The organism is Heyndrickxia sp. FSL K6-6286, from assembly GCF_038630395.1.
GTDB classification, from domain to species: Bacteria; Bacillota; Bacilli; order Bacillales; family Bacillaceae_C; genus Heyndrickxia; species Heyndrickxia oleronia.
This window is the reverse complement of sequence record NZ_CP152029.1, coordinates 2,251,174-2,308,844: the sequence shown is the minus strand read 5'-3', so window position 1 is coordinate 2,308,844 and position 57,671 is coordinate 2,251,174. Positions and strand designations below refer to the sequence as shown.

General features: G+C 34.7%; 50 protein-coding genes, 1 pseudogene and 1 riboswitch (2 of these 52 only partly in view). Of the genes and pseudogenes, 21 read left to right on the top strand and 30 right to left on the bottom strand.

The genetic code is table 11. The annotated features are described in order from the left end of the window. A protein-coding gene (locus tag MHI39_RS11635) for an MFS transporter (protein ID WP_058004392.1) crosses the window boundary here: on the bottom strand, positions 1-337 show its 5' portion. 896 nt of this gene lie to the left of the window's left edge; 337 of the gene's 1,233 nt are visible here — the first part of the coding sequence; its start codon is at positions 335-337; the stop codon falls past the left edge of the window. A 143-nt stretch (positions 338-480) separates the two neighbouring features. On the opposite strand from MHI39_RS11635, the gene MHI39_RS11630 reads away from it, so the two are divergent. After that, the gene (locus MHI39_RS11630) at positions 481-609 is read left to right on the top strand and encodes a YuzL family protein (protein ID WP_071974936.1); all 129 of its coding nucleotides are present in this window, start codon (positions 481-483) and stop codon (positions 607-609) included. Between the two features lie 72 nt (positions 610-681). Beyond that, positions 682-924 carry a YkuS family protein gene (locus tag MHI39_RS11625; protein WP_058004391.1) on the top strand — a complete coding sequence of 81 codons (243 nt, stop codon included), beginning with the start codon at positions 682-684 and terminating at the stop codon, positions 922-924. A 28-nt stretch (positions 925-952) separates the two neighbouring features. Here MHI39_RS11625 and MHI39_RS11620 read toward each other — a convergent pair whose 3' ends face one another. Further along, positions 953-2,065 (bottom strand): hypothetical protein, encoded by a 1,113-nt coding sequence (locus tag MHI39_RS11620; protein WP_058004390.1) that lies wholly within the window; start codon positions 2,063-2,065, stop codon positions 953-955. A 119-nt stretch (positions 2,066-2,184) separates the two neighbouring features. On the opposite strand from MHI39_RS11620, the gene ric reads away from it, so the two are divergent. Both ric and MHI39_RS11610 read left to right on the top strand, forming a co-directional pair. Next, positions 2,185-2,892: an iron-sulfur cluster repair di-iron protein gene (gene ric / locus MHI39_RS11615; protein WP_342541434.1), complete on the top strand. Its 708-nt coding sequence runs from the start codon at positions 2,185-2,187 to the stop codon at positions 2,890-2,892. A 442-nt stretch (positions 2,893-3,334) separates the two neighbouring features. Continuing rightward, a complete protein-coding gene (locus MHI39_RS11610; RefSeq protein ID WP_259544790.1) occupies positions 3,335-4,468 on the top strand; it encodes an IS110 family transposase in 1,134 nt (377 codons plus the stop codon). A 422-nt stretch (positions 4,469-4,890) separates the two neighbouring features. On the opposite strand, the gene mobB is transcribed toward MHI39_RS11610, so the two are convergent. The 4 genes from mobB to MHI39_RS11590 form a co-directional block, all read right to left on the bottom strand. Continuing rightward, positions 4,891-5,397: a molybdopterin-guanine dinucleotide biosynthesis protein B gene (gene mobB, locus MHI39_RS11605; RefSeq protein WP_342541269.1), complete on the bottom strand. Its 507-nt coding sequence runs from the start codon at positions 5,395-5,397 to the stop codon at positions 4,891-4,893. Then, positions 5,364-6,656, bottom strand: a complete 1,293-nt coding sequence (gene glp / locus MHI39_RS11600) for a gephyrin-like molybdotransferase Glp (RefSeq protein ID WP_058004387.1) — start codon at positions 6,654-6,656, stop codon at positions 5,364-5,366. Before glp ends, mobB begins: the two co-directional genes overlap by 34 nt. A gap of 16 nt (positions 6,657-6,672) precedes the next feature. Continuing rightward, positions 6,673-7,686 carry a GTP 3',8-cyclase MoaA gene (gene moaA, locus MHI39_RS11595; RefSeq protein ID WP_342541268.1) on the bottom strand — a complete coding sequence of 338 codons (1,014 nt, stop codon included), beginning with the start codon at positions 7,684-7,686 and terminating at the stop codon, positions 6,673-6,675. Between the two features lie 140 nt (positions 7,687-7,826). Continuing rightward, complete coding sequence (locus MHI39_RS11590; RefSeq protein WP_071974939.1) at positions 7,827-9,326, bottom strand: nitrate/nitrite transporter; 1,500 nt, start codon at positions 9,324-9,326, stop codon at positions 7,827-7,829. A 290-nt stretch (positions 9,327-9,616) separates the two neighbouring features. Between MHI39_RS11590 and MHI39_RS11585 the strand changes: the two genes are divergently transcribed. From MHI39_RS11585 to narI, 5 genes are all read left to right on the top strand, one after another. Next, positions 9,617-10,303, top strand: a complete 687-nt coding sequence (locus MHI39_RS11585; RefSeq protein ID WP_235813341.1) for a Crp/Fnr family transcriptional regulator — start codon at positions 9,617-9,619, stop codon at positions 10,301-10,303. A 151-nt stretch (positions 10,304-10,454) separates the two neighbouring features. Further along, positions 10,455-14,135, top strand: a complete 3,681-nt coding sequence (locus MHI39_RS11580) for a nitrate reductase subunit alpha (protein WP_058004384.1) — start codon at positions 10,455-10,457, stop codon at positions 14,133-14,135. Continuing rightward, positions 14,125-15,594 (top strand): nitrate reductase subunit beta, encoded by a 1,470-nt coding sequence (gene narH, locus MHI39_RS11575; RefSeq protein WP_058004383.1) that lies wholly within the window; start codon positions 14,125-14,127, stop codon positions 15,592-15,594. The genes MHI39_RS11580 and narH overlap by 11 nt, the downstream gene beginning before the upstream one ends. A gap of 29 nt (positions 15,595-15,623) precedes the next feature. Further along, on the top strand, positions 15,624-16,151 hold the full coding sequence (narJ, locus tag MHI39_RS11570; protein WP_058004382.1) for a nitrate reductase molybdenum cofactor assembly chaperone: 528 nt from the start codon (positions 15,624-15,626) through the stop codon (positions 16,149-16,151). A gap of 17 nt (positions 16,152-16,168) precedes the next feature. Next, positions 16,169-16,861, top strand: coding sequence for a respiratory nitrate reductase subunit gamma (narI, locus tag MHI39_RS11565; protein WP_058004381.1), 693 nt, complete (start codon positions 16,169-16,171; stop codon positions 16,859-16,861). 72 nt (positions 16,862-16,933) lie between these two features. On the opposite strand, the pseudogene MHI39_RS11560 reads toward narI, so the two are convergent. The 3 genes and pseudogenes from MHI39_RS11560 to MHI39_RS11550 form a co-directional block, all read right to left on the bottom strand. Further along, positions 16,934-17,821, bottom strand: a pseudogene (locus tag MHI39_RS11560) (IS3 family transposase); the annotation flags it as partial. Then, the gene (locus tag MHI39_RS11555) at positions 17,785-18,336 is read right to left on the bottom strand and encodes a helix-turn-helix domain-containing protein (RefSeq protein WP_058002529.1); all 552 of its coding nucleotides are present in this window, start codon (positions 18,334-18,336) and stop codon (positions 17,785-17,787) included. The gene MHI39_RS11555 and the pseudogene MHI39_RS11560, both read right to left, overlap by 37 nt. A 79-nt stretch (positions 18,337-18,415) precedes the next feature. Next, positions 18,416-19,570, bottom strand: a complete 1,155-nt coding sequence (locus MHI39_RS11550; RefSeq protein WP_058004380.1) for a D-alanyl-D-alanine carboxypeptidase family protein — start codon at positions 19,568-19,570, stop codon at positions 18,416-18,418. Positions 19,571-19,754: 184 nt separating this feature from the next. Here MHI39_RS11550 and MHI39_RS11545 point away from each other — a divergent pair, with 184 nt between their 5' ends. Beyond that, complete coding sequence (locus MHI39_RS11545; RefSeq protein WP_259545263.1) at positions 19,755-20,555, top strand: glycoside hydrolase domain-containing protein; 801 nt, start codon at positions 19,755-19,757, stop codon at positions 20,553-20,555. Between the two features lie 61 nt (positions 20,556-20,616). Here the strand turns inward: MHI39_RS11545 and MHI39_RS11540 are convergent, their stop codons facing one another. Then, entirely contained in the window at positions 20,617-22,536 is a 1,920-nt protein-coding gene (locus MHI39_RS11540) for a VWA domain-containing protein (RefSeq protein ID WP_058004378.1), read from the bottom strand. 11 nt (positions 22,537-22,547) lie between these two features. Then, positions 22,548-23,432 (bottom strand): MoxR family ATPase, encoded by an 885-nt coding sequence (locus MHI39_RS11535; protein ID WP_201785816.1) that lies wholly within the window; start codon positions 23,430-23,432, stop codon positions 22,548-22,550. 203 nt (positions 23,433-23,635) lie between these two features. On the opposite strand from MHI39_RS11535, the gene MHI39_RS11530 reads away from it, so the two are divergent. Together MHI39_RS11530 and yidC are read left to right on the top strand one after the other, a co-directional pair. Continuing rightward, positions 23,636-23,944: a hypothetical protein gene (locus tag MHI39_RS11530; RefSeq protein ID WP_152984766.1), complete on the top strand. Its 309-nt coding sequence runs from the start codon at positions 23,636-23,638 to the stop codon at positions 23,942-23,944. Between the two features lie 22 nt (positions 23,945-23,966). Further along, positions 23,967-24,752: a membrane protein insertase YidC gene (gene yidC, locus MHI39_RS11525; RefSeq protein ID WP_058004376.1), complete on the top strand. Its 786-nt coding sequence runs from the start codon at positions 23,967-23,969 to the stop codon at positions 24,750-24,752. Between the two features lie 14 nt (positions 24,753-24,766). Here yidC and MHI39_RS11520 read toward each other — a convergent pair whose 3' ends face one another. Further along, the gene (locus tag MHI39_RS11520; RefSeq protein ID WP_058004375.1) at positions 24,767-25,267 is read right to left on the bottom strand and encodes a hypothetical protein; all 501 of its coding nucleotides are present in this window, start codon (positions 25,265-25,267) and stop codon (positions 24,767-24,769) included. 322 nt (positions 25,268-25,589) lie between these two features. Here MHI39_RS11520 and MHI39_RS11515 point away from each other — a divergent pair, with 322 nt between their 5' ends. After that, positions 25,590-27,074 carry an aldehyde dehydrogenase family protein gene (locus tag MHI39_RS11515; RefSeq protein ID WP_058004374.1) on the top strand — a complete coding sequence of 495 codons (1,485 nt, stop codon included), beginning with the start codon at positions 25,590-25,592 and terminating at the stop codon, positions 27,072-27,074. A gap of 113 nt (positions 27,075-27,187) precedes the next feature. Here the strand turns inward: MHI39_RS11515 and MHI39_RS11510 are convergent, their stop codons facing one another. Further along, positions 27,188-28,831 carry an AMP-binding protein gene (locus MHI39_RS11510; RefSeq protein ID WP_342541267.1) on the bottom strand — a complete coding sequence of 548 codons (1,644 nt, stop codon included), beginning with the start codon at positions 28,829-28,831 and terminating at the stop codon, positions 27,188-27,190. A 290-nt stretch (positions 28,832-29,121) separates the two neighbouring features. Here MHI39_RS11510 and sda point away from each other — a divergent pair, with 290 nt between their 5' ends. Then, positions 29,122-29,253 carry a sporulation histidine kinase inhibitor Sda gene (gene sda / locus MHI39_RS11505; RefSeq protein ID WP_058004372.1) on the top strand — a complete coding sequence of 44 codons (132 nt, stop codon included), beginning with the start codon at positions 29,122-29,124 and terminating at the stop codon, positions 29,251-29,253. Between the two features lie 49 nt (positions 29,254-29,302). Here the strand turns inward: sda and MHI39_RS11500 are convergent, their stop codons facing one another. The 3 genes from MHI39_RS11500 to MHI39_RS11490 all read right to left on the bottom strand — a co-directional run bounded on the left by MHI39_RS11500 (position 29,303) and on the right by MHI39_RS11490 (position 34,715). Beyond that, complete coding sequence (locus MHI39_RS11500) at positions 29,303-30,109, bottom strand: DUF2935 domain-containing protein (protein WP_342541266.1); 807 nt, start codon at positions 30,107-30,109, stop codon at positions 29,303-29,305. A gap of 496 nt (positions 30,110-30,605) precedes the next feature. After that, positions 30,606-31,835 carry a 2-oxoglutarate dehydrogenase complex dihydrolipoyllysine-residue succinyltransferase gene (odhB, locus tag MHI39_RS11495; protein ID WP_058004370.1) on the bottom strand — a complete coding sequence of 410 codons (1,230 nt, stop codon included), beginning with the start codon at positions 31,833-31,835 and terminating at the stop codon, positions 30,606-30,608. A gap of 48 nt (positions 31,836-31,883) precedes the next feature. Beyond that, positions 31,884-34,715, bottom strand: a complete 2,832-nt coding sequence (locus MHI39_RS11490; protein WP_078110880.1) for a 2-oxoglutarate dehydrogenase E1 component — start codon at positions 34,713-34,715, stop codon at positions 31,884-31,886. A 457-nt stretch (positions 34,716-35,172) separates the two neighbouring features. Here MHI39_RS11490 and MHI39_RS11485 point away from each other — a divergent pair, with 457 nt between their 5' ends. Continuing rightward, positions 35,173-35,700, top strand: coding sequence for a hypothetical protein (locus MHI39_RS11485; RefSeq protein WP_058004368.1), 528 nt, complete (start codon positions 35,173-35,175; stop codon positions 35,698-35,700). A 94-nt stretch (positions 35,701-35,794) separates the two neighbouring features. Here the strand turns inward: MHI39_RS11485 and MHI39_RS11480 are convergent, their stop codons facing one another. From MHI39_RS11480 to MHI39_RS11470, 3 genes are read right to left on the bottom strand one after another with little or no spacing between them, the layout of a single operon-like run. Continuing rightward, positions 35,795-37,198 (bottom strand): HAMP domain-containing histidine kinase, encoded by a 1,404-nt coding sequence (locus MHI39_RS11480; protein ID WP_342541264.1) that lies wholly within the window; start codon positions 37,196-37,198, stop codon positions 35,795-35,797. Next, a complete protein-coding gene (locus MHI39_RS11475) occupies positions 37,195-37,875 on the bottom strand; it encodes a response regulator transcription factor (protein ID WP_071974987.1) in 681 nt (226 codons plus the stop codon). Before MHI39_RS11475 ends, MHI39_RS11480 begins: the two co-directional genes overlap by 4 nt. Positions 37,876-37,914: 39 nt before the next feature. Next, complete coding sequence (locus MHI39_RS11470; protein ID WP_257234065.1) at positions 37,915-38,040, bottom strand: hypothetical protein; 126 nt, start codon at positions 38,038-38,040, stop codon at positions 37,915-37,917. Between the two features lie 379 nt (positions 38,041-38,419). Between MHI39_RS11470 and MHI39_RS11465 the strand changes: the two genes are divergently transcribed. The 3 genes from MHI39_RS11465 (at position 38,420) to MHI39_RS11455 (ending at position 43,272) form a co-directional block, all read left to right on the top strand. After that, positions 38,420-39,478 carry a hypothetical protein gene (locus MHI39_RS11465; RefSeq protein ID WP_342541263.1) on the top strand — a complete coding sequence of 353 codons (1,059 nt, stop codon included), beginning with the start codon at positions 38,420-38,422 and terminating at the stop codon, positions 39,476-39,478. 119 nt (positions 39,479-39,597) lie between these two features. Next, positions 39,598-39,783: riboswitch (cobalamin riboswitch) on the top strand. Positions 39,784-39,953: 170 nt separating this feature from the next. Beyond that, complete coding sequence (locus tag MHI39_RS11460; protein ID WP_342541262.1) at positions 39,954-42,212, top strand: ribonucleoside-diphosphate reductase subunit alpha; 2,259 nt, start codon at positions 39,954-39,956, stop codon at positions 42,210-42,212. Between the two features lie 16 nt (positions 42,213-42,228). Continuing rightward, on the top strand, positions 42,229-43,272 hold the full coding sequence (locus MHI39_RS11455) for a ribonucleotide-diphosphate reductase subunit beta (RefSeq protein ID WP_058004365.1): 1,044 nt from the start codon (positions 42,229-42,231) through the stop codon (positions 43,270-43,272). A 107-nt stretch (positions 43,273-43,379) separates the two neighbouring features. Here MHI39_RS11455 and MHI39_RS11450 read toward each other — a convergent pair whose 3' ends face one another. The 11 genes from MHI39_RS11450 to MHI39_RS11400 form a co-directional block, all read right to left on the bottom strand. Further along, complete coding sequence (locus MHI39_RS11450; RefSeq protein ID WP_058006960.1) at positions 43,380-44,954, bottom strand: IS1182 family transposase; 1,575 nt, start codon at positions 44,952-44,954, stop codon at positions 43,380-43,382. A 329-nt stretch (positions 44,955-45,283) separates the two neighbouring features. Continuing rightward, entirely contained in the window at positions 45,284-46,171 is an 888-nt protein-coding gene (locus tag MHI39_RS11445; protein WP_058004364.1) for an ABC transporter permease, read from the bottom strand. 12 nt (positions 46,172-46,183) lie between these two features. Continuing rightward, positions 46,184-47,185 carry an ABC transporter permease gene (locus MHI39_RS11440; protein ID WP_058004363.1) on the bottom strand — a complete coding sequence of 334 codons (1,002 nt, stop codon included), beginning with the start codon at positions 47,183-47,185 and terminating at the stop codon, positions 46,184-46,186. A gap of 66 nt (positions 47,186-47,251) precedes the next feature. After that, on the bottom strand, positions 47,252-48,865 hold the full coding sequence (locus MHI39_RS11435; protein WP_078110464.1) for an ABC transporter substrate-binding protein: 1,614 nt from the start codon (positions 48,863-48,865) through the stop codon (positions 47,252-47,254). 70 nt (positions 48,866-48,935) lie between these two features. Next, positions 48,936-49,904, bottom strand: a complete 969-nt coding sequence (locus tag MHI39_RS11430) for a dipeptide ABC transporter ATP-binding protein (RefSeq protein WP_078110465.1) — start codon at positions 49,902-49,904, stop codon at positions 48,936-48,938. Beyond that, positions 49,901-50,890 (bottom strand): ABC transporter ATP-binding protein, encoded by a 990-nt coding sequence (locus MHI39_RS11425; protein ID WP_078110466.1) that lies wholly within the window; start codon positions 50,888-50,890, stop codon positions 49,901-49,903. The genes MHI39_RS11430 and MHI39_RS11425 overlap by 4 nt, the downstream gene beginning before the upstream one ends. A 274-nt stretch (positions 50,891-51,164) precedes the next feature. Continuing rightward, positions 51,165-51,812, bottom strand: a complete 648-nt coding sequence (locus MHI39_RS11420; protein WP_259545258.1) for an MOSC domain-containing protein — start codon at positions 51,810-51,812, stop codon at positions 51,165-51,167. A 30-nt stretch (positions 51,813-51,842) separates the two neighbouring features. Further along, on the bottom strand, positions 51,843-53,273 hold the full coding sequence (panF, locus tag MHI39_RS11415; RefSeq protein WP_342541261.1) for a sodium/pantothenate symporter: 1,431 nt from the start codon (positions 53,271-53,273) through the stop codon (positions 51,843-51,845). After that, a complete protein-coding gene (locus MHI39_RS11410) occupies positions 53,270-53,536 on the bottom strand; it encodes a YhdT family protein (protein WP_259545256.1) in 267 nt (88 codons plus the stop codon). Before MHI39_RS11410 ends, panF begins: the two co-directional genes overlap by 4 nt. 49 nt (positions 53,537-53,585) lie before the next feature. Continuing rightward, positions 53,586-54,344, bottom strand: coding sequence for an alpha/beta hydrolase (locus MHI39_RS11405; protein ID WP_259545255.1), 759 nt, complete (start codon positions 54,342-54,344; stop codon positions 53,586-53,588). 666 nt (positions 54,345-55,010) lie between these two features. Further along, the gene (locus MHI39_RS11400) at positions 55,011-56,051 is read right to left on the bottom strand and encodes a DUF3231 family protein (protein WP_251337086.1); all 1,041 of its coding nucleotides are present in this window, start codon (positions 56,049-56,051) and stop codon (positions 55,011-55,013) included. 649 nt (positions 56,052-56,700) lie between these two features. Between MHI39_RS11400 and MHI39_RS11395 the strand changes: the two genes are divergently transcribed. The 3 genes in view from MHI39_RS11395 to MHI39_RS11385 are tightly spaced (at most 50 nt apart) and all read left to right on the top strand, a layout consistent with a single transcriptional unit that may run on beyond the window. Then, positions 56,701-57,021, top strand: coding sequence for a hypothetical protein (locus MHI39_RS11395; protein ID WP_058004354.1), 321 nt, complete (start codon positions 56,701-56,703; stop codon positions 57,019-57,021). Between the two features lie 38 nt (positions 57,022-57,059). Further along, complete coding sequence (locus MHI39_RS11390) at positions 57,060-57,395, top strand: hypothetical protein (RefSeq protein WP_259545254.1); 336 nt, start codon at positions 57,060-57,062, stop codon at positions 57,393-57,395. Between the two features lie 50 nt (positions 57,396-57,445). Continuing rightward, positions 57,446-57,671, top strand: partial view of a hypothetical protein gene (locus MHI39_RS11385; RefSeq protein WP_259545252.1) — the 5' portion only. The gene runs 167 nt beyond the window's last position; only the first 226 of its 393 coding nucleotides appear in the window; it begins with the start codon at positions 57,446-57,448; the stop codon falls past the right edge of the window.

Sequence of the window (57,671 nt, the reverse complement as noted above, 5' to 3'; positions counted from 1 at the left end):
AACAAAGGATAATGTAAAAATTAGGAGATAACCCAAATCCGATTAGTCCAAGCATACTCATAAACATACCTAGTGGAAGTAAAAATGGTCTCGGTCGTTTATCAGCATAAAGCCCAAAAACCGGCTGCATTACGGACGACGTCATATTAACAACAAAGGCAATCCAACCAATTTGAGAATAGGAAAGGCTAAGTGTTTTTTCCAAGATAGGAAACATTGCGGGAACTACTGCTTGAATTGAATCATTAAAAAAATGACCAGCACCAATTGCAAATAGTATCCCATAAATAGTTGGAATACCGGTACCATGAGCTTGCTTTTTCGCAATAACAGCCATAAATGATAACTCTCTCTTTCTGTTGAAATATATTTTATTTTCTCATTATACACTTTTTTCTATTTACGAAATGTTTTTTCTGCGATTTTTTTACATACATTATTGGTCGGCAAGGAAATAATAAAAATGGAGGTGAGAGTAGAATGGGCAAACGAAAAAAAGATCCATCAAAAACAGGATTAAGTAACCCAAATGTGAAAGGGCAAGGAACAACTACGGTAGAAACTGGAGAAATCAAAGCGGATGCTTCTCGCAAAAAACACGGAAGATAACAATAGAAAATTGTTTGGAATGATTTTGATATCAATTAGACATTCTAACTTATACATAGGAGGTGTTGAATAGTGGCAAAAATTGGAGTAGAACAATCATTATCAAATGTTTCACAAGCACTTAAAGAAAAGGGTTATGATGTTGTCGAATTAAAAAATGAAAATGATGCAAAAGGTTGCGATTGTTGTGTAGTCACTGGTGGTGACAACAATGTGATGGGTATTCAAGATGTAATTATTGATGGTTCAGTTATTGATGCAACTGGTCTTTCTGCTGAAGAAATCTGCAAGCATGTAGAAAGTAGACTACCATAAGAAAAAACTGGTGACCGCATTCGTACGGTCACCTACCTTCTAAAAAATAATTCTCGGTATGACTATTTTGATTACGCAAACAAAAATATTTCAACGTAAAATTATCTTTAATATATAAAATGATTTCAATCATCAATAATAAAATGACAACTACAACACCATATTTCACCAATGCTTTATGAATGACTAATAAAGATGTAGAAAGAAAATGTACTGGTAATTTTATAGTAAATGCCAAAAACATCCCAAATGTAAAATTACGTGTCCATTGTGATACATGATACTGAAATAATCCTTTTCTAAACCCTAAATATTTTGCCCTCATAACCGCACGATAGATTTCAATAGATTCAACTAAGAAAAAACACACTAGGACCCAGAACCAAATAGCAATTATTATTTTTCCACCAATAATTCCAGAGGTAATTCCTGCTAAACCAGTAATCGACATTGCCCCATGTATAACACAATTCGTATTGTACCAATCCTGTTTAATATCCATTATTTTATATGTCGCTAGATACCTCTTTACTATTATCGATAAACTAACAAAATAAAATAAGATTCCTAAATAAAAGAATCCCTGGTTGATCATTTTTAAATTATTGGTTGTTCCAAATATCGTGGATAAACCTATTACTATCGATTGCGTACTAACTGTAGAAAGTAAAATAATCCCATGTGTTTGTTTATAGGAATCAGTTTTTAACAGTTTCATAAAGTTCTTAATACAGAGAATACAAAAAATAGCCCACAATACACCATTTACACTTATCACAATCTCTGGTATGACTCTAATTTCAGGAATTCGATTAAACATGATAGTAGAACAAACAGATGTACCAGCAATCCAAGTTCCAATAGCAAAGCTTTGAATTTCATTTTGTCGATGTAATAGTTTAAAAGTATGATTAAAGACACTTTTCAAGAAAGAACCTGAAATGACCATCCATGCGATGATTAGAAACCACACGAACCATTTATATTCTGTAAAACTTTTAATAAAGTAATGGTGAAATAAATCATATTCAAAAATTCCTATAGCCATTACTATTGCACCCGCTGCAGTTGCTGAAGGCTTTCTATGAAAAAAGAAATACTTGAAAAGCAACATAATCATAAGAAGTAATAAAAAAGCCAAAAGTTTTCAACTCCAATACTAATATATTGTATCAGATTTTTGTTGTTATGTGATATCCATCACTGCTATTTTCCTTGATTTTTACTAACATAATCTTATAAATATGAAAGGAAGTGACGATCATGTCACCATTTACTATTGATAACAAAGTAGGTGAAGTGGTTACTGTTTTTCCAAAAGCTAGTGATATTTTCAAATCAAACCGCATTGATTTTTGCTGTGGTGGTAATCTTACGATTAAAGAAGCGGCTGCTAAACAAATGATTTCCGCAGAGCAATTAATTACACAATTAAATATGTTGTACAGGCAGTCGAATCCTAATAAAGATTACATCAATTGGAAAGAAAAGAGCTTCAGCCATATCGTCCATTATATTGAAGAAACACATCATCAATATTTAAAGGAAGAGTTACCTCAGCTTACCCCCTATATTACAAAGGTCTATAAAGTACATGGTAACAAGCATCATCAACTTGAAAAAGTAAAAACTTTGTTTCAGCAATTAAAAACTGAGCTTTTAGAACATTTAATGCTAGAAGAAAACACACAGTTTCCTTTAATAGAAGAATATGATCGTCATCCAACTCATGAAACACTCGAAAGAGCTGTTTCGCAATTAGATCGTTTAGAAAAGGATCATCAAAATGTAGGTAACATATTAAAAGAATTAAGAAAGGTTACAAATAACTATCACTTACCAGAAGGAGCTTGTAGGACCTTCCAACTCGTATATAAACGACTTGAGCATTTAGAAGAAGACACATTGAGCCATATTCATATAGAAAATAATATCTTATTTAAGCGACTTTTTAATCTATATGCTTAAAAATGTAAGGCTGTTTTCGTATAGTTTGTTGCTTTCATAAAATCCTAAGTGCCGGCTTTTACACCCAATAAAGGATTCAGCGATTCTTATGGAAATTGGCGCTCTTTACTCAGTGAAATGATAGAGTAGTAGTTTTCAGTCGCTAGTTATTCGTTAAAACTTTACTGAAATAGCAACAATGTTTGAGAAAACTTTCATGATCTTTCGCTCTCAACCCAGAATGAAAATGGGTTCTCTGTCCCATAATGTAGATACCACAAACAGTGAGTATATGACGTAGCTCTTATTGGTGGTCTTACCCTGTTGAGAAAACTGTTGGAATGAATTTGGTGCACAACCCATTGTTAGCTCTCTCAATTTCGAGAGATGACTACGAACAGAAAAATGTTTAATTTCAAATTCATTCCACTGTTTGTGGAATATTTTCAGAAGGTGGAGTGAAATGGAAACATTGCACAAACGATGTGCAGGCCTAGATGTTCATTCGGAAACAATAGTTGCCTGTGTCATTCTTGGAGAATCAGAAACTGACTTGATTAAGGAGACCGAAACATTTCCTACTTTGACGAAGGATCTGTTTCATCTTCTTAAATGGCTTGAGGAGAAGGAAGTAACCCACATCGCAATGGAAAGTACAGGCGTCTACTGGAAACCTGTATACAATATCTTGGAGGATTTCTTTGATATTACTTTGGCAAATGCTCAAAGGATTAAAAATGTCCCTGGAAGGAAAACAGATGTTTCGGATGCTGAATGGATTGCTAAATTATTAAGACATGGCTTAATAGAGAAAAGTTTTGTCCCTCCCGAAGACTTTCGAAATTTGAGAGATTTGACTCGCCTCAGAAAAAAATGGATTGGACACATGACATCCGAAAAAAACCGAATCCAAAAGGTACTAGAGTCCTCAAACATCAAATTAAGCACAGTTATTTCAGATATATTTGGAGTATCAGGACGAAAACTATTGGAACAACTGATGAATGAAGGTTATATCGATCAAGAAGATGTCGAACAAAAGATACATGGAAGAATGGCCCATAAAAAGCAATTGATTACCGACTCACTATTTGGAACATTAAATGATCACCAGCTATTTCTTATTAAGCAATCTTGGATGCACATTGTTAATTTAGAAGAATTAATATTAGATATCGAGAAAAGAATCGACGTCATTTTATCCAACTATCAGGAGGAAGTACAGCTTCTGGTTACAATGCCGGGAATTAAGAAAGACACGGCAGCTGTTATCATTGCGGAAATAGGAGTAGATATGGGACAATTTCCAACCTCCAAACATCTTGCATCATGGGCAGGATTGTCGCCCGGAAATCACGAAAGTGCTGGAAGGAAAAAAAACACTAAAACGGTTAAAGGAAATCCTCATATTAAATCTGCATTGTGTGAGGCTGCGTGGGCTGTTTCAAGAAGTCGGAATCAAAGATTAGGAATCAAATATTGGTCACTAGCTGCAAGAAGGGGAAAGAAAAAAGCACTCGTTGCCATCGGACATCGAATGCTAACTATTGTCTATCATATGCTTCAGAATAAGGAACCCTACCATGAGTCAACTTAAATTAGCATTATAGACAAACAACAGAAAAGTTAAACGAGAAACCGAAAAATTCGGTAGCTCTGCTTTCCTATTGCCCAAATTAAATTATTTATAGCTTGCACCATTTTAATCAAGTTTAAACTTAATAAATTATTCTTAAAGGCGGAGTTTTATTTTCACAGAAAAGAGCCATATGTAAAAGGTCTGATCCAAACATCTTTTCGTGTTTGTAAGGGAATACACTTAAAGATATTGGATTAGACCTTTTTCTATTTATAATATAAGATGCTTTCTTATCAGTTTATTGCTTTCGTGAAATCACATCTGATGATGACCTTAGCATTTCCTGTAGGGTTGAAAAGCTTCTTCTTAATAAAACGGTATTTAACCATCTCCATTAGTTGAAACTTTACCTAAATAGCAACAATGTACGAGGAAAGTGCCTAATTATATTGAGTAAAAAGCCATTTAATAAATTCTTCCTTTTGTTTTATTGAAAAAATTTTATAAGGGTAGGTATTTTTCAAAGGCACCCATGTAAGAATAGCTTGAATATTGCTCAACTGATCTAGTAGGTAAGTATCTTCCTCACCTCTTATTAATACGGCTTTCGGATAATCCTCATACTTATACCCTTCAATCAAAATGAAATCGAGTGAAAAGTTCTCGTAAAATTGAATAATATCTACTAGTGACCAATTTAGATATTGCTTAAGTAGTACTAACTCCCCTTCTCCTTCACACGCAACAATGCTTGCTCCAGCGTTTAAATGCTTGTCCGTATCTTTTTCAGCCACTCTCTTTCTTGGTTTCCCCCCATGGCCGTGATGCTTTATCGTTCCTACCTTAAGATCATGTTTACTCCAGTAATTTATAATGCTTTCCATTAATGTGGTTTTTCCACTATTTTGAAACCCTACAATTTGGTAGACCTTTCTATCTCTATCCATGGTTCTTCACTTCCTATTTGATCGTCTATTAGTAAGATATCCACTAGATCATCCTTTGAATAGCCTCTTGTGCTTCCTGGCAATACCATTAAGCAATCGGCCCAAGCGATTGAAGTGACTACATTCGATTTATCTAATCCAACCGGTTCAACTAAGCATCGATCACCCTCATAAGTAAGTTTACTTCTTACAAATCGATTAAATGGATTTGCCTTTGGAAAATCTGTTTGTAATCTCGCCTTCGCTTTCCTTAAATATGGCTTTTGTGAATACAACCAATAACGAATAATAGGTCGAACATATAATTCGAAACCTACATAACATGCAGAAGGATTTCCTGATAATCCGTACAATAATTTCCCCTTGCAATTTGCTACAGTTGTTACACTTCCCGGTCTCATTGCAATTTTATTGAATAGAACTTTTGCTCCTAGTTTCTCATATATGTGCGGTAGCAAATCATAATCACCGACAGAAACGCCGCCAGTTGTTATGACCAAATCGCATTCATCTAAAGCTTGTTTTACCACACTTAATAGTGATTCTATTTCATCTACCTGGTTTTCATATCTTTTATATATGGCACCTGACCGAAGTATTTGTGATTCTACCATGTACCCATTACTATTACGAATCTTTCCAGGTACTAATGGCTCATTCACCTTAAGTAGTTCAGTTCCTGTAGCAATAACGCCTACCACTGGTTTTCTAATAACAGGAACTTTGTCATATCCAAATGTTGCTAACAATGCTTTTACTCCAGGATTAATCATCATCCCTTTTTCTATCAAGGTTTGTCCTTGTTTAGCATCCTCACCTTGAAAGGAAATATTTTCACCCGGTTTTAGTTTCCTCTTAATCGAAATATAATTCTTATGATTTATTTGTATTTCCTTTACCAGTTCAAGCATAATGACACAATCAGCACCAGTCGGAATAGCCGCACCAGTCATGATACGGATGGCCTGAAACGGACCAATATTTTTAAAACTAACCTGTCCAGCACCGATTTCATCAATAATTTCAAATTGAATAGGATTACTTTGATTTGCCAAATAGGTGTCCTTTGAACGAATGGCAAAGCCATCATAGGGTGATCGATTAAATGGTGGAACATCATGATCTGCACAAATATCTTCACCTAAAAATCGATCATCACATTCATCAATTGAAACCCATTCAATCTCCCCTCTGCATTTCCATTCCATGACTAACTCAATCGCATCTTTTATTCTAATAGGCTTGCGTCGTTCCACCATATTAAATCTCCCTTCCCTATCCTCCAATATAGGACATTTCTATTTTATTTTTCTTTGCATTTCCATTACTCATGCGCTCATCAGAATACCGATCGTTTCGATGATTCCAAATAGAGATAATTTGAGATTGTATAAATTCATTAGTACTTTTATTGCGGAGCATAGACTTCAAATCAAATCCTTTTCCGGCAAATAAACAGGTGTACAACTTTCCGTCTGCTGATATTCTAGCTCTTGTACAACTTGTACAAAAAGATTCGGAAACCGAAGTTATAAAACCAATTTCTGCTTGTTTATCTTTATATTTATAGCGTTTAGCAACTTCTCCAAAATAAGCTTCATCCACTGGTTCTAAATCAAATTCCTGCGATAGCATGTGATATATTTCTTTTTTCGGTATGACCCGTTCGAAATTCCATCCATTTGAATTACCGACATCCATAAACTCGATAAATCTTAGTGTGACACCTTTTTCTCGAAAATATCTTGCCATAGGAATAATTTCTTGATCATTCACTCCTTTTTGAACAACCATATTTATTTTTATATGAAAACCTGCTTTTAGCGCTACATCAATTCCTTTTAAGACAATTTTTGAACTGACACCTCGACCATTTAACGCTTTAAATACTTCATCATTTAATGCATCAAGACTTATATTTAACCGTCTCAAGCCAGCTTGATATAAGCTTTCAGCATACTTTGAAAGAAAAACTCCATTTGTCGTTAAACCAATATCAGTTATTCCGTTTATATTGACTAATTTCCTAATGAGATCTTGGAGATTTTGTCGAAGCAGTGGCTCCCCACCTGTTAACCGGATTTTCTTCACACCTAATCTAGCAAATATATTCGCTAATCGTTCAATTTCTTCAAAAGATAATACTTGATCTTTCGGTAGAAAAGCATAATCTGGACCAAACACCTCTGCAGGCATACAGTAGCTACAGCGAAAATTACAACGATCTGTTACAGAAATTCTCAGATCATGTAATGGTCGATTCAATTGATCTCTGATTATTTCGTCCATATTCCCATCTCCTTAAACACACCCCATTTTAACAAACAGGAGAGTTCATCCTACTTATATATTAACAGTTTTAAAAATGAAATCTTTTAAAAAAATAATATATTTCTTAAAAAATGACAGGGAGGCACATTGGCCTCCACTTAAGCTTTATGATGTTTAATTTCAGTAAACATTCCCACATAATATTTTGTTTCACCCGCTGTATTTTGAACAGGGCTAATTGTCAACCATTCTAAATATATTTCACCATTTTTTCTTTTATTCCAAATCTCCCCTTTCCAATAACCATTTGTTTTAATAGATACCCACATCTTTTCATAAAATTTTTTATCATGTTTTCCTGATTGAATAATTTTTGGTGTTTTTCCTATAACCTCACCCATCGTATATCCTGTTACCATAGTAAAGGCAGGATTTACTCTTGTGATAGTCCCCTGTAAATCTGTTACCATTACTCCTTCAATGGTATGATCAACAATATTTTGTGATAATTCAAGCTTTTCTTGATGATACATCCAAACGACAATTATAAGACAAGCAAGGGCGACTTGTGACAGCGCCATAAATCCAATTGAATAATTTCCAGTCATATTAAATAAGAAAGAAAGAATTAATGGTGGAAAGAAACCACCTAACCCCCCCATTGCGGAAACGACACCATTGACAATCCCCGCTTGTTCAGAAAAATAAAGAGGAACGAGTTTGAAGATGGTACCATTTCCTATCCCTGCTCCAATGGCTATCACTATACACCCAATAGAATACAGTGTTAGTGTAGGTGTAAAGGCTAATAATAACCCTGCTACAGTTAATCCCGCAAATACACATATTAATATTTTAAAGGAATTAAATTTATCTCCTAACCATCCTCCTACTGGCCTTAAAAATGTTGCAATCGCAATAAAGCCAGCAGTTCTAAATCCAGCATCTACCTTATCTAATCCGAAATGCCCTACTAAAAAGTTCGGTAAATAAATCGTGAATGCTACAAAAGATCCAAAAGTTAAAAAGTAAAACAAACTTAAAAACCAAAGCTTTTGATTGTCATATACTTTTCTAAACTGTTCACTGAAAGATACTTTCATTCTTTTTTCTTTTTTATCCCCAAAGATAAAATTAAGTACGGCAAATAATAGAAGTAAAATAATGTACAATTGAACGGTAGTTTGCCAACCAAATTTAATAGCAAGTACTGGTGCTAAAAATGTAGTAATTGCTGTTCCAATATTTCCCGCTCCATATATTCCATTAACAAATCCGTGTCTTTCCTTGGGGAAATATTTAGGCAATGATGTAACTCCAACCGAAAACACAGCTCCACCAATCCCAATAAATAATCCTCCAATAATTAAATCTAAAAAACTATTTGCATAGCTTATATAAACGGCTGGTATGATAAGAAGAATAAAGCTTGTAGTAAATAATGCTCGTGAACCAAAACGATTTGTCCAAAATCCAATGGGAATTCTTAATAATGATCCTAAAATAACTGGAACTGCCGTTACAAGGGCAATCTGGTTATCTGTTAAAGCAATATCCATTTTAATAAACGACATTAAAGAAGATAAGATAACCCATATCATAAAGCCCATAATTAAACTCAATGTCTGAAGTGGTAATTGTTTTTTTCCGGAATGCATAAAGAGTACCCCTTTCAATAATTTTTTCCATTACATGTATTCATCATAAAAAATTGAAATCTATTAAGATGTGATGTTTTTCACATAAAGATTATTTTTTATATATTTTGTATTTTTTATGTACAGCTGATATTTAATTCAATTTTTAAATTATTAACTATAATAAAAAAATACTTTTTTCAAAATTTATCCTTGATTAGACCTATACTTTTTTATGCTTAAAGAGTAAGTTATAGGTAACACAACACAATTTTAAAAGGGTGATACGGTTGAAAATAGAACAAAAACCAATTAAACCTACACATTCCATTAAAATAAATGAATTAATCAAGTTTTCGGAAAAAACGATAAAAATAACGAAGGGAAATTATTTATTTCAAGAAGGAATGACAGCAGAAGGTCTCTATATCATCATCTCCGGAAAGGTTCAAATAAGTAAGATTACTTCAGACGGGCAAGAATTAACCTTTAGAATATGTAGTCAGGATGATATTGTAGGTGAAGCGATTCTTTTTTCTTATTCTTCAAGATACCTATTAACTGCTAAGGTGATTGAGGATGGCGAAGTAGCTCTCATCAGAAAAGATATATTAGAGGATGAACTGTTTAAAAATAGCTCACTTGCCTTTGAATTTATGAAATGGATGAGTGATCAATATCGGAAAACACAGACAAAATTTCGAGATCTTATTCTTCATGGTAAAAAAGGCGCTTTGTTTTCTACTTTAATTCGAATGACAAACAGTTATGGCGTACAACAGCGGAATGGGATTCTCATTGATTTACCCATTACAAATCAGGAACTGGCAAACTTCTGTGGTACCTCTCGGGAAAGTGTCAATCGTGCATTAAGCGAATTAAAAAAAGACGGGATCCTATCAACGAATAAAGGAAAAATCACTATTCATAATTTACAGTATTTAAAAGATGAAATTTGTTGTGAAGACTGTCCTGCAATCTATTGCAATATTGAATAATCATTAGGTGTTAAAGCATGAATTTCATGCTTTTTTTTATTGAAATTGTATATGTCTTTTTCGTGAAGTGTGATTAACTTCACAACTTCATCTCATTTCAATGTTTATAGTGTATGTATCAATACATTATTTCACATAAGGAGTGAAGCAAATGTCACGAAAAAGATCACCATTAACTAATCGGTTACGCTACTTTTCTCCCACCGAAAAACTGAATGATAACCATAGTGAAGTTCGCGAAGGAAATCGTGAATGGGAAGATGTTTATAGGAGAAGATGGCAATATGACAAGGTCATTAGATCCACTCACGGTGTGAACTGTACTGGCTCATGTAGCTGGAACATTTTTGTTAAAGATGGAATCGTTACATGGGAAGGTCAAAATTTAAATTACCCTACTACAGGACCAGACATGCCTGACTTTGAACCACGAGGTTGTCCACGTGGTGCCAGCTTCTCATGGTATATATATAGCCCATTACGAGTGAAATACCCTTACATCAGAGGAGTCTTATTACTCATGTGGCGTGAAGCGCTTCAAGCACATTCCAACCCTCTTGAAGCATGGAAAAGTATCATTGAAGATGAAGAAAAAGCGAAGCAATATAAAGAAGCAAGAGGAAAAGGTGGATTTATGCGAGCAGACTGGGAAGAAGCATCCATGCTAGTTGCTGCCTCCCTTCTCTATACGGTTTTAAAATATGGACCTGACCGCAATATTGGCTTCTCTCCAATTCCAGCAATGTCTATGCTTAGTTATGCTGGAGGATCAAGGTTCATGCATCTGATGGGTGCACCTATGTTAAGCTTTTATGATTGGTATGCAGATTTACCGCCTGCATCCCCACAAATTTGGGGTGATCAAACGGATGTACCAGAAAGCAGTGATTGGTATAATTCAAGCTACATTATTACATGGGGATCAAATATTCCTTTAACTCGCACACCTGATGCTCATTTTCTAGCGGAAGCACGGTACCGTGGGGCGAAAGTAATTTCTTTGAGTCCAGACTATGCTGAATCAACCAAATTTGCGGATGATTGGTTAAGTGTGAAACAAGGTACCGATGGTGCAATTGCTATGGCAATGGGTCATGTCATCTTGAATGAATTCTATGTGCAAAATCAAGTAAATTATTTCTCTAATTATGTGAAGAAATACACAGACTTTCCTTTTCTTGTTACATTAAAGAAACAAGATGAAGGATTTATTGCCGACCGATTTTTAAATGCCAACGATATTGGTAGATCCACTAAAAATGGTGAATGGAAGCCTGTTCTCATGAATGACAGGTCACAAAAAATTGCTGTTCCAAATGGCACAATGGGTTCTCGCTGGGAAAACAACAGAAAATGGAATTTGCACCTACAGGATGAGGACTCCAATGAAGTGATCGATCCTAGACTTTCATTACTTGGAATAGAAGAAAAATGTGTAAAGCTATTTATCCCTTACTTTGGTGAAGGTGACACAAATGTTTTGGAGCGCGTCGTCCCTATTCAAACGATAAAGCATGACGGAGAAACCATTTATTACACCACTGTCTATGATTTAATGCTGGCAAACTATGGAATCGACAGAGGAATCGGTGGCATAGTTGCAAAAAGTTACGATGATGATGTGCCCTTTACTCCAAAATGGCAAGAGAAGATTACTGGTGTGAAAAGTGAGCAAATCATTAAGATTGCCCGTGAGTTTGCCCAAAATGCCATCGATACGAATGGAAGATCAATGATCATTGTCGGCGCTGGAATAAACCATTGGTTTCATTCTGATACTATTTATCGAGCTGTTCTGAATCTCGTTCTTCTCGTTGGAGCAGAAGGCGTTAACGGTGGAGGTTGGGCCCATTATGTAGGTCAAGAAAAATTACGTCCTGTTGAAGGCTGGCAAACTATTGCAATGGCACGTGATTGGCAAGGACCACCTAGATTACAGAATGGTACTTCCTTCTTTTACTTTGCAACCGATCAGTGGCGCTATGAAGATATACCAGTTTCAACCCAAGTATCACCTGTATATGGGAAGCCTAGATATGAGCATAACGCTGATTATAATGTAATGGCAGCAAGACTAGGCTGGCTCCCTTCGTATCCAACCTTCAATGCAAACAGTTTGGAACTATATAAACAAGCAAAAAATGCAGGGAATCATACAGGATCTGAAATTGCACAATATATCGCCAAACAATTAAAGCATCGAAAATTACAATTTTCTATTGAAGATCCAGATAATGAAGTGAATTTTCCCCGCAATTTAATTGTATGGCGTGCCAATTTAATTTCAAGTTCCGGAAAAGGACATGAATATTTTTTAAAGCACTTATTAGGTGCAACAAATGGTCTATTAAATGATGATTCAGATAGTATTAGGCCAGAAGAAATCCATTGGCGCGATCAAGCACCGGAAGGAAAACTAGACTTGCTGATTAATTTAGATTTTCGAATGGCTGGAACTGCACTTTATTCTGATGTAGTCCTGCCGGCTTCAACATGGTATGAAAAACATGATTTGAGCAGTACAGACATGCATCCCTTCGTTCATCCGTTTAATCCGGCAATCTCCTCACCTTGGGAGGCAAAATCTGATTGGGATATTTTTAATAGACTTGCAATGGCAGTTTCTAAGCTTGCTAAAGATATTGATTTAGAACCTATTAATGATATCGTTGCTACTCCATTGCAGCACGATACTCAACAAGAACTAGCACAGCCATTAGGAAAAATAAAAGATTGGTCAAAGGATGAATGCGAACCAATACCAGGCAAAACGATGCCACAAATTCATGTGGTTGAACGAGATTTTCGTCTCATCCATGAAAAAATGAAAGCTCTTGGCCCAAATGTTAAAAATCAACCAATGGGTACAAAAGGAATTTCCTGGTCTGTTGAAGATGTATACGAAAAGTTAAAAAAAGTTAATGGATCCATTAAGGATGGCATTGGAGATGGATGTCCAGATATTAGCAATGCTTTTAAAGCTTCTGAAGCTGTTCTCATGCTCTCCTCTACCACAAACGGAAAGCTTGCAGTGAGAGCATGGGAATCTTTAGAAAAGCAAACGGATTTACATTTACGTGATTTAGCAGAAGAGCGTGAGGAAGAATGCTTTAATTTTGAACAAATTACAGCTCAACCGAAAACCGTCATCACCTCCCCCGCTTTTAGCGGATCTGAAAAAGGTGGCAGACGTTACTCACCATTTACGACTAATATTGAAAGATTGATTCCTTTTAGGACGATTACGGGTAGACAATCCTTCTATATTGACCATGAAATGATGAGCGAATTCGGAGAAAACCTAGCTACGTTTAAACCAATTTTGCAACATCAACCATTTACAGATAGACGTCCATCAGTTAAAGGAAAAGAAATTACATTAAATTATTTAACACCACATAATAAATGGTCTGTTCATAGTATGTACTTCGATTCCCAACCGATGTTAACTCTCTTCCGTGGTGGACCTACTGTTTGGATGAATAAGGATGATGCAGAAGATGCGGAAATTGGAGATAACGATTGGATCGAATGCTTTAATCGAAATGGAGTAGTTGTTGCACGTGCCGTTGTCTCACATCGTATTCCACGAGGGATGGCCTTTATGCATCATGCACAGGATCGGCATATTAATGTTCCTGGTACAAAGCTAACCCAAAATCGAGGTGGTACACATAATAGCCCTACGAAAATTCATGTTAAACCTACACATATGATTGGCGGGTATGCTCAACTAAGTTATGGATTTAATTACTATGGACCAACTGGTAACCAAAGGGATTTAAATGTAGTTATTCGCAAGTTAGAGGAGGTTGATTGGCTTGAAGATTAAAGCTCAAATCGGAATGGTCATGAATTTAGATAAATGTATTGGTTGCCATACTTGTAGTGTAACATGTAAAAACACCTGGACAAACCGTCCAGGTGCAGAATACATGTATTTCAATAACGTAGAAACAAAGCCGGGTATTGGCTATCCCAAAAAGTGGGAAGATCAGGAAAAATACAAAGGTGGATGGGAGAAAAGAAATGGAAAACTTCAGTTAAAATCAGGAACAAAAGTCAATCGTTTAACGCATCTTTTTTATAGTCCTTATCAGCCTACGATTGATGACTATTATGAGCCTTGGAGCTATGATTATGAAACATTAACTAATAGCCCTCAAAAAAAACATCAGCCTGTTGCACGTCCAAAATCTAATCTTTCAGGTGAATACATGGAAATATTATGGGGACCCAATTGGGAAGATGATTTAGCTGGGGCACATATTACTGCTCATGAGGATCCAAATGTACAAAACATGGAAGAAAAAATAAAAACAGAATTTGAAGATGTATTTATGATGTACCTACCTAGAATTTGTGAGCACTGTCTGAATCCTGCATGTGTGTCTTCCTGCCCTTCTGGTTCTATGTACAAAAGAGATGAAGATGGAATTGTTCTTGTTGACCAAAACGCTTGTAGGGCTTGGAGACATTGCGTCAGCTCATGTCCTTATAAAAAGGTGTATTTTAACTGGCAGACGAATAAGGCGGAAAAGTGTACCCTCTGTTTTCCAAGATTAGAAGCTGGATTGCCAACGATTTGCTCAGAAACATGTGTTGGGAGAATTCGCTATTTAGGTATTATGCTTTATGATGCCGATCGTGTAAAAGAAGCTGCTTCAGAAGAGAACATACATGATTTATATCAATCACATTTAGATATTTTTCTAGATCCGAATGATCCTGAGATTATTAAACAAGCAAAAGCAGAAGGAATTCCTGAAGATTGGCTGGAAGCTGCCCAAAAATCTCCTTTATATAAAATGATCATTGAATGGAAAATTGCCCTTCCCCTTCATCCGGAATATCGTACTTTACCTATGGTTTGGTATATTCCTCCGCTAAGTCCAATCATGAATACCATTGAAGGAGTTGGCAGCAATATAGATGCAGATGAGATTTTTCCTGCCATAGATCATATGAGAATACCTATCGAATACTTAGCCAATCTGTTGACTGCGGGCGAACAAACACATATTCGAAATGCACTCAAAAAGATGGCCGTCATGCGGACATATATGAGAGCAGTCCAAACAAATAAACAGCCAAATTCAACATTACTGAATGAAATCAATCTAACTAAACAACAAGTGGAAGATATGTATCGACTTCTAGCAATTGCCAAATTCAATGACCGCTTTGTCATCCCACCATCCCATAATGAAGATATTTCAAATCTTTATATGGATCAAGGGTCATGTGGACTTGACTTTGCTGGTGGCCCCGGTAAATGTATAACATTATAAATTTTTATTTAATAAAGGAGGTATGCTAGATGGATGCACAACTAAAAAAAATATTTCATATCTCCTCCTTCCTTCTCACCTACCCAGATCGGCACTGGTGGGAGGGCCTAGAGGATTGTAAAAAAGAAATTAATACTTTAGATGATCATCAGGATGCAAAAGAGCTATTCCTACAATTTTTTAGTCAGTTAGAACAAATTGAACCGATAAAGTGGATTGAGTCCTATGTATATTTAATTGATTTTGGGAGAAACACTAATTTCTACTTAACTCATGGGAACGACGGACTACAACGTGAAAGAGGAATGGAATTACTAGCTTTAAAAAAGTTATATAGTAATGCGGGATTTGTTGTAACTGATCAGGAGTTACCGGATTATGTGCCTCTTATCCTTGAATTTTTATCATGTGCACAGAATGATTATGTCCTGCCGATCATAGAAAAATTTAAAGCTAATTTTCTTCAGCTAGAGAAGCAGTTTATTGAAAAAAAACATGGTTACCAACTAATATTTAAAATTATTAATCTTTCAATCCAGAAATTTGAAGATGACTGAGGGGAGCTGCCTAAACTATGATTCATCAGTTTTTATGGGTTATCTATCCGTATCTTGTACTTATCGTATTTATAGGTGGTGTGATTTTTCGTTATCAGCATGATCAATTTGGTTGGACAACGAAATCTAGCGAAATGCTAGAGAAAAAGAAGCTTGCGTACGGAAGTAGCTTTTTTCACTGGGGGTTAGTTTTTGTTTTTGGTGGCCATGTGATGGGCATTCTTATTCCGGAACCAGTATATACAGGACTTGGCATTAGTGAGCACCTGTACCATAACATTGCTATTGGTTTTGGAGTTCCTGCTGGAATTATATCTTTAATTGGGCTCGTGATTCTGTTTTATCGAAGGATTTCCGTCAAAAGGATTCGATATACTAGCTCAGTCAGTGACATTTTAGCATTAGTTTTTTTGTTAATCGTTATGTTAACAGGACTTTCAGCAACAATATTTAATATTACACCAGAGGGCTTTGATTATCGTAAAACAATCAGTCCCTGGTTTAGAGGTCTTTTTTACTTCCAACCTAATCCATTACTAATGGAAACTGTCCCACTATGGTTTAAAATGCATATTATTTCCGCATTTTCATTGTTTGCTGTATTTCCATTTACGCGTCTAGTACATGCACTCAGTATGCCATTGAAATACCTACGCCGAAGTTATGTCATTTACAGAAAACGCGGTAGGAAAATGGATGAACATTTATAATGAAAATCTCGATTAAAAAAGGTTATAGCTATAGGACAATTTGTACTGAACCCCAAAAGTTAGACTAAATATTTAAGCAGCTAATCGGCTGGTATGAAGACGGTATTCAACCGGGCTCATGCCAGCCAATTTTGCTTTTATTCGTTCATTATTATAATAATAAATATAGTTTATAATAGCCTGTTTTAACTCTTCAAAAGAGTGATAAATTCTACCGTAGTACATTTCTTGCTTCATAATGCCAAAGAAATTTTCCATAGGTGAATTATCTAGACAGTTACCCTTTCTGGACATGCTTTGAAATATATTATTATCTTTTAGTTTTTTTACATATGCTTTCATTTGATATGCCCACCCTTGATCAGAGTGAACAGTTGTTCTATATGGGCAATCTTTTGTTCGTTCAATGGCTTCATCTAAAGCCTCCATTATAGCTTTTGAATTTGGTCGTTCTGATACCCTAAAGGATAGAATTTCACCGTTATACATATCTAAAAATGGATCTAAATAGGCTTTCTTGATGTTCATATTTCCTTTAGAATCGGCCGTGTAGTATCTAAATTCTGATGTATCAGTTGTCATTTTTTGATGTGGAATGTTTGTATCAAATCTACGGTGGATAAGGTTCTTCGCAATCTTACCGATCGTTCCTTTGTAAGTACTAAATTTACGAGACTTACGTGTGAAGGATTTACAAGTAATGCCGAGTTTATTTGTAATCCGTAGAATTTTCTTGTGATTTACAACATAACCACGCTTACGTAATTCCATATCAATTCGACGATATCCATAATTTCCTGTATGTTTATCAACGATTTCTTTAATAACCTTTTCTATTTCTTCATCTGGACTAGGTTCATCAAATCGTTTTTTCCAGTACATATAAGTTGCCTTTGGAAAACCTGTTGCTTCAAGGATAACGGCTAGTTTGAATTTTTTTCTGAGTTCATGGATGACTCTCGATTCTGTTTTAGCAGTCGGCTCGGAATATTTATCCCTGAAGCTCGGAGCTTTTTTAAATAGGCATTCTCCGCACGAAGTAACTCTATCTCTTTTTCAAGTTGTTGTTCTTTCGTTAACTTTTTCTCTGAGTTTTTCTTCTTTTGTTTATTTGACATTGATGGACGCCCCCTTAGTTTAGAGAGTCCTTCAATGCCTTCGTTTTGCCATGTACGCATCCAATTTGCAATCATTGGTGGCTCATGAATGCCGAATTTTATAGCAACTGATTCAAAGGATTCTCCTGTTCTTAATTTATAGTTTAGGACATCTAACTTAAATTGAACAGGATAAGTAGTCGGGGATTTCTTTCTAAGAAAACCATCCTTTCCAAATTGCCTAAAGGTATTAACCCATTTTGCCACATTCGTTGAGCTTCTAACTCCAAACTTTTTAGCTATGGAATCATAGCCACCTTCTCCTGAAAGATAAGCATCTACAACTTGTTGCTTAAATCCTTCATCGTATTTGACCATAAAAAACACCCCAAAAGTTAGATTTTTGGTCTAACTTTTGGGGTGCACATCAATTCCCTTCTAGCTATAACCTTTTTCTCTACATTCTTTTTTGATTAATCTTTTTGATTATTACAGTTAAGATAAGCAAAAAGGCAATTATGACAACATAAAGGCCCCAATTTTTCGAAGGGGAGGTGGTTTGTTTTTCAGTAACTTCTGATTTAGTTTCTGCCGCTTTTACTTTCATGGGAGTTAGCTTTAATGTATCTAATGTATCCCCCGAACGATCAGAGATTTGAAGCATACCGTCATCTAAAATATCTTCAGAAACGGTTCCATTTAACGGCTTTGTATATTCAATATCTTTTGGAGCTTCAAATATTTCCTCACCCACTTTAAATGTAACCCCTTTTGCTAAAGTAGATGTTTCAAAATGATTAAAACCATAATCTAGAAGTTTTTTTGTATCATTATAGGCATCATTTTTGGATTTTGCATTCATAATGATGACAGTCAGATGAATTTTATCATTTTCAGCAGTTGTAGCTAATGTTTGACCAGATTGATCAACATAGCCAGTTTTTCCGCCTGTCACCTCTTTATACTCAATTTCACCTTTTAATATTAAATGATGTGTGAATAAAGTTGTCTGCCATCCTTCACCATTCCACTCTATTTCCTTTGTACCGAATATTTGTTTGAAAATATCGTTTTTTATTGCATAATTCGTAATCTTAGCAAGATCATATGCGGTCGTATAATGATTTTCATCAAAAAGACCGTGTGGATTAACAAAATTCGTGGCTGAAACACCGATCTTATCAACTAGATACTGATTTAACTGAGAGGCGAATTTTGGAATACTTCCATTCATGTATTCTGCTATTGCTACTCCAGCATCATTTCCAGAGTTTATTAAGAGACCCTGTAATAAATGTTTCAATGTTACTTTTTCTCCTGCTACTAAATAAACACGTGTACCATCGGTATTTTCAACATTTTTACTAATTGTCACCATATCATTCAAATTCCCATTTTCAATTGCATATATAGCAGTAGCAATTTTTGTTAGACTGGCTGGATACAAACGCTTGAATGCATTTTTTTCATACAATATCTTTCCAGTTGTACTATCTACTAAAACTGCAGATTCACTTGCTAAATTTAATTTTGGTTTATCAGAAGCATGTACTTTATATAAAAAATTAAATGACAATACACTCACAAAAGCAAATAACCAAATTTTCTTCAAACTTCGACACATCCATTTTACAAAATTCATCAAAATTATTTTATCAGATAATATGAAACATTTTCATTAATTTAAAGGAAATGTAATCAAATTGAAATACAGTCCTAATAAATAAGCGTCTTTCTAGCTGTCACCCTCCTCGTGCATGTCGAATAAGATATACAAGCAAAAAGGAGGAAACAAATTGAATAATAAAAATGAATTTTTAAATTGGAAGTTCATTCTTCCCCTATTCATTGGACTTCTCCTAATTATTCTTGTCCCTCTTTATTATAATTACAATAAAGAGGATCAGAAAAAATTAGATAATCAAAGCAGTCAAGAAAATAAAAAACAGGAAAATGCTCCAAAATACTTATGGGGAGTGGATTCTGCTAGTAAAACAACAAAGGAAATGTACAAATGTGTGAATGAGAATTTTGGAAAACCAAAAGTATGGGGTCGATATATTGGAACCAATGAAGAGGTTTCAACAGGTTTAACCCAACAAGAAATTGAACTACTTCATGAAAAAAAGGTAAAAATCCTGTTAATCTATAATCACTTTTCAAATGCTACAACACAAAAAGCAGGACAGCAAGAGGCAAAAAAAGCGATTAAATATGCTAAAGAGTTGCGAGTTCCGAAGGATACCTTACTATTTGCTGACATAGAACCCAACTATCCAGTTGATTCAGCCTTTATTAAGGGATGGGTTGAAACATTGAATAAATCCGATTATCTTCCTGGAATCTATGGAGTTTTTGATAAAAATCAAAAATTATTTAGCGCATTTAATAAAGCAGGAAACGATGTGAAAGAAAAAGCAATCATTTGGTCTGCAGCACCAAATATAAACATTACCTCGAAAGAAAAAGCTCCTAAATATAACCCTACCGGCCCTAAAGAATCAAAAATACTTGGATGGCAATATGGGATCGATGCGAAAAAATGTAATATTGACACTAATTTATTCAAAGGGGAAATTGAAAAAAATTTATGGTAAACCAAGAAATTAGGTGTTTAAGGGGTGGCTAATCCCCTAAAACACCTAAAAGTATTTACAATTATGCAATGCTTTTATAAAGTAATTTTTTAAGTATAGGAAATAATACATTAGGTAATTCCTCAATATTGGACACTAAAATACTGAAATTCCCATATATATCATGTAAAATCTTTTTTTGACTTTCTTCAATTTCTGAATTGGACAAAAAGATATTAATCACGTCTATTCCCTTTTTCCTTGCTTGTAAAACTGCTTCATGAGTGTCCACAATCCCATTTTGTTCGTATCCAAACGCTGCCGGCTCCCCATCAGAAAATACTAATAAGAACTTTTGATTTTCAAATCTAGTCATTAAGCGATCGGTCATAAGACGGATTGCATAGCCATCCCTATTATCTTCCTCTGGTTGAAGTTGCATAATTTCCGGACCGGATAGATTTCGTAATGATGTTGAAAATTCAATGACAGGTTTAAAATAATTAGGCTGCTTTTCCATTGTTGCATCATTCGTATCTTCCCAAAATCCAATAACCTCATGTGCAACATTTACAGATTTTAAAGCTTCATGAAATAGTGTAATGCCGAGCTTTGTTTGCTCCATTTTGTCATACATAGAAGCAGAACAATCTACTAATAGTGAAAAGACCGCATCAATTTCACTTGAAGGTTCCTGTTTCTTATAAAATAGTCTCGGATTTTCGTCTGTGAAAAATGGCAACAGTTTCTTACGTAATCTTCCAAAATGTAAATCCGTTCTTGGTGATATTTTTTTATGTTCCAATGTCTTTTCAATAATTTTTTTCAATTTCTTTTGATAATTACTGATCATTGACTTGAAATCGCGATATTGTTTCTCTTCTTCATACGTAGGTTTTTCTGGACTTAAAAAAATAGGATAAGCAAAACGATTTTCTTTACCATAATTTTTTTCAATCCCTTGATTGCTTCTTTGCTTATGTTCTTGCACTTCTAATTTTGAATAATCATTTTTATTTGTTCTTTGTACTGAACCTTGAACAACAGCAAGTGCTTGATCACCTGCCTCACCCTCTCTTACCCCTTCGCCTAATAAATCAGTACCTGAACCTTGATCTAAATCAAATTGCAAGAAGCTTTTACTTAAATCACTTGTTTCTCGGTGCCATGTACGAAACTCTTCTTCAAATACTTCCTCATCCCCTTCTGATTTTTTATCTATTACATCATTATTTTGAAGGGGATCCTTTCTTTTTAAGTCATCAAAAGTTGGGTTATGAATAATCTCATCATATTTTTTATCAGGAAGATGGAAATACTCATTTAACATGTCCTGATCTAAAATATCCTCCAATGTTTCTGTTAATTCTAAACAAAGCTTTACGGTATCTTTTGTTGATTTTGTTTCGAAGAATTTAGTAATTGTATTTTTAATGTATGGCATCGCCAAATTAATTTCTTCATTGTAATTAGGTATGTTTTCATTCGGCGAATCTGAAGTTAATAAGAGAAAAATATTATTAAATAAAGCATCTGTATAAATACTTTTGACGAGATTCACTTTTAATTGTGATTCAAAATATTTTCGATAGACAAATATTCTATCCTTAAAAGCTGATTTTGTTCCTGGACGTTTCAGTTTAATTATTTCTTCTAGTCTTAAATCCTCAGTTATCATAAATAATTGCTTTGCAAAACTTTTTAATGAAGTAGTAGATAGTTTTTGAAGTAAATAGTAAATATCCTCTTCATTTGTAAACGAATAGTTGCCTATCGCTCGTAAATAAACATCACTCTTTAGTCCATTTATCATTATATTTTTGGGACGATGGTTCCAAAAATGGCGTACATATATTTTTTTTGACATTCGATCTAAATAAGAATGCACACCAAACTCTACTTCATAATCAAGGTTTTTCGTTAAAGTAGTAACTAAATCAGCTAATTCCATAACAATCATTGAATCAATTTTTTCATCATTGAATTGAATAAATCGTTGCATGCGATTGCCCCCTATTCAAACAATGTTTCGGCAATATTACGAATCGCTGCTTTTTCACGTTCATCCTCTAATTTATCTATGATCCCTCTTTGGATGGCCCTTAATGGAGGTAAATAAATGGAAAGATCACAAGTATCAATGAGAGCTCTAATCGAGGCTGCTTCTTCAGAAATTTTCCCCATTTCGGCTTGAACAATTAAATCACTCGATAATTGTACAAATCGATTAATTAATTTCTCATCTTTTAACTGGCTTTGTGCATGTAATACCTTTTTCAAAATCGCCCCTTGAATATAAGGAACATCGATTACGATAAAGCGATTTTTTAGTGCCTCGTTTAAAGGAACTGTACCGACATATCCTTCATTAATTGCTGCAATAACACCAAAATGATTCTCAGCTGTAATGACTTCACCAGTAAACGGATTGGCAATCGTTCTGCGATAATCCAGTACTCCATTCAAAATAGGCAATGTTTCTGGCTTTGCCATATTAATTTCATCTATATATAGTAAATATCCTTTTTTCATGGCCTCTATAACGGGACCAGATACAAACTTTATTACGCTTTGTCCATTTTCCTGACCGATTGTTTTAAACCCTAAGAGACCTTCTGCATCTAAATCTACGGAACAGTTAATACTTTTCATAGGTTGTCCAAGGAGCAAAGAGAGTGTTTCGGCTAGTTTTGTTTTCCCAGAACCCGTTGGGCCTTTCAATAATATATTTTTTCCGAGAAGAATCGCGACGAGTGCATCCATTAAAATAGAATCATTAGAAGGGATATATCCTTCTTGTTCTATAAGCTTATTTTCATCATTTGCTTTAAAATAGTCTTTTCTTTTATTTAATCTATCTTTTATTTCATCAGGCAATGAGATTATATTATCAAACATATTGCAATTCCTTTCTATATCTTGCATACTAGGGAAATTATATTCCTACAATTGTATTTTAGGTTAATCATTCTATAATTGCAAAATCTAAAAAGGAAATCAAAATAAATAATTACTGATTATGTTTCATATGGTAAAATTATATAAAGTGTTTGAAAAACGAAAAAATTTAAGGTATACTTTGCTTTTGAATGGAGTTTAAGGTGCGTGAATATATGGTAATGGAATATTTATTCAATCTCATATACGATCCTGTTATTTGCTCGTTCTATGTAAGTATTTTACTGACCATTGGACTAGCTTATATATGGAATCATTTCATAGTAAATCCCTATTCTTGTATAACAACGGAACCAACTGCTACAAGAATAACAAGTTCACAACAATGGCTTAGAGATTGTAAAATTATTCAAAATAACTTTATCTTATGGATAATTAAATGTATTAGAAGAAAGGAATCACCGAATGAGGATCCAGACCATCATTTATCCGTTACTCTTTTCTTAACATGAATTTATACTAGGAGGATATATGATGAAACGTTCTTTACAATACACCATATTATTAATAGGTTCGGTATTTCTACTCTCTGCTTGTGGAAATACAGCTCCGGGTACGAAGAAATCTGGTTTTTTTAATGACTATTTTGTTGAGCCTTTTTCAAAGGTCATTCATTTTACTGCTGATCTATTCGGTGGTAACTATGGAGTTGCGATTATTCTTATTACGATTCTAATTCGTTTAATCCTTATGCCTTTTATGATGAAAACGTTTAAAAAACAACAAATCATGAAGGTTAAAATGGAAAAATTAAAACCTGAAATGACAGCAATTCAAACAAAAATGAAACAAGCAAAAACAAAAGAAGAACAAATGAAATATCAACAAGAAATGATGGGGCTTTACAAAAAACATGATGTAAATCCTTTAAATATGGGATGCTTACCTTTAATTATTCAAATGCCTATCTTAATGGCCTTCTATTATGCGATTAGAGGTTCAAAAGAAATCGCTACACATTCATTCCTTTGGTTTGATTTAGGTCATGTAGACATTCCAATGGCGATTATTGCTGGGATCATTTATTATTTCCAGTCAAAAGTTTCACTTATTGGTATGAGTGAAGATCAACAAAAGCAAATGAAAATATTTGGTCTGATTTCACCTATTATGATTTTAATCATTTCTTTCAGTGCTCCTGCGGCACTTCCACTTTACTGGGCTGTTGGTGGTGCATTCTTAATTGGACAAACATATTTGTCTAAACGTTTTTATCAAACACACCCAGTAGAACAAGAACAACCTAAAAAGGGAAAATAAGAAAAGCACCTGTTCTAATTAGGAACAGGTGCTTTTTGTCCATTGTTAACATACAAATACAATCCCCGATTCGGTTTTTGAATATTTATGTCGACCTTTTCTACAACCTTCATAAAGGTAGTCATGTTCGCAATTTTTAATCCTGACTTTTCCTCAATTTTCTTTTGTAAATCTGTACCTCTAATTGGTTCAGTTTCTTCTTTTAATATTTGAATGGCAACCTCACACATTTTACTCGTTTTACTTCTCCTAGAAGGACGTGCCTTTCTAATTTTCAATGGTGGGCTGTCCATATGGGATATTTCTTTCTTTTCTCCTTTCGATTGTGGTAAATCCATTGATTTAATCTGTATTATTTCTTCGTAATTATTCGTCTCTAATCTATCTTTTTCATCCAACTCTCGTAATTTTGTAAATAAACGCTCACGTTCCTCACGTAACTCTTTTAATAAGCGTATTTCCGTATTTTCTAATTGCTCAAGCCGGAGTTTAAGCGCCATCCTCTCATTGAACATATAATCCCCTCATTTTTATATGCATTTTTCAAATTAGACATCGTAACTTTTTTACTATTACCATTATAATATGTGATATTATAAATAAAAAGATAGAATTATGTGAATTTTATATCTATAAATCTACATTTTTCTACTTCTTTTTGTCGTCCGGATGAATAATTTGTAGAAATATATTTTAAATTTTTTGATAAATGCAATTGAAAAAATACTGTTAAACTAGTAGGATTATTGTAAGCGTTGCCATTTTTAATTCAAGTTTAACAACTACACCCATGATATACCTCTAGTTAACTATGAATGCATTAAGGAGGGCTATTAAATGAGTCAAGTTTTAGCAGGTATTAATGAAAAGGTGGAAAAGTTCTTACAAGGAAAAAAGAAACTTTATATTAATGGAGAGTTTGTGGAAAGTGTCTCTGGTAAAACATTTGATACACCAAACCCTGCAACAGGTGAAGTTTTGGCAACCGTATATGAAGCAGGTGCAGAAGATATTGATCGTGCTGTAAAAGCTGCAAGGGCAGCATTTGATCAAGGAAAATGGTCTAAAATGAGTGCCGCTGCACGTGGCAGACTCATGTATAAATTAGCAGATTTAATGGAAGAGAATAAAGAAGCATTAGCACAATTAGAAACATTAGATAATGGAAAACCGATCAATGAAACGATGAATGCTGATGTTCCATTAGCAATTGAACATATGAGATATTATGCTGGATGGACAAATAAAATTACTGGTCAAACCATTCCAGTTAGTGGTCCTTTCTTTAACTATACACGACACGAAGCAGTGGGAGTCGTTGGGCAAATCATTCCTTGGAACTTCCCACTTCTAATGGCAATGTGGAAAATGGGTGCTGCGCTCGCAACAGGCTGTACCATTGTATTGAAACCTGCCGAGCAAACACCATTGTCCGCCCTTTTCTTAGCTGAGCTTGCAGAAGAAGCTGGTTTTCCTGCAGGGGTCATTAATATAGTCCCTGGATTTGGTGAAACAGCCGGTCAACCGCTTGTCGACCATCCACTCGTTGATAAAATTGCTTTCACAGGCTCAACTGTTGTTGGAAAATCGATTATGGAACGAGCAGCAAAGACACTAAAACGTGTCACATTAGAACTAGGTGGCAAGTCTCCTAATATTATTCTACCTGATGCTGATCTAAGGAAAGCCATTCCGGGTGCATTAAATGGAGTAATGTTTAACCAAGGCCAGGTATGCTGTGCGGGTTCACGTGTATTTATCCAAAAGAAAAGCTATGATAATGTGGTTGCCGATATGGTTTCACATGCAAAATCAATTAAACAAGGATTTGGTTTGGATTCAGAAACTCAAATGGGTCCACTTGTTTCAACCGAACAACAAAGTCGAGTCCTCAATTATATTGAAAAAGGTATCAACGAAGGGGCTGAACTACTTACTGGTGGCGGTAAACCACGGGAGGAAGGGTACTTTGTTGAACCAACAATATTTGCTGATGTCAATGATGAAATGACGATCGCGAAAGAGGAAATCTTTGGACCAGTTATTGCTGCATTACCATTTGATGACTTGGATGAAGTAATCAATCGTGCAAATAATAGTGAGTATGGTTTAGCTGCAGGTTTATGGACACGTGATGTAGCAAATGCACACTATATCGCAAACAAGCTTCGAGCTGGTACTGTATGGGTAAACTGTTATAATGTATTTGATGCAGCTTCCCCATTCGGTGGTTATAAACAATCTGGTATCGGTCGAGAAATGGGATCTTATGCATTAAACAATTATACCGAAGTGAAAAGTGTATGGCTGTCACTTAAATAACCATAAAAAAATAAGAGTCGAACCAGACTCTTATTTTTTTATTTTCTTCTCATGAATAAACATTTTTTAGAGCTATCTCATCCTTGGTAACCCTTATAGATAGCCCCAAAAAATTAATGATTATTTGATATTAGCTCTATAGATTGTTCACGTAATCGATATTTTTGTATTTTCCCAGAGGCTGTCACTGGATAACTATCCGTTATTTCTACAAATCGAGGTATTTTATGTCTAGCAATTTTCCCTTTGCAATAATCTCTTACTTCTTCTATTGTAATGCTTTCTCCCTCTTTTGGAATAATCCATGCCATTACTTGTTCACCATATGTTTCATCGGGAACACCGATTACTTGTACATCTAATACTTTCGGATGAGTATATAGAAATTCTTCTATTTCACGGGGATAAATATTTTCACCCCCTCTAATAATCATATCTTTCAATCTACCTGTAATTCTACAGTAACCCTGTTCATCCATAACAGCTAAATCCCCTGTATGAAGCCAGCCCTCTTCATCAATTACCTCTTTAGTGGCTTCAGGATTCTTATAATACCCCTTCATTACATGATATCCTCTAGTACATAATTCACCTTGCTCCCCATTTCTCACAACTAGGTTGGTGCTTGGGTCGACTATTTTTACTTCTACATTAGGTAATGCACGTCCAACTGTTTCAACTCGTAGTTCAATAGGATCATTGGTGCGGGTTTGTGTTATTACAGGTGAAGATTCTGTTTGCCCATAAGCAATTGTAATTTCTGAAGCACCCATGCGATAAATTACACCTTTCATCACCTCAATCGGACAGTTCGATCCTGCCATTATCCCAGTTCTAAGACTAGAAAGATCATATTGATCGAAATCAGGCTGATTTAGCTCAGTAATAAACATGGTCGGAACTCCATGAAGTCCTGTGCATTTTTCATCCTGAACTGTTTGCAATACTTGTTTTGGATGGAACTCCTGGATAGGTACCATTGTGGCTCCGACAGAAACACATGCCATCGTTCCTAATACACAGCCGAAGCAATGAAAGAATGGTACAGGTATACAAAGTCGATCCTCCTTAGTTAACCTCATACAGTTAGCAATATTGTAACCATTATTTACAATATTACTGTGCGTTAACATCACCCCTTTAGGAAAACCAGTTGTACCTGATGTATACTGCATATTTATCACATCACTTGAATCAAGTGAATACAATCGCTCGTCTAATTCATGATCTGAAATATCTTCACCTATTTTTTTTATATCCTTCCAACTATATGTACCAGGGTAATGATTATCTCCTAAAACGATTACATTTTTAAGCATAGGTAATCTTTTACTATTTAGTGATCCCGGTTTTGCCTCTTTTAATTCAGGACAAATTTCATTGAGCATATCTATATATGATGCGTCCCTGTAACTCTCCATCAAAATGATTGTTTTTGAGTCTGATTGGCGTAATAAATATTCCAATTCAGTTGTACGATAATTTGTATTCACAGTAACTAATATAGCTCCCATTTTTGCTGTTGCAAATTGTGCTGTGAGCCACTCAGGTGTATTTGTTGCCCATATAGCTAAATGATCTCCTTTATCTATTCCTAGTCTCATTAATCCCTTTGCAACGATACGGCATTCATCATTAAATTCCTTATACGACCACCTAAGGTTTCGATCTGCATATATAACCGCTTCATGATTTGGGTGTTTTTCTGCCTTTTGTTCAAGTAATTCACCTATTGTTATTGTTAATACTGAAGACATGAATATAGCTCCCCCCTTTGAAATGACTGAATAAGATTATTAGTTATTGATTTATCGTCTTAGTTATTCATTCATTACACATATATTATCACGTTTTTCTGAATATTCAAATACAAAATAAATAGTTGCCCAGCACTAAAAATATTTATTCATCTGAAGAATATAAGCAAAAAGAACTAAATTTTTATAAAGTTCAAGATTTTAAGTCGTTAACCTTTTCTTTTCACAGAAAAAGAGTTAAAATGATTAGAAAATATAGAAAAGATTATATTCCACTAGGAGGTTTTGTCATGAAAATCATGAGTAACGAATTGTTGGTGGCAGCCTATCGAGACGCTGAAAAGAAAGGTCAAGATCGTGAGTGGATTAAACTATTAAAATCAGAAATTACGAAGAGGGGTTTAAACCCTTATAAAAATTAACTTTGAAAAAGAAGGGGTTGTCTCTAAATAGAGGCATCCCCTATTATATTTATTCCTCATATCTAGGTTTAGTTGGATCACATTCAGGAAGTTTAATATTTGTTGATTCAGCTAATTTTGTCAAATAGTAGCATTCCTCACGAAACATGTGATCAGCCATTAATACTGGAAATGTTCCAAGTAATTGATCAGATAAATCCAACTCAAATAATTCATTTAAAAAGAATTGAAACATTTCCATCTCTATTTGGACATCTGAATTAAATCGCTTCAATGCCGGAAAACTTTCTTCTTGTGTTCGCAAATATCCTGTTAGCTCTACTGCTTTTAAATAAAATTGCTCAAAATGTTTAACGAATTCAGCACTTGACTTCTTTATTCTTTTTTCTGTCGCATCCATCTCATCGTTAATTGCACCTGCATGCCCATAGGCATCCTGTAACCATAGTAAATGGTGATGTAATTCATGAAAAATCGGAGGCTTTTCTCCAATTTTTAAAAAGCCCAAAATCCTCTCGTATTCTTCAAGCTCATTCACCATATAATTTAGAAAACTGGGTGATAAATGAATACTAATTTTACTAACTAAATGTCTCTTAATCATTTCTAACTTGAAATTTTTTAGTTTCACTACATACGGTTCTACATCATTCGCTAAGTTAATTGCAGCTTCATCACTTTGTAAATCTCTTGCTTCCTGTAAAAAGCTATCAAAAGCTTCCTTCAATTCTAATGCGATCTGTATGGACTGTTTTTCATTTTGACTTAAGGAAGATAATATAAAACGGGAATGATCTCCAAGAATCTGCAGCCAAAATGTATGTTCAAATTTAGCATTTGTTAATAAAGAACTCATCACACTCACCTCCCATCCTATTTTTATTCATAAATAAGCTTGACTTATGATTATGTATAAAAGAAAAGCTGTTTTCATAGAATTTGTTACTTTTGTAAAAGCCCAACTGGCTTTTAAACCCAATAAGGGATTCAGCGGTTCCTTTTAGTGTTTGCAGCTCTTTTTTCAGTGAAATGAAAAGGTGTAGTGGTCTGCAGCCGATAGTTATTCGTGAAAACTTTACATAAATAGAAACAAGGGTCGAGAAAGGGTGTTTTTGTATAGTTTGTGCCTTTGTAAAAGCCCTACTGCCGGCTTTTACATTCAATAAAGGATTCAGCGATTCTTATGGAGTTTGCAGCTCTTTTCTCAGTGAAATGAAAAGATGTAGTGGACTGCAGCCGATAGTTATTCGTGAACACTTTACTTAAATAGAAACAATGGCTGAGAAAAGAGCCTTGAGAAAAGAGCCAAAAGAAAAACCTTCCTCTTTTAAAAGAGAAAGGTTTTTCGCAGATTATGCTTCAAGTAATAAATCCTCAGGATTTTCAAGAAGTTTCTTAACTGTCACTAAGAATCCAACAGCTTCAGCACCGTCAATTACTCTATGATCATAAGATAAAGCTACATACATCATAGGACGAATTTCAATATTATCCCCTACAGCAACTGGTCGCTTTTGAATTGTATGCATACCTAAAATCCCTACTTGTGTTCCATTGATAATAGGTGTTGAGAAAAGTGAACCAAATGTTCCACCATTAGTTATTGTAAATGTTCCGCCTTGTAAATCGCCTAAAGATAATTTATTTTCTCGTGCTTTCTTTGCAAAACCAGCGATATCAGCTTCAATTTCAGCGAAGTTTTTACGGTCACTGTCACGAACAACTGGTACTACAAGACCTTCATCAGTAGAAACCGCAATACCAATATCATAGTATTTTTTCACAATTAATTCATTACCTTGAATTTCAGAGTTAACTGCCGGATATTTTTTCAAGGCAGCAACAACTGCTTTCGTAAAGAAAGACATGAAACCAAGTCGTGTACCATCATGTTCCTCTTGGAATTTATCTTTTTTACGCTTACGTAGCTCCATAACAGCAGTCATATCAATTTCATTAAATGTAGTTAACATTGCTGTATTTTGTTTCACTTCAAGTAAACGTTTAGCAATCGTTTGACGACGACGGGACATGCGAACAATTTCAACTGGTTTTCCATCTTCTTGAGAGACAGGTGCTGATGGTGCTGATTTTGAAGCTTGCACCTCCTGTTTCGGTTGAGTAGTATGTGCATTTACATCTTGTACACGTACACGTCCCATAGGATCGACAGGACTTACTGCAGATAAATCAATCCCTTTTTCACGAGCAAGTTTACGTGCAGCAGGAGATGCTATTGGGCGATCCTTTTTATCAGTTTCAGGAGTAGACTGTGGTTGAGCAGCTACTTTCTCCTCTTGCTTAGGTGCTTCAGTTTTTTCTGTATTAGCTGGAGTAGATGCTTCTCCTCCTTCAGAAACTACTGCAATAACTTGTCCAACTTGGACAGTATCACCTTCTTCAGCCTTAAGTTCTTGGATAACCCCAGCTTCTTCAGATATTACTTCAACATTGACTTTATCTGTCTCTAATTCGACAATGTATTCCCCTTTTTCAACGCGATCTCCAGGTTGTTTTAACCATTGAGCAATTGTTCCTTCTGTAATTGATTCTGCTAATTCTGGTACTTTGATTTCAGCCACTATGTTGTCCTCCCTTAATATGAATCACTTTTTCTTTATATAATATAATTATTTCGTTAATGCCTCATTTAAGATTCGAGCTTGTTCTTTCTTATGAACAATTGGATCTCCTTCAGATGGGCTAGAACGTCTTGGACGACCTACATATTTAACATCTACTCCATTTGGTGCGAGTTCACGTAAATAAGGATCAGCGAAAGTCCATCCACCCATATTTTGCGGCTCTTCTTGAACCCAGACAAGTTCTTTCAAATTACTATATTTATTAATAATCTCAGTAATTTCTTTTTCAGGGAATGGGTACAATTCTTCAACTCTTAAAATATGAACCCAATCTAACTGTTCATCCTTAATGCGCTCTTCGAAATCAATAGCGATTTTTCCACTACATAAAATAATACGTTCTACTTTTTTAACTTCTGCTCCTAATCCCTTTTGCTCCAATACAGGTTTAAATTCTCCAGTTGTTAGTTCGCTTCCATCTACTGAAGATAACGGATGACGAAGCAGACTCTTAGGAGTGACTAACACTAATGGACGTACTTCTTCTTTTTGTAGCATTGCACTTTGACGACGTAATATATGAAAATATTGAGCTGAAGTTGAAAGGTTTGCCACAGTCCAGTTATTTTCAGCCGCTAACTGTAAGAAACGTTCCAATCTTGCACTTGAATGTTCCGGTCCTTGGCCTTCGTATCCATGTGGTAATAACATAACTAAACCAGATTTTTGTCCCCATTTTGCACGACCCGCAGAAATAAACTGGTCAAACATAACTTGGGCCATATTAGCAAAATCGCCAAATTGTGCTTCCCAGATAACAAGTGTTTCTGGAGAAAATACATTGTAACCGTATTCGTAGCCAACAACAGCTGCTTCTGTAAGTGGACTGTTATAAACAACGAATGAAGCATTCGCATCTTTTAAATGATGTAAAGGAATATATTCATTTCCATTTTTTTCATCATGTAGAACTAAATTACGGTGTGCAAATGTTCCACGCTGGGAATCCTGACCTGTAAAACGAATCGGAGTTCCATCTTTAATGATTGATGCAAAAGCAAGGGATTCTGCATGTGCCCAGTCTATTTTTCCATCGCCATCAAACACATTTTCTCGACGTTTTAAAATTCTAGCTAATTTCTTAAATGCATTAAAATCTTCTGGCCAATTTAATAGTTCAGAATTAATTTCACGTAATTCCTTTTCATTAACCGCTGTTTCAACCTTAGGGAATCCTTTTGCAACAATTTCTGGTGGATTCATCACTGTATCTGGATCTTCTTCTTTTTTAGGCACACGATCATAAGCCGCTTGAAGCTTAGTTTGAATGTCTTGTTCAATCGTTTTAACTTCTTCATTCGAAATGATACCTTCAGCCATCAACTTGTTCGCATATAGTTCTCTGACAGTTGGATGCTTATGAACAATGTTATACATTAAAGGATTTGTCACCATAGGTTCATCCATTTCATTATGACCAAATCGACGGTAGCCTACTAAATCAATTAGGAAGTCTTTATGGAATCTATTTCGATATTCATAAGCTAAAGTTGCTGCAGCTAGAACAGCTTCAGGATCATCGGCATTCACATGAATAATCGGTATTTCAAAACCTTTAGCTGTATCGGAAGCATATTTTGTTGAACGAGAATCATAGCTTTCGGTTGTGAATCCTATCATATTATTAGCAATAATATGGATAGAACCACCAGTATGAAAGCCCTTTAGACCACTCATATTTAAAGTTTCTGCTACTATACCTTGACCAGGGAAAGCAGCATCACCATGTACTAATATTGCATATGAACTGTCTGTGTCTTGAGTTGGATAACCAGCAACATTTCTTTGTTCTTGTGCCGCTCTTGTATATCCTTCAACAATTGGACTTGCCACTTCAAGGTGACTTGGGTTATTTGCTAATACAATTCGGGTTGTTGTTGTATTTTCGTCTTTTACACGTCGATCTGCACCAAGATGATATTTCACATCCCCTGTCCAGCCATAAGTAATCCCTATGGAGCCTTCGGATGGAATTAAATCTTTATTTGGTGCATGCTGAAATTCCGCGAAAATGAGTTCATACGGTTTTTCTAGTATATGAGCTAATACATTTAAGCGGCCTCTATGTGCCATTCCTATATTTACAGTCCTTGCACCTGTCTTAACAGATGAATGAATGATTTGATCCATTAATGGTACTAAGGAATCAAGTCCTTCAATGGAGAATCTTTTCTGTCCTACAAAAGTTCTATGAATAAACTTCTCAAAACCTTCAACTTCTGACAGACGTTTTAATATTGCTATCTTTTGCTCTTTTGTTAGTTCTGGCAGTAAGCCTCCAGATTCAACTGTACGCTGTAACCAATTCTTTTCTTCCAAATCATGTACTTGATAAAACTCAAATGCTAATTTCTTTGTGTATACAGATTTCAAATGATTAATGGCATCTAAACCATTTTTCACTGTAGCCGGGGCATCAGGACAAATAAAAGATGCTGGTATATTTTTTAAGTCTTCCTCGGTTAAATCGAATTCTGACAATTCAATCCTTCGAGTATCCTTTTTACGATCATTTAATGGATTAATATCCGCTGCAAGATGTCCATATGTACGGATGTTATCCGCCAATTTAACAGCTGCAACCATTTTACTAAATACTGTTGGGTTTGTTGGCAATTGGAATGAAATATCTGCCTGCCCATGAGTCGTTAAGCCTTCTTCAGAAACCGTAGGTGATCCCCACTCTTCAAAAAGAACTTTCATTTCCGGATCTACACTCTCCGGATCATTTACGAATTGTTCGTAAACTTCCATCACATAACCAAGGTTTGGACCAGAAAAACTTTCCCAAAAACCTTTTGATGCTTGTCGTTTCATCTCAAAAAACCTCCAGCTATTAAGCCTAATATTATTGATAGAAAAGATTAGAAAAATAAATATATGTAATTAAAAACAAAAAACCAAAAACGCTTACAGACATCATTCTATCACTGTAATCTAATAATATAAAGGATAAAAAACAATTTTTTCAAAATTAATATGAATGCCCATTCAATCGAGTTACTGCTCGTTTAAAATCACAAATTTCTGCTTTGATACAGGTTGTTATAAACTATTTCCCGTTTATTGATTTCTGAATATTCTATCAACATTTGTAGTGGTATTTCTATTTTTATAATAGCCATTTTAGATACCACTCATACTACCATTCTAGAAGATTTAAAGTTCAAGCTTGAGACTGATACTTATGTGATATTTGCCCTGTCCTTTAATAACAATACCATCCGATTTGCATACATTATTATATAGGTCATTTGCTCAGGAGGTACAAATTATGTTTCCTTGGAATATGTTTCCCTTTAACAACAAAAATAACTTTATGAAACAAATGAATTCTCAAGATATTGAAAAACAAGTTCAAAACATGATTTCACAATTTATGCCTGAGCAATGGAAGGATATGTTTAATCACGAGGATATGATAAAACGTGCAGCATCAATGTTTCAGAATGGAGAGCAACCCCAATCAAATCAAGCATCGGAGAATACTCAACAAGATCAGCCGCAGCCTTCTGCAAGCCCAGCAATTGATGTAAGTGTTTTTGAAACCTTTGATGACATTTATGTAAGATTGCCTATAAAAAATGAATCTTGGTTGAAGCAAGTGAAAATTTACCATACTTCCAACCAAGCAATTATAGAAAATATACCTGAAATGGGCCAAAGACATGTGATAACCTTACCTACTTTAATTAAGAAAAAAGGAACTATCGCACAATATAAAGATGAAATGTTAGAAATTAAAATGACAAAATCTGCTGATATGCAGTATACGGAAGTTGACGTAGCGGAGAAATTATAATTGGAGCAGAAATTACAATGGACACCCTTTTTGGTATCACAAGCAACTGAATGAAAAATAGACAATAAAGAAAGAGCTATCTGAATATCTCTTATCAGATAGCATCTTTAATCACTGGCAATGAAAAAGTTATACTTGTTCCTTTACCAAGCTCACTTGTTGCGCGTATATCTCCCTCATAGCTTTCTACTAATTGTTTAGCAATTGAAAGCCCTAAACCATTTCCACCCTTTGCTCGGCTTCTTGCTTTATCGACACGATAAAAACGATGGAAAATCTTTGACAAATCTTCTTCTGGAATACCTAAACCATAATCTCGTACAGTGATTCTGACCATTTTATGATCATGATCCTCTTCAATAGATACATCGACCTTTTGAATTTCATCAGAGTATTTAACGGCATTATCCAATAAAATTATCATTATTTGTTCAAAGTGATTTTCACTAATTTGTACAGTAGAATTTTTCAATTTATGTTCAATCAGTTCAAATGTAAAGTTTTCATGTATGACTTCAAAGTTTTTAATAATTCGGGATAAGGTTTTTATTAACAATGTGCTATGATCCCTAGTTTTAATTTCAATTTGTTCTGCTCTAGATAAATCTAATAATTCCTGGACAAGATTTTTCATTCGATCTAACTCTTGTATTGATGCATGTAATGATTCATCTAAAATACTCGGATCTTTTTTCCCCCAACGGTTTAACAATTTCAAATGTCCTTCCATGATTTGAACGGGGGTGCGAAGCTCATGGGAAGCATCTTCGACAAAACGTTTCTGTTGATTAAATGCCAGTTCAATTTGATCCATCATTTCATTAAAAATATGGGCTAACTCTCCCATTTCATCTTTTGAATTACTTGGCTCCATCCTTTCATGAAAGCCTTTTTTACGTATTTTTTTCATCGTTGTAGAAAACTTCTGCAAAGGCTTTAAAAAGCCTTTGGCCATTAAAAATCCTATTAAACCACTTAATAAAAGCGCAATCCCGCCAAATATACTCATGATAAAAAAAAGACTACCCATCATTTGGTGGTATCTTGTTAAAGGTTGAACAATTGCAACATAACCTGAAAAGCCATCAAAGCGCACAGGTGCACGACCTAAGTAAATTTTTTTATGCTTCGTAGTATAGAGCTCCACTGTTTTATTACTAACAGGACTAAAAGGAATCACATATGTTGGTGCTTCTGGATTTTTAATAGTTACTTTATTTCCTTTCGCATCAAAAATCTGAATCGTTAAATCTTTTTCATAGATTTGATTCTTTATTTCTTCGTTATCTGCAAAATTACCACCCTGTTTTACAAAGATCGATATTTCATCCAATGCTTGGGAAATATTATTTTTTTCTTCATGAAGCATCCATTGACTAACTACATGATATTGAATAAAACTAAAAAAGAAAAATGCAAAAAAAATGGCCGCACTTGTTCCTATTGACCATTTTACCTTCAAGGATTGACCTCGATACCAATTTTTTATACGCTTCATTCACGCATCACATACCCTGTTCCTCGCACAGTTTGAATATAACTTTCTTCGCCAGGATTATCAATTTTATTTCGCAAATAACGAATATACACGTCTACGACATTCGTTTCAACTTCAGTTTCATAGCCCCATACTTTATTCAATAATACTTCTCTCGTCATCACGATATTTTTATTCTCTAGTAAGGTCAAAAGCAAATCATATTCTCTTTTTGTCACATCGATAATTTTGTCATTCTTCTTTACGATACGACTTTCTTTCTCCACAAACAAATCACGAAAAGTATAAGAGGTAAGTTGGATTTTCGGATCATGTATTTCAATTCTCCTAAAAATCGAACGTAATCGAGCTAATAATTCTTCAATGGCAAAGGGCTTGACAATATAATCATCTGCTCCATGATCTAAGCCAGAAACACGATCTATCACACTATCACGTGCTGTAATCATTATAATTGGTGTATCTTTCTCCTGACGTAATCTTCGACAAACTTCCATTCCATTTAAGCTAGGGAGCATTAAATCAAGTAAAACAACATCCCAATCTTCTTGTAGAGCCGACTGCAAACCTTCACGTCCATCATTAGCCACCTTTACCTCATAGCCTTCATATTTGAGTTCGAGTTCAATAAATCTTGCTAAATTCTTTTCATCTTCTATAATTAATATCCTTTTCATTTGAACACCTGCTTCATCTAACAAGTTTTCTTACTCTTCTTATTTTATACGAGTTTTAGAAAAAATTAAATCCATTACCGCATGGACTATTTCAACTGATTGAAAGGCAAATAACATAATCGCTGTTGCACTAAAAAATACGATGGGAATAAATCGTATCCACATAATGATGCGCCTCCTTTAAGATATACATATCATACAAAGCATAGATGAAAATCAGATGAGAAAAAGATAATAAAAAGAAAAAAAATAACCGGCTATATTAGCCGGAATTAAAGAAAGAACTTTATAATGAGTATAAAAAGAACTAACCATAGTAATGGGTAACAACTATGTAATGTCCTTTTAACGCAAAATCAATGGTACATAATAAATACTAAAGACTCATGAAAGAAAGATTAAAAATTCATGAGAAAATGTATTTTTCTCATCATACACTATAAATAATTGTTAAGAAAACGTTCATATTTTAACATTTTTCTATAAGTTGTCAATATAACAAATTACGTATAATTAAGGTAAACAAATCAAGGAGGTTTGCAAAATGACATTACGAATAAATAATCAAAGTTGGGTTTGGTTCGTTCTTTTAGCTACCTTGATATTGCTTGCGAATTTTTTACTATATAGGGTTGAATTTACACAACCAATTACACCCCTGATCACTATTGGTTCCTTTTTAGACTTTATTGTTACAATCCCCATACTAGCATATTTTTTTATAATTAGAAGACGCCTCTCCATTAAATATCTCTTTGCAATTATAGGTGCAGGGTATGTTGCCGCATGGCTGATTATTCCCGCAACTTATTTTCAAACACTATCCGCTGCAAAATACATTTTATTTGCTGTAGAAGGCACTTTTATTATTTTTGAATTGATTTTAATAGCATTATTATTAAAAAGACTACCTTCAGTTATAGACACATTCAAATCAAAACATGAGCGGATTCCTTTTTTTAAGGATCGATTAGAAAATTCCTTTCTCACCCATTTTAAGCCTTCAAAATTTCTATTTATTCTTATCTCAGAAATCTCCGTTTTTTATTATAGTTTGTTTGCATGGAAAAAAAGACCTAGTCATATACACTTCAAGGCCTTTTCATACCATAAAAAGACAAGTACGATCGCATTAAATATCATGATCATTCATGCTCTAATTATTGAATCTATAGGCTTTCACTTTTTATTACATCAGTGGAGTCCAATCATAACAATAATCGCTCTTGTGATTAATATATACGGTTTATTCATGTTACTTGCCGAAATACAAGCAGTTAGATTATGCCCTTATTTGTTATCGGATCAAAACCTAATTCTTCAAACAGGGATCATGAAGAAAATAGATATTCCTTTAAAACTTATTCTTTCCGTCAATGAGTACACTCGTTCCTCTCCTCTTTCTAAGCAGGAACTAGCTTCTATTTTTGATGCAGCTCCTTCTGACTTTATCAAGGAAAAGCCACAAATAGAAATAATTTTAAAAGATCCAATTCAGGCATCTTACTTGTATGGTATGACAAAAAAAGTAAATACTATTCATTTACGTGTTGATGACCCTCTATTATTTTTAAACACATTAAAGAACAAAATAGAATCATAGTGTTATGAGATTCTATTAGAATTTGAGTATTTAATAGATATATATTGTCATGAAAGCATCGAATATGCTATGATAAAACACAATATATAGTTATATACTATTTTTCCACAACTAAATATTGAATTATTTCAAGCGAAGGTGTCCATTTACTGGACTTAATAGGGAATCCGGTTTGACTCCGGAACTGTCCCCGCAACTGTATTTGTGAACGAACAAGACTAACCACTGTATCTAAATAGATATGGGAAGGTTCTTAAGTAGGCTGCACATAAGTCAGGAGACCTGCCTTTTCTTGAAAGTTTCAAATTTCTTCGGGGATTGAGAAGATGAAACGATAGTGAGAGTTTTTTTACTTTTATTTTTTTACATCTTTTCCTATCGTTTGATCCGCTCAACTTACTTGTGACGGATCTTTTTTTATGGCTTTTTTTAGACAAGTTTATTAAAAGTCACATTATCTATTGGAGGGAAAAAAATGACTCTAGTAACAAAGGGTGCTGAAATGACGGAATGGATGAATCACATAATGCAAATATTAGAAGGTTCTGATACAAAAAACGAAGATCTAACGTCGCTCTTGTTGTTTGGTAAAAATTTATTTGAGCAAAAACCATGGCTACCCGAGGATGAATGGGTAAATCAAATAATTCTAGAATGTTTATCAAACATAAACGCAGAAAATCCTAATTGGACTTATCATGCCTCTAACCTATTTATGGAACATCTATATTACAAAGCTTCACAAACACGTGGATACTTATTCAAAAATAAATATGGAAACCTACTAGAATTAATTGTTCGTCTTACAAAAGATGGTATTTATTCAAGAGAATTATTAAACAAGTATACAGAGGATGACATTCATTTGTTTGAATCCTTTATTGATCCGACAAGGGATGGACTTTTTACATATATTGGTATACGTACTTTAGCTGACAGATATTTGGCAACCGACCACAAAAAAAGAGTGTTTGAGTTACCTCAAGAACGTTGGATGATTATTGCGATGTATTTAATGCAAAATGAACCTATTGAGAATCGTATTCAGTTGGTAAAAGACGCTTACTGGGCATTAAGTAATCTTTACATGACCGTCGCTACACCTACACTATCTAATGCAGGAAAAAATTACGGGCAATTATCGAGCTGTTTTATCGATACTGTTGATGATAGTTTACAAGCCATCTTTGATAGTCATACTGATATTGCTAATCTATCAAAAAATGGTGGAGGTATTGGTGTTTATTTAGGAAAAATTCGTAGCCGTGGCAGTGCGATTAAAGGATTTAGTGGTGCTTCCTCTGGAGTACTTCCTTGGATGAAGCAATTAAATAATATTGCAGTGAGTGTGGATCAATTAGGGCAAAGAAAAGGAGCTATTTGTGTTTACTTAGATGTATGGCATAAGGATATTACTTCCTTTTTAGATTCTAAATTAAATAACGGGGACGAACGATTACGTACACATGATCTCTTTCATGGTGTTTGTCTTCCAGATTTGTTTATGGAACAAGTGGAGGCTCGCGAAAATTGGTATTTGTTTGATCCACATGAAGTAAGACAAACCCTAGGTTTTTCTCTAGAGGATTATTATGATGAACAAAAAGGCAAAGGAAGCTTTAGAGAGAAGTACTGGGAATGTGTTAACCACCCTACCCTGACGAAAACGAGTATACCCGCGATTGAATTGATGAAGAGAATTATGAAAAGCCAACTTGAATCAGGTGGTCCCTTCATGTTTTATCGTGATGAAGTGAATCGAAAAAATCCAAATAAGCATCAAGGTATGATCTATTCTAGTAATTTATGTACAGAAATTATGCAAAATCAAAGCCCTACAACGATGATCAGCCAATACACTGAGGATGGGAAAATCATGATTGAAAAACAGCCAGGCGATTTTGTTGTATGCAACTTATCATCTATTCATTTAGCTAAGGCAGTGAAAGATGATGTTCTTGAAAAACTTATCCCAATTCAAGTTCGGATGCTAGATAATGTCATTGATTTAAATACAATCCCTGTCGTACAAGCACAATTAACGAACAAAAAATATCGTGCAATAGGATTAGGAACATTTGGATGGCATCATTTACTAGCTTTAGAGAAAATTTCGTGGGAAAGTGAAGAGGCAATTGAATATGCAGATAAACTATATGAAAAAATTGCCTTTTTAACGATTAAGGCTAGCATGTTATTAGCACAAGAAAAGGGCGCATATGAGCTGTTCCACGGATCGGATTGGGAAACTGGTTCTTATTTTGATGCTAGAGGATATTTCAACTCTGAAAGCTCCCATCCCTGGTTACGATTATTCCAAGATATCCAAAAATTCGGGATAAGAAATGGCTACCTAATGGCAGTTGCTCCTAACTCATCAACATCATTAATAGCAGGAAGCTCAGCAAGCATTGATCCAATTTTTCAAAAGTTTTATTCAGAGGAAAAAAAGGATTATAAAATCCCCGTAACCGCTCCGGATCTAAATGCAGAGACAACTTGGTATTATAAATCCGCCTATTTCATAGATCAGCATTGGAGTATCCGGCAAAATGAAGCCAGACAAAGACATATTGATCAATCCATATCATTTAATCTTTATGTTCAAAATACCGTTCAGGCGAAGGAGCTATTAGATTTACATCTTCATGCTTGGAAAGCTGGTTTAAAAACTAGCTATTATTTACGCTCTACCTCTACAACGTTAGAAGAATGTGATTCTTGTTCAAGTTAAGAAGGGAGAAAAAGGAATGTCTAATAAACTACAAACACGCAAGATCATTGACAATACAGCACCAAACCGATCAACATCAATCATTAATGGAAGATGCTCCAATATACTTAATTGGGATGATGTTCGCTTTTCTTGGGCCTATCCTAAATATAAGAAAATGCTAGGAAATTTTTGGACACCGTTTGAAATAAATATGTCCCAAGATATAAAACAGTTCCCAACTTTATCAAAAGAAGAACAGGATGCCTTCTTAAAAATCATTGGTTTATTAGCCTTACTAGATAGTATTCAAACCGATTACGCAGGCAAAGTAGCCGATTACTTAACAGATTCTAGCTTAAATGCACTAATGATTATTTTGGCCCAGCAAGAAGTTATTCACAATCATTCCTATTCCTATGTTTTATCTAGTATTGTCCCAAAGCATGTCCAGGATGAAGTATTTGAATTTTGGAGAACGGAACCAGTTTTAGAAAAGCGGAATGAATTTGTTACAAATGGCTATACAGCTTTCGCTACAAGACCAAGTGTAGAAAACCTATTAAAATCTATTGTTTTTGATGTGATATTAGAAGGTCTCTTTTTTTATTCAGGTTTTGCCTTTTTCTATAATCTTGCACGAAATCAAAAAATGGTCGCAACGTCAACGATGATTAATTATATTAATCGCGATGAACAATTACATGTTGATTTATTTGTAAAGATTTTTAAAGAAGTATTGGTAGAATATCCTGAATATGATAATGAGGAGTTAAAAGCTTTCGTTGAAGATACCTTTAAAAAGGCAGCGAAATTAGAAATCGAATGGGCAAGATCTATTATTGGCAACCATATTGACGGAATATTAGTAAAGGATTTAGAGGATTATATTAAATTCTATGCCAATATACGCTGCAAGCAACTTGGATTCGAACGTCCCTTCCCAGATTATCGTACAAATCCATTACGTTGGATTAAAGCCTATGAAGAAGTAGATTTAGGTAAGTCAGATTTCTTCGAACAAAAGTCACGCCAATATACGAAAGTAAATTATGTGGATAATGGATTTGATGAATTATAATAATAGTTCAAAAGAGGCTGGGACATAACTAGCTTCAAATAGTGAAAAAGTTGAATTTGAGCGAACTCAAATTCAACTTTTCCTATTTTTGTGTGTTAATTCTTCTATTACCGTAGTTGTTTGGCCGTGAATTTTCTTAAATTCACGGCCATTAATGCGAGTCCCATTTCATTTTCTACCTTCGATTTTCCTCGTACAGAAAATCGAGTGAAACGTAAATTAGCCTTCAAGAATCCAAAAACTGGTTCCACATCGATTTTGCGTTTTCGATAGATGGAGCTCGTTTTCTCTTCTGAAAGCTTCGCTCTCACATATACTTTTTGTTGTTCCCATTGTTCATTCACCATTAGTTTTCGATTGTTGCCTTCTTTCGCTTTTGTACATGATGAACGGAATGGACATCCCGAACAGTCCTCACACTCGTAGATCTTGAACCTTCGTTGGAATCCCGTACGATCAGTACGGACAGAATGATATTGAAATTCAAGACGTTTCTGGTTAGGGCATATATATGTATCTGTTTCTTCACAATACTGCCAGTTGTCGGGATTCAATGGGTTTTGTTTGTACTTTTTCTTTTGCTCCTTCAAATACAGATTATACGTAATCAGTGCTTCTCGTTTTCTGTTCAAAAGGATATCATTATAGTTTTGTTCACTACCATAACCTGCATCTGCGACAATATGTTTCGGTAACACGAAATAATGGTTCTCGATTTCATCAAGAAATGGAATTAACGTACGTGTATCTGTTGGGTTTGAAAATAAACTATAGGCAAGCGTGTATTGCCCTTCTGTTGCGATTTGTACATTGTAACCAGCTTTCAATTGTCCGTTTTGCATATAATCATCTTTCATTCGCATAAATGTCGCGTCCAGATCTGTTTTGGAATAGCTATTACGTGTGCCTAAAATTTCAAAGTCTCGTTGATATTTTTGTTTTCGTAAGACAAAATCAATCAACTGTTTACGCACTTGTTTCGGGTATTTGCGTTCACTTCTTAAAGCTTTTCGTTCTGGAACGTCTGATGATTCCTTAATTTGTTTATCATACTCAGCTACGACATTGTCCACTTTTCCTACCAATTGAGCGAGCTCTTTCAATGATAATTGTTCATCACCTTCCCGTTCAATTTCAGGTATAATTTCGTTCTCAAGTAGCTCGTTATATAGCTGGTTTGACCTTTCAATTAAACTGTGATGATATTTCTCAATCGATTTCTTCCAGACAAACGTAAATTTATTCGCATTTGCTTCAATCTTTGTACCATCAATAAAAATTGCTTCTTGATCGATTAGTTTTTCTTCGATTAATTGGCAACGAAATTGGACGAAACATTGGCGAATTAATTCTTTCACATCTGAATGAACACGGAATCGATTGATTGTACGGTAGCTTGGTTCATACCCTTGTGATAGCCACATCATCCGGATACTGTCTTTTAATAGGGCTTCAATTTTTCGCCCTGAAAAGACAGATTGGGTGTAGGCACATAAAATAATTTTAAGCATCATGCGTGGATGATAAGCAGGATAGCCCTCATTTCGCAGAAATGGTTCGAAAACTTCATGAGGAATACTTTCAACTAGATGATGGATATGAAAGGCAATATCATTTTTTTGTAATTTTACTTCTAAATCTAAAGGCAAAACTAATTGATTCATGGTATAATTTTTAAACATAAGGATCCTTCTTTCTGTATAATTTTGTTGTGGTGACTTAATTTTATCAGAAGTGGTCCTTATTTTTGTTAAAAAAATAATCAAAGCCGGTGAAATTTTACTTGTCGTAAAATTTCACCGGCTTTTTCATCTCAGAGGTGGGTTTTGTCCCAGCCTCTTTTCTATAATTTTTTGGCACTATTCTTAAACCACGTTGCTAAATAAGCAGTGTTTTAACTAATAAATATTGGCTGAGAACAGCTATACCCTTTAATTCTAACTGGAGAATCCTTTCTTTGGTGTAAAAGTCAGTAGTTAGGCTTTCAAGAAACAAAATTTCGAAAATAACCTTAATTTTTCATTCTAGGATCTAATGCATCTCTCAATCCATCGCCCATAAGATTGAACCCAAGAACCGTTAACATAATTGCTAAACCTGGGAAGATGACCGTCCAAGGTGCCTGTAGAATAAAATCCTTCGAATCAGCCAGCATTTTTCCCCATTCAGGTGTCGGTGGCTGTGCACCTAATCCTAAAAATCCTAAAGCAGCTGCCTCAATGATTGCACTAGCAATCGCTAATGAACCTTGTACAATAATTGGTGCCATACTGTTTGGAAATACGTGATGCAATAAGATTCTTCCATCACCCATACCTATAGCTTTTGCTGCTGTTATATACTCTTCTTCCTTGACCGTAAGAACCCTTGAGCGCACCAATCTACCAAAGGTAGGGATATTTATTATCGCAATCGCAATTAATGCATTAAATAATGAAGGTCCAAGCATGGCTACAATAGCAATTGCTAATAAAATACTTGGAAAAGCCAATAAAATATCAAAAATTCTCGAGATGATTCCATCCACTATTCGACCATAGTATCCAGCGATGATCCCTAAGAACGAACCTATGATCGCCGAACCTATAACAGATAAGAAACCAACTACTAAAGAAATTCGTGCCCCAAATATGACTCTACTTAAAATATCCCGTCCTAAATCATCCGTTCCGAACCAATGAGTTGCAGAAGGAGGAAGATGCTTGTCACCTGTTTCTGTATAATCATACGGTGCTAAGACGTTGGCAAAAATAGCAATAAGAATAAAGAAAAGTACTAATCCTAGCCCAAAAACTGCCGCTTTATTCTTTTTGAAATTTTTCCAGCCCTCTTTCCATGGAGAAATCAATGGCTCTTCAACCGGGGTTGTATGAGTTGCATTTGTTGAAAGTTCTGGCATTGATTAACCCTCCTAATATTTAATACGTGGATCAATCGCTGCATAGAGTAAATCCACAATTAAATTTATTAACACAAAAATAAGTGCCAAGATTAAAATTCCTGATTGAATAACGGGATAGTCACGAAATTGAATGGCCTCATAGATATAGGTTCCCATACCAGGCCATCCAAAAATCGTTTCAGTTAAAATAGCTCCACCTAATAATAATCCTGTTTGTAAACCTATAATCGTTAAGACAGGTATAAATGCATTTTTTAACGAATGCTTGTACACTACCCAAAACATCTTCATTCCTTTTGCACGCGCAGTTCGAATATAATCTGAACGCATAACTTCTAGCATGCTGGAGCGAGTAATCCGGGCAATAATCGCCATTGGTATTGTTGCTAATGCGATACTTGGCAAGATTAAATGTTTGAATACATCTATGAACTGATCGAATCTACCTTGGATTAATGTATCAATTAAATAGAGATTCGTTATTGCCTCAACGGGATTTCGAATATCATCGCGACCCATTGTAGGTAATAAATCTAAATGAAGGGAAAAAACATACTGCTCCATCAAGCCAAGCCAAAAAATAGGCATGGATACACCTATAAGTGCTATTAACATAACAATGTAATCAAACCATGAATTTTGAAACCATGCAGAGATAATTCCTGCATTCACACCAACAAAAATTGCAATGAACATTGCCACCAATGCTAATTCAACTGTAGCACCAAAATATGGCCAAATCTCATCGCTAATAGGTGCTTGAGTTTTAAGTGAGGTACCTAAATTTCCTGTTACTAAATCCTTTATGTAATCAAAAAATTGAATATACATTGGTTGATCAAGACCTAGCTGCTTTGAAAGTTCGGCAACAGCCTCTTTTGTGGCGAGCTGTCCTAAAATGGCCCTTGCTGGATCTCCAGGAATAGCATGGATAAGCGAAAATACAATAATGAGCATCCCGAGAAGTACAGGTATTAGTAGAAGTAAACGTCGAACCGTATAAGCAACCATTTACAACTTCACCCCTTTAATTATGTAGTTTGAATGAAAAAGGGGAGTCATTGCTCCCCAGGATTGTTATTCAACTGTAGTGTCAGCAAAACTTTGTGATCCAGTTGGATGTGGGAAGAATCCCTTAACTGTACTTTTTCCTGCTAATTGTGGTAGTGAGTGTGCAATTGGTACCCATGGTGCATCATTATGAATAATTACTTGTGCTTCCTTATAATATTCATTTCGTTTTGCTTCATCTGTTTCTGATTGTGCTTTAACTAAAAGCTCATGTAACTCATCATTTGAATATTGCGAGTTATTATTTGAACCAATGGCATCCTTATCAAGCAAAGCATATAAGAAGTTATCTGCATCACCATTGTCACCAGTCCATCCTACAATGTAAATCGGCGCTTCCCCTTTAGCTAATTTATCTAAATAGGTCCCCCATTCCATCGTAACAATTTTCGCTTTTACGCCAATTTTTGCAAAATCAGCTTGTATTGCTTCAGCTACTTTTTGTCCGTTAGGCATATATGGACGAACAACTGGCATTGTCCACAGGTCAACACTAAAACCATCCTTGAAGCCTGCCTCTTCAAGCATCTTTTTCGCTTTATCTAAATCATATTCATAGTCTTCAATTTCATCATTATATCCGTTGATTGAAGGTGGCATCGGGTTTTTTGCTGGTTCTGCTGTACCTTCATAAAAGTTTTTAATTAACGCTTCTTTATTAACTGCATGACTAAGAGCTTGACGTACCTTTACATTATCAAAAGGTGCTTTTGTAACATTAAAACCTAAATATCCAATATTCATAGATGGTCTCTCAAAAATTTGAAGATTCTTATCCGCTTTTACAGTTGAAATATCACTTGGATTTAACCCATCAATTAAATCGACTTCACCTTTCTTTAAAGAATTTAGTCGTGTCGAATTATCCTTTATTACTTTTAGAACCACCTTATCAAGCTTCGGTAATCCTTCCTTCCAATAATCCTTATTTCTCACAACCGTAATGGAATCATTTCGCTTCCAACTTTCGAATTTGAAAGGTCCAGTTCCAACAGGGTTTTCGATATATTTATCTCCAAACTTATCAATTGCTGTTGGGCTTGAAATTCCAAATGGAGACATAGCCAAGTTCTTTAAGAATGGTGCTTGTGCACGGAAAAGTGTAAATTGAACAGTCGTATCATCAATTGCCTTTACCTCTTTAATGACCGCTGCTTCATCCCCTTTATATCCTCCAAATTGAGATTGGTAATATGGAAATTTCTCCACATCTCCGTTTGCCCAACGATCAAAATTCTTCACAACTGCCTCAGCATTAAAATCTGTACCATCGTGGAATTTAACTCCCTCTTCTAGCTTGAATGTATAAGTTAAACCATCATCAGAGATTTCCCAAGACTTTGCAAGTCCTGGCTCAATTTCTGTTGTTTCCTTTTTAAAATTTACAAGTGTTTCGAAAATCTGTTCAGCAACAATCAGTGATTCCCCATCAGTTACTGTGGCAGGATCAAGTTTTACTGCATCCCCCCCACGTGCATATACTAGAACACCTCCACCATCAGATGAATCTTTCTTCCCATCACTGCTCTTTTCACTATTTGATTTGGATGAGGAACATCCCATCAAAGCCAACGAAAGAACAAGGATAAAAATAATTACTCCCGTCAATTTTTTTCTCATCTTTTTCCCCCCATTTTTTGATTGATGTTAGTAGTTTTTTTAACATCTTTCATGTTAAATCTATGCAAAATCACCCATGTAGATGACATGCCGCAAAGTGACCTGCTTCGACCTCTTTAAATAAAGGTCTTTCTACTGCACATTTCTCAAATGCTAATGGGCATCGAGTATGAAATGTGCAACCTGAAGGAGGATTTGCAGGACTTGGAACATCCCCCTGTAGAACAATTCTTTCTTTTTTATAATCCACATCAGCAATTGGTACAGCTGATAGCAAAGCTTGAGTATATGGATGTTTTGGATTTTGATATACTTCTTCACTCTCTGCTAATTCAACCATTCTTCCTAAATACATCACCCCAACACGATCACTAATATGTCTAACCACACCAAGATCATGGGCAATAAATAAATAGGTAAGATCAAAATTCTTTTGTAGATCCTTCATTAGATTTAATACTTGTGCTTGGATAGAAACATCTAAAGCGGAAACAGGTTCATCAGCAATAATTAGCTTTGGATTTAAACTCAATGCTCTTGCTATTCCAATCCTTTGACGTTGACCACCACTAAATTGATGGGGATAACGAGTAGCATGATAGCTATTAAGCCCAACGATTTCTAAGAGCTCGCGAACCTTTCTTTGACGTGCTTCCTTGTCCTTCACACCATGAACCAGTAATGGTTCTTCTAATATTCTTTCAATCGTATGTCTAGGATTTAATGATGCATATGGATCCTGGAAAATCATTTGCATTTTCCCTCTAATTTTCCTTAATTCACGATTTGATAGTTTCGTAATATCGTTGCCTTCAAATATAATTTTGCCTTCACTTGGTTCAAGAAGGCGTAGGAGCATTCTTCCTGTGGTTGATTTTCCACAGCCGCTTTCACCTACTAACCCCAATGTTTCACCTTTATGTATCGTGAATGATATATCATCTACTGCTTTTACCGTACCTATTTGTTTTGAAAATACACCACCACGGATTGGAAAATTCTTTTTTAAATGTTCTACCTTTAATAGAGGTTCATTCATGAAATCTCAACTTCCTTCCCCTCTTCGTATAACCAACATCTAACCTTTTGTCCATTTTTCAAAGTAGTTAAATCTGGTGTGTCAGTGAAGCAACGATCATGTGCATGCGGGCAACGCGGGGCAAAATGGCAACCAAATTCTATGGATCCTGGTTTTGGAACATTACCCGGTATGGAATATAATCTTTCCTTTTTTTCTCTCATATCCGGAACAGACTGAATCAAACCGACTGTATATGGATGCTTTGGTTCCTTAAAAATCGTACGAACATCAGCTTCTTCAACAATTTTCCCGCTATACATCACGATGATTCGTTGACACATCTCAGCTACGACACCTAAATCATGAGTAATCATAATAATAGATGTATCTGTTTCTTTATTTAGCTTTTTCATTAATTCTAAAATCTGTGCTTGAATCGTAACATCCAATGCTGTTGTTGGTTCATCAGCTATTAAAAGTTTGGGGTTACATAGCATGGCCATGGCAATCATTACACGCTGCCTCATCCCACCTGATAATTGGTGAGGATATTCATTAATTAATTGTTCTGCACGAGGCAAGCCTACTTTTTGTAACATTTGTATGGCATACTCTCTCGCTTTCTTCTTTGACCACTTCCAGTGGATTTTTATAGCTTCGATTAATTGTTCACCAATTGTAAATACAGGATTTAAACTGGTCATTGGTTCCTGAAAGATCATAGCAATTTCATTCCCGCGAATACTTCTCATCTTTTTTTCTGAAAAATTTGCTAGATTCTCACCATTAAAGTAAATCCCACCTTCTACTTTCCCGTTGCTTGTTGGGATAAGTCCCATAATTGATAGAGATGTAACACTTTTTCCACAACCAGATTCACCAACAATACCAACCACCTCTTGACGTTTAACAGTAAAGTCAATATTATTGACAACTGGAATAATACCGTTATCAGTTGAAAATGATGTCGATAAACCTCTGACTTCCAGGACCGGATTTTCCATTTTTCCCCTTCCTTTCATATGATCAGGCTTGATGATTTAAAAACAGAAAGCCAACAAAAAAACCGTCCACACAAAATATATGTATTCTAAATAGACATTCTATTTATAATATTCTACCTTTAATAAATATATTTGAAAATACTTTTTTTAAAAAATAATTTGAATTTTCAACCTACAATTTCAGGAAACATATTTTTATACAGTTTCCTATAAAAAAAGGAATCCATAAATGGACCCCTTACGATTTAATATATAATAACAAGGATGTAAATTTCTAACTCATACTTTTTAACTTATTTAATTTTTTCACAAAGCTATTCCTCATCGCATCCGCTAACTCAGGAACTTCTATTATTTTCTCCATACTTTGTACATGATCACCAAAGAATAATGCATTCATAGTGTCGTAAACACTAACCTGCATAGGATGACGTTTAATCAGCTTGATGCTAGAATCCTCCCTAATCATCCCTTCTTTTAAAACACGTGCAAAATATCCCGTATAACATGTGTCGACTGTTCTTTTTAATAGCGAGTCTAATGAATTATATTTTGAAATGGTTGAACATGGAACACGTCCTTGTGTAATCTGAACAATTGTATCACCGATTTGAAAAATGTCCCCAATACAAATATCCTTTTCTAGCATACCTGAAACAGTCAAATTCTCACCAAATGCAGGGATGGATAAGGTTTTGTTAAATTCCTCTTCCCATTGTTTATAATGCTCATATGGGTAAAAACAGACCGCCCGATCTGGACCTCCATGAAAGGCAGGATTTGCTACACCATCCCCAACAAACTGGTCCTTTAATAGCAATGCCTCAGAAATGGATTCTTTGCCAATTCCTGTAAGAAATTCTTTTGATTTATAGGAAGAAATCTTCGGCTTTCCGATGTTTAATCGTATAATTTTCATCATTTAACTCCTCATAATTTATAGATTCATAACTTAAGTAGTCACTTTACTTTTAGTCAGCAATGAAACAATGATAAACATTAGAAATGATAAAAGAATAGGTATGACAACCGTATGCATGCCAAGTAGATTAGGGTGGAAACGATCCAAATAAATATAAGAAGTCATTCCTACAATCATGGAAGTAATCGCCCCAAATTTATTCCCAGTTTTCCAATACAATCCCATGACAATTGGCCAAATAAAAACTGCTTCCAAACCACCAAAGGAAAATAAATTCAACCAGATCAAAAGATCAGGTGGATGAATGGAAAGAATAACAACTGCGACACCAATGATGGTCGTCGACCAAAAACTAATTTGCTTTACTTTTTTAACACTGGCATTTTTATCTACAAAACCAATATATACATCCTTCACAACTGCAGAGGAGACAAGTATTAATACGGAGTTGACCGTTGACATAATCGCCGCCATAGGTGCTGAAAGCACGATTCCAGCTGCCCAAGCAGGAAGAACCTTCATTGTAATAATCGGCATTACGGTATCTGCATTTTCAATTCCTGGAACGATTGCCCTCGCTAACACACCGATTAAATGCATACCAAACATTATTACACCAATAACGATTGTGCCAATTATTATGGCTCTATGCATAGCATTTGCATTTTTATAAGACATTGCTCTAACCGCAATTTGCGGTAGACCAACTACCCCTACTCCAACCAGAATCCAAAAGCTAGAGATGTATAAAGGTGTTAAAGAGCCATCAGCTCCATATGGACTTAATAAATTTGGATTTTGATGCTTTAATTCTGTCATTATATTTTCCATTCCACCACCAGCGACAATGGTAGCGATTAATAGAATAATGGTTCCACCTAGCATAACAATCCCTTGAATAGTATCTGTTATTGCAACAGCTCGAAATCCACCTATAATGACATATATAAGAACAGAGATTGCAAAAATAAATAAGGCTGTTGTATAAGATACCCCCAATATAGATTCCATGAGTCTAGCACCACCGACCCATTGAGCAATCATAGAGGAAAATAAAAAAACAATAATACTAATCGCTGCAATAATGGTAACCCAATTTGATTGGTATCGTTCTTTTAAAAAATCTATTAATGTGATTGCATTGTATTTCCGAGCAATAATGGCAAATTTCTTGCCTAATACCATAAGAACAAAATATCCGGTTACAACCTGGGTCATAGCTAGCAATACCCATGCTAATCCATAGTTATAAGCTGCACCTGGCCCGCCAATAAAGCTACTTCCACTACCATATGTAGCGACCATCGTCATGGCTAAAATAAATCCACCCATCTGTCTACTACCTAAAAAATATTCTTGAATAAATGAATTAGAAGAATGAACATATCGAGACGAGAGAATCCCTACTAAAAAAAATAATACTAAAAATATGACAAGAGGAATAATCACCTGAATATTCATTGTTCTTCACTTCCTTCATCTTCAAAAGGTACATCTTTAAAAAACAATTTAACAGAAATAAAAACTAACACCACAATGATGATGAAGCCAAGCACACAGCTATAAAAAAACCATGCTGGTAACCCTAGTATGTATGTATATTGTTCAACTTTATTACTTCCAATTCCATAGGCAAACCCATACCACCAAAGAAAATGTATAATGGCAAGGGCCACCCCTATCCATGCTTCTTTATGAGCAATTTTAAAACGAGGATCATTCATATGTGATAGATTCCCTCCTAATCAGTTTACATAATAAAATTATTGTTATTTAATGTTTTTGAATGAATTGTTCAATCAATTTATTTACTTTTTCGAACCTTCTAGTAGGTAGTTGATGACCCGACCCTTTAATCAAATGAATCTCGGTATCGATAAACTTTGAATAATATTTAATATGGTGATTAATATAATCTGTCTTCGTGCTATATAGTAACATTAATGGGGCATTTAATTGTGATATACGGTCAACACAATTAAATCGTAATGATTCAATATAGAACTGCCTCCACGTGTATCGATTGGACTTTAAAATATGTTGATAAAGTTCTGCTTGTAGAGAAGCTTCGCGATAGTGACTTAGCGATAATAATTTCGCTAACATCTTGGGTGCATATACGACCATATTTATACCTATATGATGTTCAATTCTTAAAAGCTCTGTTGTAACTTTAGGGTACCCACCTGATAATATCACACCTTTAACATTCTTTGGATACTTAATTGCATATTCTTGGACAATCGTTCCACCTGCAGAGTAACCAAATAAAAAAATTGCTTCTTCTCCAATTTGATTTCTAATCGCTTCAATTTCCTCTACATACAAAGAAATATTCATTCTTCCATCTATTGAGTAACTGTCCCCATGTCCTGAAAAATCCGGTATTAATAAACGATAGCTGGATTGAAGTAACTTTTGCTTAATAAATGTTTTTCTCCCCATTCCTGGAGGATGAACAAATAATATAGTCGGACCTTGACCTAAATCCTCATAAAATATTGATCGATTTACACATTTTACGAATGGCATACATACACACCCTCTTTATTCTTTTCTTATAGAATAGGGTTTGCAGAATGGACAAAATTAATAAAAAAAAGAAAACATCATAAAGATATGCTTTCTTTTTTGAATATAAATTCTCACTGATTAAACTGTACAGATCCTATATTCTGTAATACTAATCTAAATTATAGCCTTTCTTTTTAAAATAAATTAGAAAATGCACCAAATTATTAACGTTTTTTTCTTTTTCATGCATGAGAATGACTGTAGGAAAATTTTCAGGTGATCCTTCAAATTGTTTCAGCACATTTGCTACGTATTCCCCATGCATTTTCTTTACCCCATGTGTGAGGCTATGTATACCATCACTATGCAGCTAAGTTTCATTTGATTACTATGTTTGATGTTTTAAAAAACTTGCAATCATACTGAATACAAAGTCCTTCGCTCCCTCCCTCATATAATAATCTATTTAATTTGTTTGATATATTTTTCACCAATAATTATTCTATTTAATTTTTAATATATATACATAGTTTTTTTGCTTTTTACAGAATTTAGGATTAATTTATGACCTTGCAAAAAAACTTCAAATGAATGTAAAAATCAATACGAAATTTAGTGTATATTACAAATATCATCATAATTATTGGGATAATTTAGAATATCAATTTATAACGAAATGATTATCTACTTCTCTTGATTGATCAGCTTTTGATGGTCTACAGCTTGCGGTGGTTCTTCCAACCATCCATGTTTAATCATCAAATTCGCACCATCTTCCGCATATAAAGCAATTTCTGCAGAAAGTCGGGTATATGTAGCACTTAAGTCCATTCTTTGACAAGTTCCTGCTGCTGTTCCGTAATTACCTATTCCAACTGCTATTAAATAAGTGGTATGAAACATCATTAACTTATCTGAAAATGGCGCATGCGTACTATTAAGAACATTTGCATCCCAATTCGATGGTGCCGGAATATCCTGATTTATTAAAATTGAACTAAATTTCTTCATATGCTTTGAGGCAATTTCTTTTCCTGCTGATAAAAATTGCCTAACATCATTATTTTTACAAACCTGTGCAAACCCCATCATCAATACTTTCCCTAATGCATTAGTTTGATAATTTATAAATAAATGGGTCATTTCAATTGCTGTTAAAGGGCGTTTATGCTGTCCGAAAAAGTCAAATAAGAAGCTTTGTTTTTCTACAAAATCTACACTAGCAGGTGGTGCAATTTGTGGTGGTCGTACATATACTCCTTTTGACAATAACACTTTCCTTGCCTTGTCATGTAGATTTGCAACTGAAATAAGTAGGTCATTGAAGAATTGACTAACGTCTGTGCGTGCTGAAATACCAATAGCAACTCCTATACCTGCCATTGCAATCATTTCTAACTTTTGCAAATACAATAAGATAAATACATCTGTAAACAATCTTGGTGCATTTTCATTCACATCCTTATCTGTGAATCCTTCTGGTACAGGAATTTTTTCTTTAGAAAATATTTCTTTAATTATATTAATATCACGCTGTGCAATATTTAGAGAATCTTCAATTAATGGTAGAATTTCTTCGTCCCTGCAAATGTTTTTAAAATACTTCATTACACATAATGCTAGTGTATCGTTTAAGTATTGAGTCCAAAGAAAACCCATTTCCGATGAACTTAAGGGAATATTATGTTCTTTTATTATTTTTCCATCTTCATTCACATTTGACATTCATGCTTTCCTCCTTAAATTAGCAAAACATTTTATATTGATATTTTTACGCCTAATTTATTCATTTATTATTATATTAATGGATCCGCTAAGAACCTTATCCACAAAAGAAAACTATTATCAAATAATATTCCTCATTATTAAAGGCTGTTTTCGTATAGATTGTTGCTTATGTAAAAGCCCCACTGCTGGCTTTTACACCCAATAATGGATTCAGTAATTCTTATGGAGTTTGCAGCTCATTTCTCAGAGACATGAAAGGTGTATTTGTCTTCAGTCGAAATTTATCAGTTAACACTTTACTTAAAAAGTAACAATGTTAAGAGAAAATAGCCTTAGAAATAAAACCGTCAATGTCAGTGATAAAAAAAGAAAAATATTTGTGTCCCAAGTCCATATTTATTGTTTTTTAATAAACCAATAGCAAAGTTATATGTATTTTGAGTCAATAAAGCCTCCATTGGAATTTGCACAAAAAGTAAGTGAAGCATTGAAAGTATAAAGAACAAATAGAAACGATGACTGTCAGTTATTATTCAAAATGTATACTTTAACTAAAAATGTGCATATGCACTCTATCAAATGACTATACTCAATGAATTACCATGAATATATTGTTTATGAAAACTGTGAAAGGAGTTGAAAATAAATGAGAAATTATGATGAATCGGGAAATCAAAATTATTTTAGAGGAGATCGTAATAGAGAAAATAATCGTACTAACACGAATGTTGATGTAGAAGCTGATTTTGATAATGATATTGATAATAGAGCAGATGCAGATTCTGAATCGAATGTAAGAAATACTGATAAAAATACGAATATTGCTCGCACTACCGTTTCAAATTCCGGTAATTCTAGAGTAGATATTAGGTTAAACAACAGAAGTATTGCACGGGTTCGGACGGATCAGGATCAAGATAATGATCAAGATCAAGATCTTGACATTGATGTAGATTTTGAAGATTAATATTTTACCTACTAAAGTGAAGAAATGGAGGGCTATAAATGTCAAAAAGAAATCGTAACCGGAGGAATAATAACAATAATGACAATGTCTTTTCTGATGAAAATCGCAGAAACAACACTCGGACAAATGTTGATGTAGATGTCGATACAGATCTAGATAATGAAGTTCGTAACAGAGCAGATGCTGATTCTGAATCGAATGTAAGAAATACTGACAAAAACACGAATATTGCTAAAAGTAATCTTAACAATTCTGGCAATTCAAGAGTAGACATTCGTATAAATAGCCGTAGCAATGCACGTGTTCGTTCAGATCAAGATCAGGACAATGATCAAGATCAAAATAGCAATGTTGATGTTGATTTTGATTTTTAAAATCTTAAAGTGGGATCCTGTTTCCCACTTTTATTTTAGTAGGTGATGTTATGGGTTCACGAATTCCAGTCACAACTAATTCGATTGCAAATAGAAATAAACGCACGACTCAAAATGTAGCTGAAAATACAAATACTCTTAAATCTAAAAATGAAATCCAGTCCATTGAAGATACTCGTATTAACATAAACAACGATAATAAGAATACAATTGGTCAGAGCGGTAACTCTGATGTAGATGTTCATGTTGATGTACATGTTGATACAACTGCTATTG

Bases quoted from the DNA above. Each gene is read 5' to 3' on its own strand.
- MHI39_RS11555 (WP_058002529.1), bottom strand. From the start codon at position 18,336: ATGGTCAAATACGATGAAGGATTTAAGCAACAAGTTGTAGATGCTTAT.
- MHI39_RS11405 (WP_259545255.1), bottom strand. From the start codon at position 54,344: ATGCCATTCGTAAAATGTGTAAATCGATCAATATTTTATGAGGATTTA.
- MHI39_RS11500 (WP_342541266.1), bottom strand. From the start codon at position 30,109: ATGAGTTCTTTATTAACAAATGCTAAATTTGAACATACATTTTGGCTG.
- MHI39_RS11520 (WP_058004375.1), bottom strand. From the start codon at position 25,267: ATGTTCAATGAGAGGATGGCGCTTAAACTCCGGCTTGAGCAATTAGAA.
- MHI39_RS11390 (WP_259545254.1), top strand. From the start codon at position 57,060: ATGTCAAAAAGAAATCGTAACCGGAGGAATAATAACAATAATGACAAT.
- moaA (WP_342541268.1), bottom strand. From the start codon at position 7,686: ATGGACGAAATAATCAGAGATCAATTGAATCGACCATTACATGATCTG.
- glp (WP_058004387.1), bottom strand. From the start codon at position 6,656: ATGGTGGAACGACGCAAGCCTATTAGAATAAAAGATGCGATTGAGTTA.
- MHI39_RS11610 (WP_259544790.1), top strand. From the start codon at position 3,335: ATGGAAACATTGCACAAACGATGTGCAGGCCTAGATGTTCATTCGGAA.
- MHI39_RS11485 (WP_058004368.1), top strand. From the start codon at position 35,173: ATGTTTCCTTGGAATATGTTTCCCTTTAACAACAAAAATAACTTTATG.
- MHI39_RS11590 (WP_071974939.1), bottom strand. From the start codon at position 9,326: ATGCATTCCGGAAAAAAACAATTACCACTTCAGACATTGAGTTTAATT.
- MHI39_RS11445 (WP_058004364.1), bottom strand. From the start codon at position 46,171: ATGCCAGAACTTTCAACAAATGCAACTCATACAACCCCGGTTGAAGAG.
- sda (WP_058004372.1), top strand. From the start codon at position 29,122: ATGAAAATCATGAGTAACGAATTGTTGGTGGCAGCCTATCGAGACGCT.
- MHI39_RS11535 (WP_201785816.1), bottom strand. From the start codon at position 23,432: ATGTTTGATAATATAATCTCATTGCCTGATGAAATAAAAGATAGATTA.
- MHI39_RS11425 (WP_078110466.1), bottom strand. From the start codon at position 50,890: ATGGAAAATCCGGTCCTGGAAGTCAGAGGTTTATCGACATCATTTTCA.
- MHI39_RS11435 (WP_078110464.1), bottom strand. From the start codon at position 48,865: ATGAGAAAAAAATTGACGGGAGTAATTATTTTTATCCTTGTTCTTTCG.
- MHI39_RS11490 (WP_078110880.1), bottom strand. From the start codon at position 34,715: ATGAAACGACAAGCATCAAAAGGTTTTTGGGAAAGTTTTTCTGGTCCA.
- MHI39_RS11630 (WP_071974936.1), top strand. From the start codon at position 481: ATGGGCAAACGAAAAAAAGATCCATCAAAAACAGGATTAAGTAACCCA.
- narI (WP_058004381.1), top strand. From the start codon at position 16,169: ATGATTCATCAGTTTTTATGGGTTATCTATCCGTATCTTGTACTTATC.
- MHI39_RS11515 (WP_058004374.1), top strand. From the start codon at position 25,590: ATGAGTCAAGTTTTAGCAGGTATTAATGAAAAGGTGGAAAAGTTCTTA.
- narJ (WP_058004382.1), top strand. From the start codon at position 15,624: ATGGATGCACAACTAAAAAAAATATTTCATATCTCCTCCTTCCTTCTC.
- MHI39_RS11480 (WP_342541264.1), bottom strand. From the start codon at position 37,198: ATGAAGCGTATAAAAAATTGGTATCGAGGTCAATCCTTGAAGGTAAAA.
- MHI39_RS11475 (WP_071974987.1), bottom strand. From the start codon at position 37,875: ATGAAAAGGATATTAATTATAGAAGATGAAAAGAATTTAGCAAGATTT.
- MHI39_RS11440 (WP_058004363.1), bottom strand. From the start codon at position 47,185: ATGGTTGCTTATACGGTTCGACGTTTACTTCTACTAATACCTGTACTT.
- MHI39_RS11430 (WP_078110465.1), bottom strand. From the start codon at position 49,904: ATGAATGAACCTCTATTAAAGGTAGAACATTTAAAAAAGAATTTTCCA.
- MHI39_RS11450 (WP_058006960.1), bottom strand. From the start codon at position 44,954: ATGTTTAAAAATTATACCATGAATCAATTAGTTTTGCCTTTAGATTTA.
- MHI39_RS11400 (WP_251337086.1), bottom strand. From the start codon at position 56,051: ATGTCAAATGTGAATGAAGATGGAAAAATAATAAAAGAACATAATATT.
- yidC (WP_058004376.1), top strand. From the start codon at position 23,967: ATGAAACGTTCTTTACAATACACCATATTATTAATAGGTTCGGTATTT.
- panF (WP_342541261.1), bottom strand. From the start codon at position 53,273: ATGAATATTCAGGTGATTATTCCTCTTGTCATATTTTTAGTATTATTT.
- MHI39_RS11510 (WP_342541267.1), bottom strand. From the start codon at position 28,831: ATGTCTTCAGTATTAACAATAACAATAGGTGAATTACTTGAACAAAAG.
- MHI39_RS11410 (WP_259545256.1), bottom strand. From the start codon at position 53,536: ATGAATGATCCTCGTTTTAAAATTGCTCATAAAGAAGCATGGATAGGG.
- MHI39_RS11580 (WP_058004384.1), top strand. From the start codon at position 10,455: ATGTCACGAAAAAGATCACCATTAACTAATCGGTTACGCTACTTTTCT.
- MHI39_RS11540 (WP_058004378.1), bottom strand. From the start codon at position 22,536: ATGCAACGATTTATTCAATTCAATGATGAAAAAATTGATTCAATGATT.
- MHI39_RS11460 (WP_342541262.1), top strand. From the start codon at position 39,954: ATGACTCTAGTAACAAAGGGTGCTGAAATGACGGAATGGATGAATCAC.
- MHI39_RS11455 (WP_058004365.1), top strand. From the start codon at position 42,229: ATGTCTAATAAACTACAAACACGCAAGATCATTGACAATACAGCACCA.
- MHI39_RS11465 (WP_342541263.1), top strand. From the start codon at position 38,420: ATGACATTACGAATAAATAATCAAAGTTGGGTTTGGTTCGTTCTTTTA.
- MHI39_RS11470 (WP_257234065.1), bottom strand. From the start codon at position 38,040: ATGTGGATACGATTTATTCCCATCGTATTTTTTAGTGCAACAGCGATT.
- mobB (WP_342541269.1), bottom strand. From the start codon at position 5,397: ATGGATAGAGATAGAAAGGTCTACCAAATTGTAGGGTTTCAAAATAGT.
- MHI39_RS11420 (WP_259545258.1), bottom strand. From the start codon at position 51,812: ATGATGAAAATTATACGATTAAACATCGGAAAGCCGAAGATTTCTTCC.
- MHI39_RS11395 (WP_058004354.1), top strand. From the start codon at position 56,701: ATGAGAAATTATGATGAATCGGGAAATCAAAATTATTTTAGAGGAGAT.